This is a genomic window from Aeromonas bestiarum (assembly GCF_000819745.1).
GTDB lineage: Bacteria > Pseudomonadota > Gammaproteobacteria > Enterobacterales > Aeromonadaceae > Aeromonas > Aeromonas bestiarum.
In genome coordinates, this window is the sequence record NZ_CDDA01000021.1 from 57,672 (window position 1) to 115,084 (window position 57,413).

Consider the following 57,413-nt stretch of genomic DNA (forward strand, 5'->3'; position numbering starts at 1 on the left):
CCTCAAACCGGTGTCTCCTTTATGCAAATTTAGAACAGGGAGGAATGCTCGGCAGAGGAGGTTCTGACGGGGTTTTATTTATCTTGTCGCCAGATCGACCAGATAGAGAATGTTGTGATAGGGAATGCCGGCGTGCTGGCTTAATCCCATTATTGCTAAATCCCTGACGGCAATCAGCGGGCAACAGAGCACGTAGGCTAGACAGGGCCGCTGCGTCGAGATCCTTCGCCATCAGCATTGTTGCCGATGACATCGAGAAATTTGATAAGCGCTGGCTCGGATATATCCCCTACTTTGTTTGAGTCGGGATTGAGGCGACAGATTATTTACGGCCACGGGCCAGGGATTTGAGAAACGCCAGGGTGCGGCGGTTGAACTGCTCAGGCTGCTCCACATTGCAGACATGGCCACACTGCTCGATCACCGCCAGCGAGGAGCTGGCATCGCGGGCCACCTGCTCGCGCACCGGCGCCAGGAACATATGATCCTCCTCCCCCATCACGTAGAGGGTCGGGATCGGCAGGGCGCGCTCCTTGAAGTAGCGCATCAGGGGGTTGACCTCGGTGGCGAGGCGGAACCAGCGTTTGAACTCCTTCTGGCAGAGCTTGCGCGCCTCGCGCACGAACAGGTTGCGCGACTCCTGATGATGCTGGCGCGGCATTATGATGAAGGCGAACAGCCGGTAGAGCCACATGTAGGGCAAGATGTGCTGGCCGACCCGGCCAAGCTGCACCAATACCCGGGAGCGGATGTCGAGCCGCAGTATGGCGCCGCCCAAGACCATGCTCTTGACCCGCTCCGGGCAGAGCTCCGCCAGATGGCGAATGAGGATGGTGCCGAGCGAAATGCCGACGAAGTGGGCGGAGGAAATGCGCAGGTGATCGAGCAGGCGCACTATGTCTTCGGTCACGGCCCGGAAGCTGTAGTGACCCTTGACCACTTGCTGCAACTGGTGGGACTGACCGTGGCCACGCAGGTCCAGCAGCAGCACGTTGAAGTGCTCGCGATAGGCGCGCAGCTGCTTGAACCAGATGGAGGAGCTGCCACCTGCGCCGTGCACGAATACCACCCAATCCCTGTCGGGGCCAAGCTCGAACGTCTTGTGATACAGCATCTTGCGACTCCCTCATCGACGGCATTGGGGTATAGTAGGCGCGCATCTTAGCAGATATTTTCACCTAAAAAATACGTTTGCATGGCAACTGGCGAGGAGCGTGACCATGGAGTTGACGAGTTTGAGAGCCTTTTTGCTGACCCTGCCGGGCGCTCAGGAGGACACCCCCTTCGGCCCGGAGATCCTGGTCTATCGCATCGCAGGCAAGATGTTTGCGCTGGTGGATTGGCAGGCAGAGCCGCTCACCATCAACCTCAAATGCGAGCCCGACCTCGCCCTGCTGCTGCGGGAGATCCATCCCGAGGTCAAACCCGGCTGGCACATGAACAAGCAGCACTGGAACACGGTTACCCTGAGCAACACCCTGGCCGACGATCTCTGGCAAGGCTGGGTGCACCACTCCTATGAGCGGGTGGTCGCCGGTCTGCCCAAGGCCAAACGGCCGCAAGCGCCGACACTGTGAGCAGCCCCATGCCAGAGCAGCCCAAGATAGTCCCGCTGAGCGAGCAGCATATCCCCACCCTCATCACCCTGTTCGAGCAGTCGGTACGCCGACGCGGCCCCGAGCACTACAGCGAGGCCCAGGTAGAGCAGTGGGCCCTCGGCGCCCATCATCCCGGCTTTGTCAGCCAGTTGCGTGAGCACCACGGCTGGGTGCTGGAGCAGGCCGGTGCCGCGCTCGGCTTCGTCACCCTCAGCAACGATGGTCACCTGAGCCTGCTCTATGTGAGCGCCGACCATCAACGGCAGGGGCTTGGCGGTCTCTTGCTCGCCACCGCCCTCAGCCAGGCCGCTCGGCTCGGCATCGAGACCCTGACGACGGAAGCCAGCACCTTCAGCTATGGGCTATTTTTACGGTATGGCTTTGAGCTGACCGGATTGGAAAGCGTGGAGCGCGGCGGGGTCGATTTTATCCGCTATCGTCTGCACTGGCGCTTGCCAAGCTAGGTCCAGCCACTAAAATACGCACAGTTTTTCCGTATTGTTGAGGATTGAGGCCCCCATGGTTGTAGAAAGCGAAGGCTATATCGCCCTGATTGAGTATCTGGTGGAGAGTCTGGGACTGTTTGAAACCCAGCAACAGAGCAGTGGTGAACAGACCATCGAAGATCTGGTGAGCGGCCGGGTGGCCGGCAACCTGATGGCCATCTGCGAACAGAACCCGCAGCTCGATCCCAAGTTGCGCTTCATGATCATGCAGGAAGCCGATGCCGTGGTCGCCGATCTGGAAGAGGTGCTCTCCGCCGTCTGGCTGCGCGCCCCGACCCCGGCCCAGCAAGCCTTCCTCGAAGAGTTCATCGATCTCATCAAGAACCTGTTTGACGGCGCCATCAGCTAGCCCGTCGAGACAGCTTGTCGCCGTAACGCAGACCCGATCGCCCGTATTTTCCCGCAAACAGCACACATGAAAAGGGCCGCCTTCAACGGGCAGCCCTGCTTGCTATCATTTCAACTCATCAAGCTTTTCAATGACTTTTAATGAATATCGAGGCAAGAAATGTGTCTGGTCTTGGCTCCCATCCTTGGGAGCTACCAAGTTAGGCAAGGTCGATCCGGTTTAGTTCCCGACCATGACACATTTTTTACGATTTTTTCATCGCGCTGACACTCAGCTTGTTCAGCGGTACTTTGATCACCAAAAAGAGCCGCAGCTGCGGCTCTTTTTCATGCGGAAACAGGGAGTCGCCGAACGCGGCCCTGCCGCTTAGCGATTGAGGCTCGGCGGCAGGCAGACACCTATGCCACCCAGTCCGCAATACCCTTCCGGATTCTTCTCCAGATATTGCTGATGGTAATCCTCGGCGTAATAGAAGGGCGCCAGCGGCAAGATGCGGGTGCTGATGGCGCGGCTGTCACCACTGGCCATCATGGCCTGCTGATAGGCCGCCATGCTCTGCTGGGCAATGACCTGCTGGCTCTCGTCGGCATAGAAGATCACCGAGCGGTACTGGGTGCCGACATCACCGCCCTGGCGCATGCCTTGGGCCGGATCGTGCTGCTCCCAGAACAGCTTGAGCAGATCGCCGTAGCCGATCACCTTGGGATCAAACACCACCTGCACCGTCTCGGCATGGCCGGTCAGCCCGCTGCACACCTCCTTGTAGGTCGGATTCTGGGTGACCCCGCCCTGATAGCCGGCGGCGGTGGAGTAAACCCCTGGCTGTTGCCAGAACAGGCGCTCCACGCCCCAGAAACAGCCCATGCCAAACCAGGCTACCGCCATCTCTTCAGGCCAGGGACCCTGGGTCGGGTGGCCATTGACCGCATGCTGCTGGCCAATCACCATAGTCTCGCGGCGTCCCGGCAGCGCGTCTGCCGGTGAAATAATCTGTTCCATGAACCCTGTCCTTGTATAAAAACCTGTGCGATCGCACAGCTGACGAAAAGGAGTCTCGAAGATAACAGTTTATGGGCCGGGATCAACCAAGGCCGCAGCCACGCTGGGATGGCGGCATCCTCTAGCGTCCGGCGGGAGTCCCTCATCCCCCGTCAGCCCAAATGGCGGCATAAAACGGCAAAATCAATATTTAGTCTTGATTTGTGAATTTATTTTCATATATTGAGCCCATTGCTGTTTTTTTATGGAAGAAGCCACAAGTGCGTGAACGCGAACCCAGCCTGGTCTATGCCTTTCGGCAGTCTACCCCCTATGTCAATGTGCACAGAGGCGCCACCTTTGTGCTGATGATGGGAGGGGAAGCCATCTGCCACCCCAATTTTGCCAATATCGTCAGCGATATCGCCCTGCTGCAGACGCTGGGAATTCGTTTGGTGCTGGTGTTCGGTTCACGTCCGCAAAACGACGAGGCACTGGCTCGCGCGGGCATCGAAGCCCAGTACCACAGGCGGATCCGGGTCACCGATGACGAGAGCTTCGCCATCATCAAACAAGTGTGTGGCGGCCTGCAGTACGACATCACGGCCCAGCTCTCCATGGGGCTGGCCAACACCCCCATGCAGGGGGCCCGCATCAGTGTGGTGAGTGGCAACTTCGTCACCGCCCAGCCGCTGGGGGTGGATGATGGCATCGACTTTTGCCACAGCGGTCGGGTACGCCGCATCGACGTGGAGGGGATCACCCGCCAGCTGGATCAGAAGGGGCTGGTGCTCATCTCCCCCATCGGTTGCTCGGTCACCGGCGAGAGCTTCAACCTGAGCTCGGAAGAGGTCGCCCGCCGGGTGGCAGTAGATCTGAAAGCCGACAAGCTTATCTGTTTCAGCAGCACCCAGGGCGTCATGGACAGACACGGCGAAGCCATCTCGGAGCTCTTCCCCGAGCAGGCCGAGGAGCTGCTGGTGGAGCTGGAGCAGGCGGGTGAAGAGATGTCCGGCACAGCCCGTTACCTGCGTGCGGCGATTGCCTCCTGCCGGGGCGGCGTGCCCCGCTCCCATCTGGTGAGCTATCAGGATGACGGCGCCATGCTGCAGGAGCTGTTCAGTCGCGATGGCCTCGGTACCCAGATAGTGCGGGAAAGCGCCGAGCAGGCCCGCGCCGCCACCATCGAAGACATTGGCGGCATTCTGGATCTCATTCGCCCGTTGGAGGAGGACGGCATTTTGGTGCGCCGCTCTCGCGAGCAGCTGGAGATGGAAATAGACAAGTTCACCATCATAGAGCGCGACGGCCTCATCATCGGCTGCGCGGCGCTCTACTGCTTCATGGAAGAGGCGATGGCGGAGATGGCCTGCGTCGCCATTCACCCCGAGTATCGCAACTCCAATCGGGGGGATCAGCTGGTGGCCAAGGTGGCCGAGCGGGCCAAGCGGCTCGGCATTCGTCGCCTGTTCGTGCTCACTACCCGCTCCATTCACTGGTTCCGGGAACGGGGCTTCGATCCGCTGGAGGTGGAAGACCTGCCGGTGGAACGGCAACGGCTCTACAACTGGCAGCGCCGCTCCAAGGTTTTGTCAAAAACCATTTCGTAACTTGTTGATCTTGTGCCGAGTTGTCGTCGATTGTTAACTTTTTCACAATCTCGATTGACAGTGCAATCCAGCACAGGGTATTTCTAATTGCACTCCACCGCCTGCGGTGGAGCCAGAAGAGGAGCGCTGCCCAGGCAGCCCAAGGGAGGACACCAGCGTCCGATGAACTTGGGTCAGGGGGAGCAGCGCCGAGACGGGTGAGGCAACTGGATACCTCAACGTCGGCTGCGGGGGCTGAATCCCCCGGGTTGTCATCGGTAGTGGTCATCCCCCACCGCGCCCCATCAGGGGCGGGTACGGGATGGGCTCTGCGGGTGGAGTGCTTCTGGCCGGGATAGCTTCTCTCATTCCTGCCATTTTCAGCCTCCTCCTCTCTTTTTGCCCGATGGAACCGGATTTTTATATTAAGACAGGAGTAAGCAATGAGCCCGATCAATGTCGCCAAGTTTGGCGGAACCAGTGTCGCCAATGCCGCGGCCATGAACAATTGCGCCAATGTGGTGCTGGCCAATCCGGCAACCCGGGTGGTGGTACTGAGCGCCAGCGCCGGCGTCACCAACCTGCTGGTGGCCCTGGCCCAGGGCGATCTCGACGAGACGGGCCAGGAGGCTCAGCTGGCCAAACTGGCCGAGATCCAGCAGGCCATACTGACGGCGCTGGGTGACCCAAGCGATCTGAGCACCCTGATCCATGCCACCCTAGGCGAGATCCGCACCATGGCGCGCCAGGCCAGTCAGCATACGGATGCCGAGCTGGCCGATCGCCTCATCGCCTGCGGCGAGCTGATGTCCACCCGCCTCTTCACCGAGCTGCTGCGCCAGCGCGGCGTCAAGGCCCACTGGCAGGATGTGCGTCAGCTGATGCGCACCGACAGCCGCTTTGGCAAGGCGACCGTGGATCTCGCCGCCACCCGCATCCTCTGCCAGCAGGCACTGGGCCCTCTGCTCGGCGACAGCCTCATCATCACCCAGGGCTTCATCGGCTCGGATGCCGATGGCCGCACCACCACCCTAGGTCGGGGCGGCTCCGATTACAGCGCCGCCCTGCTTGCCGAGGCCCTGGATGCGGGCAGCATAGAGATCTGGACCGACGTACCCGGCATCTACACCACGGATCCGCGCCTCGTCACCCGCGCCCGCCCCATCCCCGAAATCAGCTTCGTCGAGGCGGCCGAGATGGCCACCTTCGGCGCCAAGGTGCTGCACCCGGCCACCCTGCAGCCGGCGGTACGCCAGGACATACCCGTGTTTGTCGGCTCCAGCAAGGATCCGGCGGCCGGCGGCACCTGGATCCGCGCCAGCACCCGCACCAGCCCGCTGTTTCGCGCCGTGGCGCTGCGCCGCCAGCAGGTACTGGTCACACTGCACAGCCTCAACATGTTCCACGCCTATGGCTTCCTGGCCGAGGTGTTCGGCATCCTGGCCCGTCACCGCATCTCGGTGGATCTCATCACCACTTCAGAGGTGAGCGTGTCGCTGACACTGGATCACACCGGCAGCCAGAGCAACGGCGAGCCCATCTTGAGCGACAAGGTGCTGGCCGAGCTGGGTCAGCTGTGCAAGGTGAAGGTGGAGACAGGGCTGGCGCTGGTAGCGCTGATCGGCAACCGCATGAGCGAGGCGGCCGGGGTGGGCAGTCAGGTCTTTGACGCCATCCGCGAGCACAACATCCGCATGATCTGTTATGGCGCCAGCGCCCATAACCTCTGCTTCCTGGTCAAGGAAGAAGAGGCAGGCCACATAGTCAACCGCCTCCACCAGGAGCTGCTCGACTGAGCCAGCCGAGGTTTGACACCGCATAAAAGAGGGGCACCCAGGGTGCCCCTCTTTTCGTTGCGGCCAAGGTCATAGACGCAGATAGTCGCGCCCGTTTACCCCGCCAGGGTGGGCACCGGCAGCAGACAGGCGCGGATCGCCTCGCGCAGGCTAGCGAGTCGGGCCAGCAGCGCCGCCTGGTCAAGCCCGGCTTCGTCCGGTCCCAGGTTGTCCGCCAGCTCGGCGAAGTGCTCGGTCACAGCCCGCTCCAGCCAGTCGAGCCGGCGCAGGGTGAGCGGACCGCAGCTCTTGCCGCTGAGATCATCCTGGATGTCGAGCCTGTGGCTGCGATACATGTCGCGCCACCAGTTGGCGGCCAGCGCCGCGTTGCTGGCCAGTGCCGAGCGCCACTCCCCCTGCAAGCCCTGCAAGCGGGCCAGCACGGGGGCGCTGGCGCCCTCCCGGGTCAGGTATTGCAGCTCGCGCTGCACCCAGGCCAGGCACAGACAGCGCCAGTAGCGAAACTGCGGCAGGGGATCCGGCTCGTCGAGCCAGAGGCCGGAGAGGGTGCGGGTCTCCAGCCGCTCAGGCACATGAAACTGGGGATCGGAGAGGCCGTTGGAGTTGAATTCATGACGGGGATCGAACGGCCACATGTAGCCAAAGTCGAACACGGCGATCTGCTGGCCATCGTCGAGCAGGTTGCCCGGGCTCGGATCCCAGTCAAACCAGCCCCAGTGGGCAAGCTCGGCCTGCACCGCCAGCATCTGCGCCAGATTGCGCTCGTTGAGATCATGCACAGGCACGCCCCGCAGCCAGGGGGAGATGAGCACCCCGGCCCGGGCCGAGCCGAAGCAGGTACAGACCACATTGGAGAGAATGGTGGGGTGCAGCTCGCGCAGGGCCTCTATCTCGCGCCGCCGCTCCAGCTCGGTCAGGAAGGCGGTCTTGCCGTCGACGTTGGCCACCAGGGAGTCGTGCCGGCACCGTTTCAGACACCAGTGATGTCCCTCCACCTTGAGGTGAAACACCTCGGCGGTGAGGCCGTGACGATACACCTTGATCACGGCGGGATGATCCTCCTTGAGTCTCACCAGCTGCGCCAGTGGCAAGGGGCAATCCCGCTCGCGCCCGATCCGGATCTCCTCCTTGCTCTCCAGCATGCGGAGCAATCTTGCCTGACGTGCCGCTACTTTGGGATTCATACATGCACCTCCATCATTATTGAGAGACTAAGCAGCAAGGCAGGCGCAAACCAGCGGCAAAGCGTCATGATGACGCTTTCATCACAGAATGAGTGCGGCCGTCCGATCCGGATCACAGTTTGCATGGATCCATGGTCATGAAATATTCATTGTCTGGTCATTAAATTGACAACAAGGAACAAGCCCCTCACCATCGGGTCAAATTAAATGCAGCAACCAGTCGCCGTCATCACTCGCTCAAAGGATGAGCTCATATGAAAGTCCCCTCTTCAGCACGCTTGTCAGCCAGGGTACCCAGTCTGCCCTCCCTGCTGCTTGGCTTGCTGGCCGCGCTGCTGCTGCTGACCCTGATACTGCCGCAGATCAATCCTGGCAGCTGGCTCGGCCGGGCCCAGCCGCTGGTACTGGGGCCTGCCGATCAGCCGATCGCCACCCTCACCCGTCATGCCCTGCTCTACAAGAGCGACAGCCGTGGCCTCTACCTGGTGGTGCGCAGCCAGTGGCAACTGCTCAAGCCGCTGCAGGAGGGGGACAAGGTACGGGTGGAGTTGCTCAACGAACGGGGTGAGCGGATAGATCAACTGAATCAGCCGGTAGACAAGCGCCAGGTGTGCCGCAAAACCCGCTGTACCCTGGATCTCAACAGCACACTGCGGGCGCCCGACGATGCCCTCGCCAGTCGCTATCAGCTGCGGATCGGCCTGCTACTCAAGGAGAGACCCGAGAGCGCCGAGTTCAGCCAGATCCTGCAGACCCTGCCGGAGCAGGGTTTCAACCTCAGCTACCTCTTCACCAGCCTGGTGCTGGTGCTGGCCCTGAGCGCCGCCGTGCTCAGAACCGTGCTGCCCCGCCTCAGACGCAGCTTGCGCTGGCGAGTCATCGGCAGCCTGCTGCTCGGCAACCTCACCTTCGTGCTGCTGCACGGCTTCGTGGTGTTCAAACTGGGGGAGTTTCTGCTCTGGTCCGGTTTCAGGCCCGAGCACTACTACCTCGCCTGGGGCAGCATGGTGCTGGGCTGGAGCCTCTGCGCGCTGGCGGGTTTCAACCTCTACATGGGGCTGGTGTTCACCGCCCTCTCCGGCATAGGCCTGCTCGCCAACTTCATGAAGATCGCCATCTACGGGGTGCCGCTGGGGGGGGACGATCTCGGCAACCTGCTGGCGCTGCTGCGCATCCTGCTGGAACAACATCCCGTGTTGCCAGTGCTGGGCGCCGGCCTGCTGCTGTTTCTCTGCTGGCGCTTCGCCCTGTCACGCTGGATCCTGCGCACCCTGGCCGCCACCGCCGCCTTCTTTGCCCTGTGCGTATTCGCCACCCAGACCGGCAACAAGCTGCTGGGGGCCAACATTCGCTACGTGGACAGGGCGGTCAACTATCACAGGGACATCATACGGGCCGGCCCCGGCCTCTATCTGTTCAACCTGGTGGACGAGATGCTGCAAAACGGCAGCGTGTTTCGCTACCCTTTGCAGATCAACGAGCTCACTCCCCAGCTAAGCCATGCGAGCCAGGGGCAAGCCCCCCGCTTCGATCTGGTGATAGTGCTGCAGTACGAGTCGCTCTGGCTCGGCTGGCAGGGCAAGATCTGCGCCCCTCCCCCGATCCTTAGCCTGCCCGCCAGCGTGCAGCAGTGGCACAAGACAATCCACTCCCCCACCACGGGCGGCATGACGGTACTGGCCGAGTTCGAGATGAACACAGGCCTGCCGGTGGGCCTGCTCAAGCAGGGGGTCGTGCCCTACTACTACCTCTCGGAGCAGGTGCCCGGCCTTGCGCAAAGCGCCAGGCAAAGTGGCTACAAGACCCTGTTTGCCCACCCCTATGTGGAGAAGTTCTGGGGCCGCGCCAAGGCGATCCCGGCCCTTGGCTACGAGGAGCGCTGGTTCGATACCCGCTTCACCACGCTCGAGCATAAAGGGCTCTATATCTCGGATGATGCGCTGATCGACCACCTGCTCAGGCGCAGCGAACAGGATAGCCAGCCCCTGTTTGCCTATGCGGTCACCATGCAGGGCCACGGCCCCTTCGACGGGGATCGCTATCAGGCCCAGCAACTCGACAAGGCCTGTCCTGATCAGAGCGCGGCAGAGCGTCAGCTGCTCAACACCTACTACACCGGAGTGGTGGATGCCATGGCCTCGCTGGAGCGGCTGCTCAAGACCCTGGACCAGTCCGGCAAGCGCTATCTGGTGGTGGCCTTTGGCGATCACCAGCCGTTTCTGATGTCGGCGGGCAAGGGGATTCACGGTGACAAGCCGCCTCGCGATGCCACCTACCAGATCCCCATGATGGCCTTTACCCGCGATGATGGTGCCCTCAACCTCGCGACCCAGTTCGCCCCGGTGCGCCAGCTCTACCAGATGGGTCAGGCTACCCGCCAGCTGCTGGCGGGGGATATGACCCCGATCCCGGATCTGGCCCTGCTCCACCCTGTGCTGGGTGAAGAGAAAGGATTCGACGTCTCGCCCCTGGTGCCGCAGATCCGGGCCAGCTTCCGGCCGGATGCCCTGCCCTGATCCCGGATCTGAGAACGTAAAAGAGGCCGCAGTTGCGGCCTCTTTGCATCCTGGTCTGGATTGCGATCGGCTACTACGCCGTGCTCTGAGCTGACACGGCCGCTAACGCAGCCAGGGTTCGCACAGGGTGAGGCTCTGGGCATCGAGATCCAGCTCAGCCTCTATGCCAAGAGGCAGGGTCAGCATGGGGTGGGTGTGGGCGCAGTCAAACTCCGCCAGTATGGGGAAGGTCGGTTCTCCCACCACCTCCAGCAGAATATCGAGCGGCCGCTTGCCACTGCCCTGTTGGTTGAACAGCTCGTGCTTGCCGAGCACCAGAGCACCGATGCGCTCGAACACCCCGCACAGCTTGAGGTGGGCAAAGGATCGCTCAACGGTTTCGGCGGACAGCAGGCTGTCTTCCAGCAACAGAATGTCCCCTTGCTGGATGGCCGGCATGTAAGGGGAGCCCCAAATCCCCGCCAGGGTATTGAGGTTGCCGCCGATCAGCCTGCCCCGCACCTTGCCCGATCCCACCGAGATCAGCCGGTTGGGCAGGCACTGCTTGGCCCGGGTCTGGTTTTCCCAATCCAGCCGCTCGTCGGTCCATTGCGCCGGGGTCGGCAAGGTATGAGGCGCGACGGCGCCACCGGCCTGGCAGATCTGGCGAAAGCCCGACAAGGTCTCGTCCACCAGCGGCGGCAATTCACCGAACGAGGCCACCAGCGCCGGGCCATAGAAGGTAACCAGGCCGGTTTTGGCATAAATGCCGAGCAACAGGGCCGTCACGTCCGAGTAGCCGATGATGATCTTGGGGTCCCGTTTCAGTGCCTCGTAATCGAGATACGGCAGCAGGGAGTTGGAATTGCTGCCGCCGATCACCGACATGATGCAACACACCTCTGGATCGCGAATGAGTGCATTGAGCTCGGCTGCCCGCGCGGCTATGGAGCCGGATCGCCAGTGATCCTGCTGGCCGGTCAGGCTGCCCGCCTTGAGCCTGAAGCCCTGTGCCTCCAGAAACGCCCTGGCGCGAGCAAAGCGCTGCGGCGCCCAGGCCGTGGCCGCGCTGGAGGGGGAGAAAAAACCTATGGTGTCGCCAGGTTTGAGCCCTGACGGCTTGAGTGATGTCATCGCAAGACGTCCTGTTCCGATTATGACCATCCAGGGCATGGCGCCCACAAGAAAGGACTCATAATAGCCATGCCATGGCCCTAAAGACACCAGGAAAAGATGGCAGAGCCAAGGTGCTGCCCGGCTTCAGCCGTTTGATGAACACGGGATTGAGGCCGGGCATGGGGGCGCGGAACGATTCACTCGCTGGTCGGTTTAACCCAGAAACGGCGCACCCATTTCTGGGTAATCTCCTCGTAGGAGCCATCCTTGCGCATCTGATCGAATGCCTTCTGAAGCTGCTGTATGGTGGCGTCATCCGTGTTGCGGCTGAAGGCGAAGTAGAACAACATTGTCTCCTGAAACTGGAACATGGGGACAAAATCCGAGTAGTGATGCCCCAATGTCTCTATGTGATAGGCGGCCCCCATCTGCATGGCAGGGGCCACGTCTGCCCTCCCGCGCAACATCATGCGAAACTTGTCATCCTCGTCGTGTACCAATACCAGATTGAGCCCTTTTCCCGACAGCTCACGGGCCATCGCCGAGTCGCGCACCACGGCAATCCGCCAGGGAGCCAGCTCGGCTAGCTGGCTGGCCACCAGATCGTCACGGTTTGCCAGGCGATAAAACCAGATGACGCGAGGACCGATTGGGCCAATCCAATGGAAGAGCGCCTCCCGCTCCGGGAGCCGTATCATGCTGAAAATGACGGTATCGGGATCATACTGCGCCATCTGGTAAGCCCGCGCCCAGGGCAGGAGTTGTATCCCCTTGCTGTCGAGCGTGATGCCGCTGACCTCCAGCATTCGGTGCAGCATATCCACCGAGAGCCCTGTGACCTGACCATCCCTACCCCGGTAGTTGTAAGGGGGAAGCTCCTCTGTCACCGCCTGAATGCTTGCCCCCATGGCACTGCCCAGCCAGCACCACAACAATAACCAGCGAACATGGAACATGATTGACCTCCAGACCGTCCTCTCTTGTGTCAAGTATGGCGGGCATGAGCCGTACTGCGTATAGCGGCTGACCATCAAGAACAGGTGGCGGATCAGCTGCCATCCCGCCACGCCGGGACGCAGAAACTGAAAAACCGGCAGAAGGTTGCCGGTTTTTCAGGGTGTTCAAGGGATCAGACCAGCACGGCGGTACCGCTGATGCTGACCATCAGCATGCTGCCGTTTTGCCCCACCACCTCGTAGTCGATGTCGATGCCGACCACGGCATTGGCCCCCAGGGCGGAGGCACGTTCTTTGAGCTCATCGAAGGCAATCTCGCGGGCGCGGGCCAGCTCTTTTTCATAGGCGCCGGAGCGGCCGCCTATGATGTCGCGGATCCCGGCAAACAGATCCTTGAAAATGTTGGCGCCGAGGATGGCTTCGCCCACGACTATGCCGCGATATTCACGAATGGTCTTGCCTTCCAGGGTGGGGGTGGTTGAGAGGATCATCTTGGTTTCCTTATCGATTCACTGGGTAGACAGCCTAAAGCAGCGATAGTTTCCAGGCAAGAAAACAGACTCGATGCGTGTCTGTGGATCACTGCTGTCTGTGTTTGGAGGGGCAGGTTCCGTAGAGAGTCGACCGCTTGGATCCTGCCGGCATCAAGCAACGGGAGACAAGGTTGAGCAAGCTGCACGATAAGCACCCAGGCGCCCCCTCAATAGCCGATCTGGCCCAAACATCAAGTGATAGAAGTGTCAGTTGTGGCCCATTTCGCCTTTCCATAGGGTGAGTCTGTCCCGGCCCGACGCCGGAGACTGACCCACTTCGTCACGAGGACAGCATCATGATGCAGCTCGACACCCGACCACCTCATCCCACCCCTTCAACGCGGGTACCTTTCCACGCCAGCCACCTCGCCGAAGCCCGTGCGGAGGCCACACCATGACCACGATCACCACACTGGATCTTGGGGATCAAGGCCTGCTGGCAGCCTACCTGTCTGCGGCCTCACCGGCCCTGCTCAACCAGAGCTATGCCAATCTGCTGCTGATGCAACAGTCCCTGGCCAGGAGTGAGCTCGACTCATCCCTGGCAGTCAAGATTGAGGCCTACCAGGCCCAGATGCTCAACCAGGCGCGCTACTACCAGCAAGACAACCTGCCTGGCCTTATCCATCTGATGAGCTATGGCTCGAATTTCTACGCCCTGATCGCGGCCTTCAACCGCTTGCTCGGCCAGGATGACGATGCGGCCGTGCTGGCCGGGCGAGCCAAGCTGGCAGAGCAGCTGACCTCGCTGGCCGATCAGGCCCGGAGCTACCGGCTCTTGGCCCAGACGCTCAACACCCGGGTTCAGGTCGCCTGGGGTTCGCTGCGTCCCCTGATGGACAACTTCCTGGGGGTGATCACTCAGCTCGAGCAGGATCTGATCGCCGATGCCCAGCACCAGGCCAAGGCCATAGACGCACTGAATCAGGCCATAGCGGCAAACATTCAGGCCATTGTCGATGAGGGTGGCAAGGCCGGTGAGGGTGTCAGCCAACTGGGCCACGCCATCGTGACCTCGCTGGCGCTGGAGGAAAAACCCGCCGCCAAGCCTGCCGCTAGCCAAGGCACGGCCAAGGGATCAGACCAGCAGACCCAATACATGATCTCCGGTATCCAGGCCCTGTCATCCGGCATAGCCGGTGCCAGCCTGGCGGCCAAGGAGCTCAAGGCCAATACCCAGAAACTGGCTCAGGCCTACCAGGCGCTGGCCGAGACCAACGCCATGCTGACGGTCGCAAAGTCGGTGCAGGCCCAGAACCAGCTGTTTGTCAGCACCTACGAGACGGTAGCCCGGGCGATCACCGGCCTGCCCTCGGGCTGGCAGAAGGTGGCCGACGCCTATCAGAGCGCCGTCCCCGTGGTGGCCGACCTCAGCAACGACGGCGATGTGCGTCTGCTCAGGCGCACCCTGGCGCTGGATACCCAATCCTGGCAACTGCTCTCCGATCAGGTGAATGACATCAAGACCGCCTACGCCGGCAACGGCGTACTGCCCGATGCTTAACCCCACCACAAAAGGACGATAGACATGATAAATGCAACCATTTCCATGGATCAGAGCATGGCCGGTCAGGCCGGTCAGGCGCTGCAGATCCAGACCTATTGCAACAGCGTCAAGCAACAGGTGTCCGTGGATTTCAGCCAGTTCCCGAACCTCAAGGACAACCAGACCCAGATCAACCAGGGACTGGACGTCGCCAAAGGGCATGCGGATCTGTACCTCAACCAGATCCAGCCGCAGATCATCACCAATATCAGCAACATCTCCAACTACTACGCCCTGCAAAATGCCATCCCGACCGTGCTTCCTCCCGGTTCCACCAAGGCCCAGTGGCTCAGGCAGTTGAACGTCATCAAGGAACAGGCCACCGAGTACCACAAGGTCTCCTCCGATACCCGTCTTATTATCCTGGATCTCAACAACAACCTGATCACCGACTCCCGCAACTTCCAGGGCATAGTGGTGAACCTCAACAGCAAGGTGCAGGGTGACAACGGGGTGCTGGCTCAGCTCAACGGTGACATCGACAAGGTCAACGCGGCCATCGACGGCGCCATCGCCGGCATAGTGGTTGGGGGCTTGCTGGTGATTGGCGGCGCCTTCGTCACTGCCATAGGCGCAGTGGCCGACTTCGTCACCGCCGGCACCTCGACACCTGTGGTAATAGGTGGGGTCGCCATGATGGTGGCAGGCGCCGCCGGTATCACGGCAGGCTCCATAGTGCTGCACAACTCGCTGGGCGCCCGCCAGGATCTGTACCAGAAGCGCAGCAACCTCAACAGCGAGGTACTGATCGCCACCCAGATCGGCAATGGTTATAAAGGGCTCCAGGTACAGGCCCAAAACGCAGTCAATGCCGCGACCCAGATGAGCAATGCCTGGGACGCCCTGACCTCGGATCTCGGCAGCCTGATCACGGATCTGGACAAGGGCATCACCAGCGGCGACGACATCCGCCAGCTCTGGTTGACCGCCGCCGACACCACAGTGAAGACGGTGCTCGTCGACGTGAACATCATCAAGGCCCAGATGGCCGGCGTCAGCCCCATGCAAGTGCCCGCGACCGCCACCATAGCCGATTTCGTCGGCCGTCTGGCCGCCTAAACCACGGGAGGGCGGCCAGGCCGCCCTCTTCCATCAAGGAGAGCCCATGAGCAACGGTATTCTTTCTCAATCCATTGCCAACATGCAGCAGGCCGAAGCCGTCATTCAGTCCTTCACCGGTCTGCCGCAAAACGCCGTCAACATCCAGCAGAACGTCGAGGAGGTGGTCGCGGCGCTGCTGCCCCAGGTGCAAACCATGCAGCAGCAGGTCCTGGCGTTTGGTGCACGCCTGGAGGTGCAACTGACGCAGCAGCTGGCCAATACCGGCCCCTTCAACCCAGAGGCGCTCAAGGCATTCGTCGATCTGGTCCAGCAGGAGATCACCCCCATCCAGACGCTGACCGCCCAGACCCTGACCGCCAGCCAGACGGCCAACGATCGCATCACGCAAGACAACATAGCGTTGCAACGGATCGGCGTGGAGCTGCAAGCCACCATAGCCGGACTGCAATCCAACCTGGCCGGGGCCCGTCAGGAGCTGGACTCCCTCAACAAGAAAAAGCTCTACCTGCTGGGGCTGGGATTGCTGGGGCTGCCGGGCCTCATCGCCCTGGCCGTCACCCTGACGCAAACCCAGAACAAGGTGAACAGTCTGGAGGGACAGGTGAACCAGATTGAGGGGCAGATCCAGCGTCAGCAAGGCTTTCTCGGCCAGACGACGGCATTCTCCCAGCAATTCGGCTCCCTCATCGATCGGGTGAGCAAGGTCGGCAACACCATCACCCTGCTCGGCGGCGATATTGCCAACGTCGCCCGCGATGCCGGGCAAGGGGATCCTGAGCTGGCGCGGCTCTTCTTCACCGCCGCCCTCACCGAGGTTCGCACCCTGCAGGTGGACGCCTCCTGATATCCCTGAAACAAAAAAGGAGAGGCCTTGGCCTCTCCTTTTTCATGGTGCGCGGGGCCATTGCCACCCCGGCACGTTTGCCCCAAGCGGCTTAGTGCAGCTTCAGGGTCGGACGCAGCACCCGATTGATGCGACCCACCAGCATGATGAGGCCGGTCTTGACGTAGCCGTGCAGAGCGACCTGGTGCATCCGATAGAGCGAGATGTACACCATGCGAGCTATGTAGCCTTCCACCATCATGGAGCCGCGCATCAGGTTGCCCATCAGGCTGCCCACGGTGGAGAAGCGACTCAAAGAGACCAGCGAGCCGTGATCGTGATAGAGGTAGGGCTTCATCTCGCCCCCTTCCAGCTTGGCCAGGATGTTCTTGTACGCCTGGGTCGCCATCTGGTGGGCGGACTGGGCGCGCGGCGGCACGAACTTGCCATCCGGCTGCGGGCAGGCGGCGCAGTCACCGATGACGAAGATATTCTCGTCACGGCTGGTCTGCAGCGTCTCTTTCACCACCAGCTGGTTGATGCGGTTGGTCTCGAGTCCGGCGATATCCTTCATGAAGTCCGGCGCCTTGATACCGGCGGCCCACACCATCAGATCCGCTTCGATGAGCTCGCCATCCTTGGTGTGCAGACCCTCGCTGGTCGCCTCGGTGATCATGGTGGCGGTACGCACGTCCACCCCCAGCTTCACCAGCTCCTGATGGGCGGCGCCACTGATGCGCTCCGGCAGTGCCGGCAGAATGCGGGGGCCCGCTTCCACCAGGCTCACCTTCAGGCTGTCGGTGGTAAGGTTCTTGAAACCGTAGGCATAGAGCTGCTCGACCGCGTTGTAGAGCTCGGCAGAGAGCTCGACGCCGGTGGCACCGCCGCCGACGATGGCGATCTTCACCTTGTCACCGGGCTGGTATTCGGTGGCGAATTGCAGGAAGCGGTTCATCATGCTGTTGTGGAAGCGGTGTGCCTGGGAGGGGCTGTCCAGGAAGATGCAGTGATCCTTGATGCCCTTGGTGTTGAAGTCGTTGGAGACGGAACCGATCGCCATCACCAGGATGTCGTAGGGCAGTTCCCGCTCGTTGACCACTATGTCACCGTTATCGTCGACGATCTTCGCCAGTACGATGCGCTTTTCGTCGCGCTTGATGTCGGTCAGGCTGCCCAGCTGGAAATCGAAACCATGGTTCTTGGCATGGGACTGGTAGCTCAGGGCATCGATGCCCGCATCCATGGAGCCGGTGGCCACTTCGTGCAGCAGGGGTTTCCACAGGTGGGTACGGTTGCGATCGACCAGGGTGATCTTCGCCTTGTTCTTCTTGCCCAGCTTGCGACCCAGGCTGGTGGCCAGCTCCAGACCGCCGGCCCCGCCGCCGACGACAACAATATTGGTCATGGTTAATTACCTCGGTTCCATTAAAGCGAAGGGAGCCATCGGCTCCCTTGATAGTTGAATCCATGACGTGACGATCAATCAGGCTTCCTTGAAAGCCTTCATCTGTTGCAGGTGATGAGAGATGTTCCTGAACTTGTGAGTCTCTCGCTCATCCCACACGATGTTGTAATAATTCTTCAATTCACGCTCAGTTTCGCCATTATCGCGGATTTCATCCTGAACGGAAAGGATGCAGAGGCAATTTCCTGAATTTTTACTACGAAATTCAGACACACATTTGGTGCCTATATCCTCGTACTCTTCCGGTCTGTCGATCTTGCCCTGCATGGTGATCTCGGGGTGCAGGTTGGGATTGAAGATCACCTGCTTGATGCCGCACAGGAAGCCGATCCGCTCGCTCCAGTAGCCTCCCAGCCCTACCCCGCAGATGAGGGGCTTGGGGTCCGTGCTCATGTCGAGCTGCTTCTTCACTTCCTTGAGCAGGTGGCTCATGTCATGACGGGGGTGAACCGTGCTGTAGTGCACGAAACGCACATCATCATCGATAAACTGCAACTGCAGCACTTTTTCATGATTGCCGGGGCTGGTGGCATCAAAACCATGCAGATAGATGATCATGGACAAGACCTCAAAAACTGTGTCGGTTCTATCGAACCTACCCCAGCGGCGGGGCCCTGCGCCACCAAAACATCCCACTTTCTTGCTTTGGATCACGCCTCCGGTTGCGGATGAAACCAGATTGAGAGCCCCTTCCCCCTGCGCGAGTATCAAAGTGAGAGCCCGCCAGGCAGAAATGATACGCCGACTACCAATGTGAGAGCCCGTCCCGCGGGCCAGCAAACGATTGCCCTTCATAGCTTTCCAACCCTGTGATCCCGTCCACAAAACCACCGGCAGGCGCATCACTACCAAGCCAATGCGCACGTTTTGTGCAGTATCCGCCTCCATGGGTGCGCAGCCGGGCTGGCCATCCACGCCGACCACGATGCCTGCGCGCACAGGATCGGCGCCCGTCCCCCTGTCCAACCCATCCCGGGTCCCTGAGCGGGGCAGCCAGCCCCATCTTGCCCGGCCCTGCCGGTCGGGCCGCAAGGAGTGAGGTATTCATGAACCAGACCAATGCCCCCGGGACGACCACCCACAGTCCCGTCGATGAAGTGGAACGCATGCTCCCCCCTGGCCAGCTCTTTACCCTGGGTTTGCAACATGTGCTGGTGATGTACGCCGGCGCCGTGGCGGTGCCGCTGGTGATAGGCGGCAGCCTGGGGCTGCCCAAGGATCAAATCTCTTATCTCATCAGCTCGGATCTGTTCTGCTGCGGTATCGTCACCCTGCTTCAGTGTCTGGGGATAGGCCGGTTTGCCGGGATCCGGCTGCCGGTCATCATGTCGGTCACCTTCGCCGCCGTCATGCCCATGCTGGCCATAGGCGCCAACCCGGATCTGGGGCTGACCGGCATCTTCGGTGCCACCATAGCCGCCGGGATCCTCTCCACCCTGCTGGTGCCCCTGGTCGGTCGCCTGATGCCGCTCTTCCCGACCGTGGTGACGGGTGTGGTGATCACCTCCATCGGGATCAGCATCATGCAGGTGGGGATCGACTGGATGGCGGGGGGCAAGGGCAATCCCGAGTACGGCAGCCTGCGCTACATAGGCACCAGCTTCCTGGTGCTGGCCTTCATCTTGCTGGTGACCCGCTTCACCAAGGGCTTTTTCAGCAACATCTCTGTGCTGCTCGGCATACTGTTCGGCTTCGTCATCGCCATCGGCATGGGCGAGGTGAATCTGACAGGCCTGGATGAGGCGGCCTGGTTTGCCCCCATAGTGCCGTTCGCCTTCGGCTGGCCCACCTTCGATCCCATCTCCATCGCCACCCTCACCGTCATCATGCTGATCACTTTCATCGAATCCATGGGGATGTTTCTGGCGCTCGGCGACATAGTCGGTCACCCGGCCAGCCGGGGCGACATAGTGCGGGGACTGCGGGTGGATGGCATAGGAACCGTGATTGGCGGCATCTTCAACAGCTTCCCCCACACCTCGTTTTCCCAGAATATCGGGCTGGTGAGCGTGACCGGGGTGTCGAGCCGCTGGGTCTGCGTCATGTCGGGGGGGATACTGCTCGCCTTTGGCCTGATCCCCAAGATGTCGCTGATGGTCGCCTCCATTCCCCCCTTCGTGCTCGGCGGCGCCGGCATCGTCATGTTCGGCATGGTGCTGGCCACCGGCATTCGCATCCTGGCGCGGGCCGATTACAACAGCAACCGTCACAACCTCTACATAGTCGCCATCAGCCTGGGAATAGGCATGATCCCCACCGTCTCCGGCCACTTCTTTCAACACTTTCCCGCCGCGCTGCAGCCGCTGCTGCACAGCGGTATCCTGCTGGCGACCCTGAGCTCGGTGCTGCTGAACCTCTTCTTCAACGGCTACCAGCCGGATCTCAGCCACCAGCCCCGCCCCTTGCTGGTAGGCCCGGTTCGGCCAGTCGCCCCCCGGCCATAAAAAAACCGCCGGGCAGATACACTGCCCGGCGGCGCCTTCACGTGCCAGAGTCCCCTCAGCCGCAGGTCTGCTCGAAGCGATCCACCGCCGCCGCCACCAGCGCCATGCTGCCCTGCCAGAAGGCAGCCTCGCGGATATTCTGACCTAGGTGTTTTGCCACCAGATCTTCGGCGCTCATGCGGCCGGTATCGCGCAGCAGGGCGCGATACGCCTCGGCCACGTTCGTTTCCCCCGCCGCCTGACGGCTCATCAACTGCTGATAGACCCCCAGGCTGAACAGATAGCCAAACAGATAGGGGTAGTTGTAAAACCCGAGCCCGGCGATGGAGAAGTGCGCCTTGGCCGCCCAGAACATGGGGTGGTAACGGCAGAGGCTCCCCTCATACCAGCGGCCCCACGCCTCGTCGGTCAGGGTCTTGAGCCGCTCAGCCGACACATAGCCCTGTCCGCGGGCGGTCACCAGCGCCTGTTCGAAGTCGAAGCGGGCCGGAATATTGACCAGGAAGGTGGCGGCGCCGTCGGCCTCGGCCCAGGCGATGGCCTGCTGCTGCTCCGGCGTCTGCGCCTGTTCGAACAGGGCGCTGCGCACCAGGGTCTCGGCGAAGATGGAGGCGGTCTCCGCCAGCGTCATGGGGTAGCTGCGCTGGCTCATGGGCAGATCGCGAATGAGCCAGTTGTGCCAGGCGTGCCCCAGCTCGTGGGCGAGCGTGATGACGTTGTCCATGGTACCGGCATAGGTGATGAAGACCCGCGGTTCCACCGGATCGGCAAACTTGGTGCAGTAGGCACCGGTACGCCGGTTCGGGGTAGGCGCCGCATCGATCCAACCCTTCTCGGCCATCATGCGGGCAAATGCCCCCATCTCGGGATCAAAACGAGAGAATGCCTCGGCGATGATCTCGATGGCCTCCTCGAACGGGATCTCGCGGCTGCTGGCGGCCGGGGGCGGTGCAAACAAGTCCTCCGGCCCCGGATCTGTGATGCCGAGTCGCTTCGCCATCAGCCCCAGCGCCCGCTGGCCCAGACCCCGGGCGTGATAGGTCTCGGCCATGAGGGTATCCAGGGTGGTGCGCTCTATGTGGCTCTGATGGCAGGAGAGATCCAGCGCATCCAGCGTTCGCTGCTTGCCGCGCTGGCGCGAAAGCTCCAGCCGCCAGCCGTTGAGGGCATTGAGGATGGCCGCCACCGTATCCTGCTCCCCTTCCCAGCCGGCACTGATGGCGTCGAAGGCTTCCCGGCGCAGTGCCCGCACCGGGCTGGAGAGCAAGTTGCTGGCCTCGGCCAGCCCCATCTCGCGGCCATCGATAACGAGGCGGATCTTGCCTACCAGATCGTTGTAGAGGTTGCCCCAGGCGTGCAACCCGTCGGTGCCAAGCCCAATCACCAGCTGCTCGGCCTCCACCGGCAGGCGCTGATCCTGCAAGCGGCGCTCATGGCGCAGCCGGTAATCCTCTTCTCCGAGCAAGGGATCCAGCATCAGCCGCTCAAACTCGGGCTCGGGCAGTCCCAGCATCAGGTCTTCGACCGGGGCCAGGGTCTTGAACAGATCGGCGTTGAGGGCGCGGGCGCGGGAAGCCAGCTGCTTGGCGAGCACATCGCGGGCATCCTGACTGCCCTTGCAGGCCGCCAGTATGGCGACGTTCCAGCCGATATTGCGGATCCGCTGGGCCCGCAGACGCACTTCGCGCAAAAAATCGGGCAAGGCATCGGTGTTGCCCAACACCTGCTCAAGACCGTCGATAAAACCGGCAAGCTCGGCGAGGTTGGCTCGGGCCAGGCTCATGTCCGCTTCCAGCTCGGGGCAGTCGAGGGCGGGATAGATATGCTGGTTGTGCCACTGTTGTGGGTAAATTCGTTGCTGCATCAAACGCTCGTCATCAATATCAGGGGGCAGAGGCTGCCTGGGGTGAAATGCGCGTGGCCGGGCCGCTGCGGACTCGCCACGAAAGAAACAGGGGCCGCAGAGGCGACCCCGAACGGCCGGTCTGATCAACCGATGCGATCAGATGGGCCAGCCCGTCACACCAGTCGCTCGAGGCGGTCGACCGCCTCCTCCACATAGCGCAGGCTCTCCTGCCAGAAGGCGGGTTCGCGAATGTCGACCCCCAGGTGTTTCTCCACCAAATCCTCGGCGCTCATGCGGCCCGTGTCGGTGAGCAGCGCGCGATAGGCGTGGGCAAACTCGCCCCCGGCCCGCTCCTTCTGGGCATAGAGCCCCAGGCTGAACAGATAGCCGAACAGGTAGGGGTAGTTGTAAAACCCGAGATCGGCGATGGAGAAGTGGCACTTGCTGGCCCAGAACAGCTCGTCGTACTGGCTGAGGGTGTCACCATACCACTGCTGCTGCGCGGATTTCATCATCTGCCGCAGCTGGCTTGCCCCCACATAGCCCTGCTCTCGCGCTGCCACCAGCGCCCGCTCGAAGGTGAAGCGGGCGGGGATGTCGAGCAGCAGGCTGGCGGCCCGCTCCCCGTCCAGCCAGGCGATGGCCCGGCGCGGCTCCATCTTGTCGGTGGCGGCCAACAGGGCATCACGCACCAGGGCCTCGGCAAACAGGGAGGCAGTCTCGGCCAGCGTCTTGGGGTAGTCGCGCTGCTCCAGCGGCAAGTCCCGCAGCAGCCAGCTGTGCCAGGCGTGCCCAAGCTCGTGAGCCAGGGTGATGAGGTTGTCCATGGTGCCCTCGAAGGTGAGAAACACCCGAGGCTCGGGGGGATCGGCATATTCGGTGCTGTAGGCACCGCTGCGCCGGTTTGCGCTGGGGGCCGCGTCAATCCAGCCCTTGTCGGCCATCATGCGGGCAAAGGCCCCCATCTCGGGGTCAAAGCCGGCGAAGGCATCGGCCACCAGGGTCAGCGCCTGCTCGAAGCTGAGCGAGGCCGGAGTCGCGGCGGGCGCCGGGGCATAGAGATCCCAGGGGGCAAAATCGCTGATCTGCCGGGCGCTGGCCATGGCGCGCAGGGCTCGCCGCCCCAGCGTCTTGTGGGCGTCAGCCTCGGCCATCAGGGTATCCAGGGTGGCGCGCTCGATATGGCTCTGATGACAGGAGACATCCAGCGCATCTAGCCGACGCGTCTTGCCACGCTGGGCGGCGAGCTCGTTGCGCCAGCCGTTGATGGCGTTGAGGATGGCGGCCACCGTCTCCTGCTCTGCCTGCCAGGTGGCCTGAATGCCGTGCCAGGCGCTGGCACGACGCGCCCGCTCCGGGTGGGCCAGCAGATTTTCCGCCTGGGCCAGCCCCATGGGCTCTCCGTCCACGACAGGCCTGAGCCGGCCCACCAGGCTGTCGTAGAGATCCCCCCAGCCTTGCAGTCCATCCACTCCCAGCCCCGCGATCAGCTGCTCGCTCTCCAAGGAGAGCCGTTGATCCTGCTGACGCCTGTCGTGACGGATGGCATAGGCCAGCTCGAACAGCTCGGGATCCTGCAACAGGGCCCGCACCTGCCCCTCGGGGGCACTTGCCCAGAACAGGGCCACTGGCTTGCTGAGCTGGGCCAGGCTCGCCTGCAACTGCTGACCACGGGAGAGCAGCGCACGCGCCGCTTCGTCGCGACCATTGCGACTGAGCCGGTTATAGGCATAGGTCTGGCTGTTCCAGGCCAGCCGGCAAACGTCGTTCCAGCAGGATCTGATGGCCCGCAGCAGGTGGCGCAAGGCATTGATGTCGGTAGTCTTGGGCAGTTCATCCAGCAAGTGCTGCAGGCTGTTCAGGGTCTCGCGGGCACGCTGGAAATCGACGTCGATCGCCGGGCAATCGGTGGCGGCATAGATGTGATCATCCAGCCAAACGGGTGGGTTCATGATAGTCCTTGTTTGTTTGCATCCATGTGGGGTGGCCCCGCCTCTGTGGGCGAGTGCCACTGCCGATAGTACGAAGGGAGCCGGCACTTGCCCAGCCCCCATCCGAGTCAACAAACAAGACGAACAATCAGCGGTGCGACGGCCTCTGTCGGCCGTGCACAAACAGTGGACAGGCCGCCGTTATTTGGCGGGTTTGAGTTTGCTCACCAGGGTCATGGCCAGCACCAGCACCATGCCCGCCACCACACCGGCCACGGCGTTGAGCAGGGTCGGTGTCACCGCGGCCAGCACGGCGCCCACGGACGGCAAGGTGGCAAGGGCTGCGGCCGCACCTTCAACCAGGTGATGGGCGAAGGGCCAGCCATGCACCAGAATGCCGCCACCCACCATGAACATGGCGATGGTCCCCACCAGTGCCAGCAGGTGCATCAGACGGGGCGCAGTCACCAGCAGGCCCCGACCCACGGCCCGGCGCAAGGGGCTGCCATCGGGCTTTTGCAGCAGGTGCAGGCCGATATCGTCGAGCTTGACGATGAGCCCCACCAGGCCATAGACCCCTACCGTCATCAGCAGGGCTATGCCCGCCACCACAGAGATCTGCAGGCCCAGGCTGCTGCCCTGCACTGTGCCGAGCGCGATGACAATGATCTCGGCAGAGAGGATAAAGTCGGTGCGAATGGCCCCCTTTATCTTCTGCTGCTCGAAGGCCACCAGATCGTCTGGCACCGGGCCCCTGTGTTGCTCGCTCTCTGCCGCCTCGTGGGGCAGAAACTTGTGGGCCAGCTTCTCCGCCCCCTCGAAGCAGAGGTAGGCGCCCCCCAGCATCAGCAAGGGGGTGATGAGCCAGGGCACCAGGGCGCTGATGGCGATGGCGGCAGGCACCAGAATGAGCTTGTTGCGAAACGACCCCTTGGCCACGGCCCACACCACGGGCAGCTCCCGCTCGGCCCGTACGCCGGAGACCTGCTCGGCATTGAGGGCGAGATCGTCCCCCAGCACGCCGGCGGTCTTCTTGGCCGCCACCTTGGTCATCAGGGCCACGTCATCGAGCACGCTGGCTATATCATCGAGCAGGGCCAACAAACTGGTTCCGGCCATATCAGGCATTCCTCATCTCAGTGGAAACATCCCCCCGGGCACACAGGCCATCTCGCCGGGCAGAGGGGGGTCCTTATTTCAGGCAAAAGATGGCACAGTGTAACGAGAAGCCGCCCGTTAGGCAGCAACCACATCAGGGTCAATTGGCCTTGTTTCACCCCGAGTCCCCCCGGCTCAAGGAGTTCCCATGCAACCCTGGCAATCTCTGCTCGATTTCTGGTTTGGCGATGACGCCGACGACGCCACCCGCGCCAAACGGCAAGCCCCGCTCTGGTGGGGAAAAAGCTGCGAAACCGATGCGCTGATAACCAGCCGCTTCGGGGCACTGGCCGAAGCCGCCGCCACCGGCTCTCTGGCCCACTGGGCCGAGGTACCCGTCGGCCGGCTGGCGCTGATCCTGCTGCTGGATCAACTGCCACGCAACATCCATCGCGCCACGCCCGGCGCCTTTGCCCAGGACCCGCTGGCCCGGGATCTCTGTCTGAAGGGCTTGTCGCTGGGGGCTGACAAGGCGCTCTCGCCGCTGGCACGGGTCTTCTTCTACCTGCCGCTGGAGCATGCCGAATCGCGCGAGCAGCAAGTCCGCAGCGTGACCCTGTTCGAGAAGCTGGCGGCCGAGCAGGCCGGCGGTCCGGCGCAGGCCACCTTCGAGGGCTTCGCCGATTTTGCCCGCCGCCATCAGGTGATTATCGAACGCTTTGGCCGCTTTCCCCACCGCAACGCCATACTTGGTCGCACCGGCACGCCGGAGGAGGCCGAATTCTTGCAGCAACCGGGCTCCGGCTTCTAGGCCAGCCACAGAGACAAAAAAACGGGCCCGATGGGCCCGTTTTGCATGCAGGGAGTGGACAAGGGGCATCACGCCGCCTCTGCCAGCTCCTCCTCTTTCTTCTGGTAGGCCTGGGGCGAGAGACCCAGCAGCTCCTGCACTGTGGAGGCGACCGTGATGGAGGAGATGGTCCCCACCAGGATGCCGGCGAACAGGGTGAAGGCGAAGCCGTAGAGGGCGTCGCCGCCGAACAGCAGCAGGGCGCCCACGGTAAAGAGGGTGGTACCCGAGGTGATCATGGTGCGGCTGAAGGTAGCCTTGATCGCCACGTCCGAGCAGTCGTGGATGGAGAGCTTGGTGCGTGAGCTCAAGATGTCCCGCAACCGGTCCGAGATGACGATGCTGTCGTTGAGGGAATAGCCGATCACCGCCATCAGGCCGGCGATCACGTTGAGGTCAAACTCGATGTTGAACAGCGCCAACAGCCCCATGGCCACCAGGCCGTCGTGCAGCACAGACACCAGGATGCCGATAGCCTGACGCCACTCGAAGCGCACCGCCAGGTAGGCGGAGATGGCGAGCGACGCCACCAGCACCGCCAGCATCCCCTGCTGGAACAGTTCGGCACCCACCTGAGGACCGACTATGGTGGTGCGCAGCAGCTCCACCGGCAAGTTGAGCTGTTGACCCAGCATGACAGCCAGCTCCTCGGCCGGCCAGGGCAGCTCGTGGGGCGGCAGCTTGATGAGCCACTCCCCCGGGATGCCGGCGCCGCTCAGCTCGACCGCCCCTGCCAGCGGGGCGCTCAGCAGGGCGTTCAGTTCATGGGCCTCTTTCAGGGTCTGGATGCGAAACTCCAGCAGTATGCCACCGGTGAAGTCGAGCCCGAGCGACAGCCCGTTGATGGCCAGCACGGCTATGCTCGCCACCGTCAGCAGCACGGAGATCCACAACCCGATGTAACGCCAGCGGGTCAGCCCCATGGCAACGATCATTCTCAACATAATTTTATCCTCGACAACAGCTGACTCGGGCTTCCCAACCGGAAGCGCGTGGTGCAGGCGCGGAGCAGGCTCGAACGCGCGGCGCTATGGCACAGAGTGAATGCAGGGGTCACGGTCACACCCTCAGCAGCTTGTCGCTGCGCTTGCCCCACAGGGGGTTGATGATGGCGCGGGTGCCCCAGATGCCGGTCACCATGCTGGAGATGAGACCCAGGATCAGGGTGATGGAGAAGCCCTGCAGCGGGCCCGAGCCGATGGAGTAGAGCACCACGGCGCAGATCAGGGTGGTGATGTTGGCATCGAAGATGGTGCGAAACGCCGAGCGATAGCCAAAGTCGATGGCGTTGGCAAGGCTCCCCCCCTCCCGCAGGCGGTCCTTGATCCGCTCAAAGATCAGCACATGGGTATCCACCGCCATGCCGACCGTGAGCACCAGACCGGCGATCCCCGGCAGGGTCAGCACGGCCCCCGGCAGTACGGCCAGCATGCCCACCTGCATCAGCAGGTTGGCGATGAGCGCCGTGATGGCGACCCAGCCGAACTTGCGATACCAGGCCATCATGAACAGCATCATGCCCGCCATGCCGAACGCCAGCGCGGTGAAGCCCGCCTCTATGTTCTGCAAGCCGAGGGTCGGGCCGATTGAGCGCTCCTCCAGGATCTTCAGCGGCGCCGTAAGGGCTCCGGCCCGCAGCAGCATGGCCAGCTCCTGGGCCTCTGGCAGACTGCCAATACCCGTGATGCGGAACTGGTTGCCAAGGGCGGTCTGGATGGTAGCGACGTTGATCACCTCGCTCTGGGCCCGCAGCTTGCCCTGGGCGTTGGTCTTGTATTCGGTGAAGACGGTAGCCATCGGCTTGCCCACGTGCTGGCGGCTGAACTGGTTCATCTTGCTGCCACCCAGGCTGTCGAGCACGATATTGACCTGGGGTTGGCCCATCTCGCCCATATTGGCGCGGGCATCAACGATGTGCTCACCGCTCAGCACCGGCTTGCGGGCCAGACCGACGGCCTGACCGCTGCGATCCGCCATGAAGAAACGGCTGTCGGCCTGGGCCTCGTAGAAGGCCAGCGATGCGGTGGCGCCTATCACTTCCTTGGCCTGCTTGGGATTGTGCACCCCGGGCAGCTCGATGCGGATGCCATCCTGGCCCTGACGCTGGACCGAGGCCTCGACGATGCCAAGCTCGTTGATCCGCTTTTTCAGGATCGACAGGTTCTGGGTCACGGCGTTGTTGGCCAGCAGGGTACGCTCGGCCTCGCTCATCACCAGCCGCAGCTCGTTGCCGCTGCGATTGAGTTGCCACTGATCCTGTCGGGTACCGGCGGAATCCTTGATGATGTTGAGCCAGGGCGCCTGATCGGCCACCTCGGGCAACGTGACTCTCACCTCCCCTTCGCTCACCCGGGCCACGTTGGCGCCCCGCAGGCGCGCCTCGCGGAACTGGGTACGCAGCATGTCCACCAGGTTTCTGGTCTGGTTGTCCACCACGAAGCTGAGATCGACCCCGATCAGCAGTTGGGAGCCGCCGCGCAGATCCAGCCCGAGCTTGATGGGGGCGGCGCCGAGCTGGCTGATCCAGGTCGGCGCATTGGAGTAGAACTCCAGGGTCAGGGCTGCGCTGTCATAGCCCTGCTGCTCCAGCAGCTGCTTGGCCCTCTGCTGTTCGGACTGGCTGTTGAACACCAGCTCGACCCGCTCTTTCTGTTGCACCTGTTTGACCGGCGTTATCTGGTTGTCGGCCAGCAGGGTGCGCTGTGCCTCGGTCAGGCTGGTCTGGCCGTGCAGGCCAAGGGAAGGCTGCTCACCGAAGAAGGTGGGCAGGGAGTAAAACGCAAAGGTGAACAGCATGAGCAGCAGCAGGGCATACTGCCACATGCTCATGCGATTCAGGGTGGTACGACTCTTTTTTCTCATGGCAAAAGCCTCTGTCAGGAGAAGGCGGCGCACTCGCCACCCATGGCGGAGGCGGCACGCAAGAAAATACAAATGAGACTGGGCGCCCGTTCACGCGCGGTGAGCAGGCTTTACAGGAGACGATGAGGCAGTGCAGCAAGGCCGGACCCCATCGGGATCAGGCGAGATAACTCTGGGAGAAGCGGTATTGCAGGTGTTGGCGTTGCAACCTGTGCCGGTGAATGGTGGCAAAGCGGTCGCGGAAGCTGTTTTTGGGGTAGAAGAGCGCCGCATAGAGCAGCAGGCCGCACAGCAGCAGCAGGATCGCCTGCTGTGACCAGCTCATGATCAGCTCGTAGACGACGCTGCCGGGCTGGTGATCACTGCGCAGGGAGTGTTCGAGCCGCAGCAGATGATTCTGATGGGAGCCGACAAACTTGACGACACCGTCGTCGCTGTCGCTGGCGCTGTGGATCACCAGCAGGGTATCGGACTGATCGCCCGTGCCGGCATCGCTCATCACCTGGCCAGGCTGGGAAGCGGCCTGAGGCGCGGATACCTTGAGCCCCTCCACCGAAACAGTAGAGAGCAACAGAGTGAGCGAGATGAGCAGTGTCATCAACGCCAGTTTCACTTTGTCCAGCAGGCTCAAAAAGTTAATTCCCAAATAATAGAAAGGGCAAACTACCACAGGCACCCAACAAGGACAAGGGCGGCAGGGCCATCAAGCCTCGCACGGCGCCCTGCTAAAAACGAAACTCACCCCTGCGACATCTGCCTGAAATCGCGGGCATAGCCCTTGAGCAGAGTGTAGAGATGAGCACGCTGGGAGATGTCCAGCGACTGGCTCAGGGCGCTCAGCCAGTTGACGGTGCGCTGGCGGGATTGATCCGTGTAGCCGGTGAAACGGCCATCCATGAGTCCATCCCCCTGCTGCAACAGGGCGGTGAGCTGGGCGCCGAAGTCCGGGCTCTGGCGCTGCTGCATCAGCCTGTCCAGCTCCCTGGTCCAGGCGGTCTGAAACTCCAGCCAGGGGGCCTGCAGCTCGTACTGCCACTCCACCCACTGGGCCACCAGCGGCGCCTGGGCCGGCTTCACCTCCCCAATCCAGAACACCAGCCGCTCGTTCATCTTGCCGGTGAACTCCTTGAGCAGCTCGGCCTTGGGCTGGCGGGCAAAATCCTGCTCCCGCTCGGTCTGCCGGCTCAGCCTGTCCTTCATGAACATGGCCACCTGCTCCTCGGTCAGGGTACGGGCCAGCCGCACGGCGCGGGGAACCGTGTTCTCCAGGGTGCGGGTCAGGCTCTGCTGGGCCGCATTCAGATGCAGCGAGACCTGGGCCGGGCTCATGGGGCTCGCCACCGCCCTGGCCAGCGCATCCAGATCATCGGCATAGCGGGGCACCTCGTACTGGCGGTGCCAGGCCATCAGCCCCTTCACCTCGTTGTCCAGCAGCCGCTTCTGGCTGCGATCCAGCGAGAAATAGTCATCCAGCTGCCAGACGATGGCCACGTCCAGCCAGTAATAGACCACCCGGGTGGAGCAGCCCACCAGCAGCAGACAGATCAGCAGCAGGCTCCAGCTGCGGGGTTGACGCCAGGAAAAGGAGGTCACCATGCACTACTCCAAAGATTGACGAGTTGATGATTCATATCGATCTGATCCTGCCTGTGCCAGCGTTGATACGCAGCGATTCGTGTCGAGCAACACCTGCCCCCGCCAGCGGCCCTACTCCAGCCGTTGACGATTCGTGTCTATCAGGGCCTGGTAATCGGGTCCGGGGGCGTGCTCGGCCATCAGCAGCGCCCACAACAAGCCTATGTAGTCGACCCAGGGCAGGAAGGCCTGGCTCTGAAAGCCCCGGCTTCCCAAACGCGCCCCTGCCCGCTCAAGATAGCCGCTCTCCAGCGCCTCTCGCTGGCCGTCGTCCCAGCCGTGGGTGCGCTGTATGCTGGCCACCTCGAAACCGGGATGGCCGGCGGCGCCATACTCCCAGTCGATGACCCAGGGCCGGGTTCCCAACAAGTTAGCCGGATTGAGATCATGATGGCAAGGGAGCCAGCAATCGGCCGGCTCGCGACTGGCCAGCAGTCCCCGCTCCAGCGCAGGCAGCCAGTCAGGGATCCGGGCCAGACGGCCGCGATAACCGGCGGCATGAGCCCGCACTGCCATCACCACGGCGGGCACCGGCAGCCGGTGCAGCCGCACCAGCACCTCGGCCAGCAGACCAGGCTGCTCGGCGGGGAGCGGGGGCGCCTCGGCCCAGTTGGGTTCATCGCACCAATCCAGCAGCATCAGGCCGCTGGCGGGATCGCTGTGATGACAGGGCAGCGCCAGCCCCTGCCCCATGGCCCCCCGATAGAGCTGCCACTCGGTCGCCCTGTCGATACCGAGCCGACAGGGATCCGGATGACCAAGCCGCAAAAAATGACTGCGCCCCGAGGGGAGGCGCAGTCGATAGTTGCAGTTGGTCAGGCCGCTGGCCAGCGCTTCCAGCCGCCCCGAACGCCAGGGGACCGGCAGGCTGGCCAGCAGCTCCAGCTCCGCCAGATCACCAGCCAAAGGTGGATTTCTTCGCCTGTTTGCGGATCTCTTTCTGATCGGCCCACAGCAGTTCGCCGTTTTGCAGATCCATCAGGTTCATGGTCATCTGGTAGTAGACATCCTTCACCTTGCCGTTGTCCTTGACGATGCTGGCGAGGTTGCCATAGACCATGTAGCGGGCACCGGTCTGCTTGCCCAGACGCACCATGGAGGCGGGATCCACCATGCCGCTGCTCTGCTGGTACTCGAGCTGCTGCTTGACCGCCGCCACCTTGCTCATGTCGACGAAGCGGAACTTGCCGGCCCGCAACAGCTTGGTGCGAATGGTGTCCGTGATGGCCTCGGTATCTATGTGCTCCGAGGTCTTGTTGCGGATGGAGTCCATGAACATCACCGGACGACCGCCTGCGGTGATCTCGCTGGTCGCCGGCGAGGCGAGCATGGAGTCCGCCATCTTGTCGGCGATGGCCTGCAGATCCGATGAACCGTAGTCCACTGTCACCGTCTCGGTTTCGGTCGGATCGCCATAGCTGACTGTGGTGCTGGAACAGCCGCCAAGCAGCAGGGCGCCGGTCAATATCAGCAGGGCATGATTCATTTTCATCAGTAGGATTCCTCAATCACTTCGCGTACGTAAATCCGGTATCCCCGGGCGGCCGGGCTCGGCGCCAGGGCAGAGAGGGTGCGGATCTGATAGCCGTGCAGCTTGATGGGGGTCCAGCCGCGACCATCGCTGGCCACCTCCTGCCCCGCCTCATCATACCAATAGAACAGGTATTGCAGCTTGTTGTCACCGCGCTGGGTGCTGGCCGCCGCCACATTGACCTGCAGCAGGCCGTTTTGCTCGCGCCGGCTCAGCTCGGTCAGGGTCACATTGACGTTCTGATGCTGCTCCGCCACCGCCGCAGCGCCCGCCGCGCCATAGAGCGCCACGCCGGAGGTATTGGTGGCGCAGCCGGTCAGCAGCATAACCAACCCCAGGGCCAACCCGTATGCTTTCATCTCGATCTCCTTAGCCGGCGGCCACAGGGGCACAACCGATCAGTCATGGGTGTCATTGTCGTTTGAGTGGGTGCCTAGAGCGGCATCACCCGGGTCGTCAGGCCGGCGCCGAGCCGCTGCACCCACACCAGGGTGGTACGCCCGCCGTGAACGGTGAGCGGCAGCGTGCGCATGGCGCTACCCGCCCCCAGGGTGAGCTGCACCTCGCCTGCCGGCAGCATGCTCTGCCAGCTGGACGCCTGGGCCGGCAACGTAAGCCAGCTGCGGGTATCGGCCCGCTCCGAGAGGGTATTGAAGATGCCGACCAGAATATTGCCCACATCGCCCCCCTCCTTGGCGGCGGTGCGCCTCAGCTGCTCTTTGGTCACCAGCCGCAGCGCCTGACGGGTCAGCATGCCCGGCAACCGCTCCTGCAGATCCTTGGCGGCCAGCGCCTCCAGCCGCACCAGCTCGCTGGTCTGCTCAACCCGCTTGCCCACCGACACCGTCAGCGGACCCGTGTTGCTGGCCCGGTTGTCGTAATAGGGCACGGCTACGGTAAAGGTACGAAAATCGCCGCTGGAGGTGGAGATGGGCAGCGGCAGGAACAGCTCGCGCCGCGCCGGGATCAGCCCATCTTCAAACAGCACCACCAGCTGCCCCTGATTTTTGGTGAAAGGCGGCGCCTTGCGACCCAGCTTCTTCTCCGTCTCCTTGAGCTCATCGGGGGAGCCCCGCAGCCGCGCCAGGCGCAGCAAGGCATCCTGCAGGCTCTGGTTGTCCGGCGCTATCTGGTAGCCACGCTGATAGTCGACCCAGGCATCGTTGAGATCCCCGGCCGCCTCATAGAGCACGCCGGAGAAATAGAAGGTGTAGGCGTTCTGGAAACCGTTTTTCACCTGGCCTATCAGCCGGTCGAGATCCGGTGCCCCGCGCGACATCAGCTGGCGCATCTCCCGCTCTGTACTGGCTTCGGCCCCTTTCTCTCTGGCCTTGCTTACCTCCCCCGCCCGCGCCTTGAGGGCACGCTCCTGCACCTGATTGGCCCGGCGCACCTCCACCAGGGCGCCGTCGGCGTCTCCCCGCTGCAGGTAGTTGAGGGCCAGATAGTGGTGCAGCATGGTGCGCTCATAATCCGGCGTCAGGTAAGCCATGCTCTGATCGTTGGTGAGCAGGCTGCCCGCCTGACCCAGCCCCTGGCTCAGCCGGTATTGGGCCTGATTGTCTTCCCACTCGAGGCGGCTGTCGGCGGCGGCGAAGGCCTGCTTGCTGCCCGCATCCTGACCGGCCAGCCAGGCAATGCGGCCCTGCTCGAGCCGGTCCAGCACATAGGTGTCATCCCCCAGGGTGGACTCGCGCACCTCGGGCAGCGCCTCGGCGGCGTGCCCCAGCAGCAGCTGGTTGCGCAGCGGCACCATCTGATCGGAATAGGAGACGAACATGTCCTGCCAGTGGGAGGCGCAGCCCCCCAGCAGGGCACTGGCCAGCAGGAGGCCGGCCAGACGAGAAAAGCGGTGCATCACAGGCAGAGCAGCGGCCCCAGGGATTGACCCCCTACCAGATGCATGTGGATGTGATAGACCTCCTGCCCGCCGTGGCGATTGCAGTTCATGATCAGGCGATAACCATCCTCGGCGATCCCCGCCTCGCTGGCCAGCTTGCGGGCCACGGTGAACATGCGACCCAGCGCCAGCTCATGTTCGGCTTCCACGTCGTTGACCGTGGGGATCAGCACATTGGGAATGATCAGGATATGGGTCTTGGCCTTGGGCTGGATGTCCCGGAATGCGGTCACCAGATCGTCTTGATAAAGGATGTCGGCGGGGATCTCTTTACGGATGATTTTGCTGAAAATGGTTTCTTGCGCCATGGATAACTCCTTTATATGAAAAAGAAAATTCAACACCAACCTCAAGCGGCTCCCGAGGTGGCCATCAGGGCCCGCCAAGTGTGACACAAGCCGACATTTGACACAGCCGTTGTCCCATTCTCTTCAGTTATTGTTAAAAATACCGATAGCCGGAAGACGTCAGATGGCGTCGCTCGCCCAGGGTGGTAGCAGGGTATCAAATGGACGGGGTATTCAGGCAAGGGACTTTTGCATATACAGCGGGACAATAATGAAACAAACAATGTCAGACCTCTCCATCTTGCAGAGGGTCTATTTAGGCTTTGCCATTCTGGTGGCCGTGATGGCGGCCACCTCGGTACTCACCTTTCGCAGCCAGAGCGAGCTCAATCAGGCGCTGGATCAGGTCACCCGGCAATCCATGCCGTTGGTGATCGCCAGCAGTCAGACCCAGATCAGCCTGCTCAGCGCCAACAAGTGGCTCACCGACGTGCTGACCGAGCAGGATCCCAAGCAGATCCCGGCCGAGGTGGCCGAGCTGCAACAGGCCAAGGCCCAGGTCGACAAGACGCTCGCCACCCTCAGCCGGCAGGCGGCGGCACACCCTGAGCTGCAGGGGGAGATGACGGCACTGAGTAAGCTGGTCGGCGACTATCTGCAGCTGACCGGCACCCTGCCCACCGAACATCAGGCCCTGCTCACCCGCTTGCACAAGGTGAACCAGGCCAAGGGGCAGTTCCAGGTCAGCCTGCCCCAGTTCAAGAAAAACCTCGGCGACATGATGATCACCATAGACGACAGCTTCATCAAGATGCTATCCGAGACCCTGACCACCAAGCTCTCCGCCATCGAGCTCTCCACCATGGATGCGCTCAACCAGAGCATACCCGCTCCCATCGAGGGGGCGCTCAAGCGCAACAAGATGCAGATCGAGGGGTTCAACAGCACCATCAAAGATCTGCAGGGGGAGCTCAAGAACTTCGACAATGACATGGGCCACTATGTGCACGGCTTCGTGCGCGACACGACCGCCAGCGAGGGGGTGCTCTCCCAGTACCTGGCGCTGATGCAGCAGCAGGAGCAAATGCGCGAGCAGAGCAAGCAGGCCAGCAAGCTCATCGTCAGCATCCAGAGCAAGCTCGAGGGGATCACCGACCAGAGTCAGCAGTTGATGAACGCCAGCATCCGCGCCTCCGGCAAGGTGCAGGCCCAGAGCACGCTCACCCAGGGGATCAGCATCGCCATCGCCATCCTGGTGGCCATTCTGGTGGCCTACACCCTGGGCAAGGCGATTCGCCGCCCGCTCAAGGAGCTGCTGCGGGTGCTGACCGAGGTGACCCAGGGCGACATGACCCAGCGCATAGGTTTTCGCAGCAAGAACGCGTTTGGCCAGCTCGGCAGCCAGATCAACCTGTTGATCCAGCAGATGGGGGACGTGCTGACCCAGCTCTCCCAGGCCTCGACCCAGCTCAACAACGCCGCCCACGACAACCGTCACACCACCGAATCGGTGCGGGCGGATCTGGAGAAACAGCGTCAGGAGACCGCCTCGGTCGCCGCCGCCATGACCCAGATGGAAGCCTCGGTGCGTGAAGTGGCCCAGGCGGCCAACCAGACCCTGGAGCGGGTGCAGGACGTGGAGAAAGCCTCCGAGACCGGCCGCAAGGTGATGGCGGGCAACATCACCACCACCCATCAGCTGGCGGGCAAGTTGCAGCAGACCGGCAAGGTGATCGGCGATGTCAGTGCCATGAGCAACCAGATAGGCAACATACTCGACGTCATTCGCGGCATCGCCGAGCAGACCAACCTGCTGGCGCTCAACGCCGCCATCGAGGCGGCCCGGGCTGGCGAGCAGGGCCGCGGCTTTGCGGTGGTGGCCGACGAGGTGCGCAGCCTGGCGGGGCGCACCGCCCAGTCCACCAGCGAGATCCAGACCATGATCGAGAACCTGCAGCAGGGGGTCGCCAAGGCGGTGACTGTGATGCAGGAGTGCTCCCGCGAGATGGACAGCTGCGTGGATCAGAGCTCCCACGCCAACAACGCCATGGAAGAGGTGCAGGGGATAGTGGTGCTGATCAGCGACATGTCGAGCCAGATAGCCTCCGCCGCCGAGCAGCAGCAGGCCACCAGCGCCGACATTGCCACCAACCTCAACCGCATCTCGGATATCTCGGATCTCAACTATCAGGGCATAGCCCGGGTGGCCGAGACCAGCCAGCAGCTCGACTCCCTGGCCGAGCAGCAGGAGAGCCTGGTCAAGCGCTTCCGGCTCAGCGCCTGATGAGGGCGTCGGTTTTCCCATTGCCCTGACACGACAAGGCCCCGCAGATGCGGGGCCTTGCTTATTCTGGCAAGAATCGCGGGATCAGGCGTAGGCGATGGCGCCCTTGCCCACCCCTTCATAGGCCACGATTTTCACGAACTTGTCGCCCACCTGCTTCTTCACCTCGCGGGCTATGTAGCAGGCCAGCAGCTCTATGGTGGTGTCGGTGTCGATCATCTCCACCTCTCCCGCCGGCATGGCCAGCTGGAACAGCCCCTGAGGTGCCACGTACTTGAAGCCGAGATACTGCTCGCCGGCATCCTTCAGGGTCGCCTCGGCCAGCTCGCTCAGGCTCAGCTCGCCGAGGGCCACCTTGTCCTCTTCGGTGCCGAGGTAAATGTCGGCCCAGCGCTCGGCCCAGTTCAGCTCCAGCTCACCGTCCCGCTCACCGTCCAGGTGGATCTCGATGGGAGAGCGATGGCCGTGGGCGATGCGCTGGCAGTTGCCATCATGCTTTTTCAGGCCATGGCTGTAGTGGTAGAAGGCGCCATCGATCTGCTCCTGGCGCAGGGTCAGCGACAGATCCTTGATGTTGCCGGGCAGCCGCTGGGCCAGCACAGCCAGCAGATAGCGGGTGACGGACTCCTTGTCGATCTGGGGCGCCGGGATGAAGGCAAAGCCCTGAGTGGGGCAACGCAGGTGAATGGAGCGACCCGGGCGCAGCAGATCCACCGTGCTCTCCTCCCCCTCCAGCTGGGCCACATGGACCAGTGCACACTCGGCCGGCACCAGCAGCTTGTGATCCACCTCTTCATCGATGATCGACTTGATCAGTTTTTTCACCCGACCAAAGTCCAGCAGCATGCTCATCTCGTTGAGCTCGCCGCTCATCTCGACATCCACCAGCCAGCTCTCCCCCACCATGCCACGGCGTTCACACAGGTAGCTGGAATCGATCACGGTCAAATCTCTTACAAATAACTTCATCAGTCAGGCCTTGCTACAGAGAAAGTGCAGTTTGCGATATTATGACCCGCGATCACTGACAAAGGAACCGGACTCCCCCATGAACAAATTGCTAATCAAGAATGCCACCCTGGTCAATGAAGGCCGCATCTACGCCTCGGATGTATTGATTGAAGGGGAACGGATCGCCCGGATCGCCCCTCACATAGAGGCGCCCGATGCCGTGGTGATAGATGCAGCAGGTCGTCACCTCATCCCGGGAATGATCGATGATCAGGTCCATTTCCGGGAACCCGGCCTGACCCACAAGGGGACCATCGCCAGTGAATCCCGGGCCGCCGTGGCAGGAGGCACCACCAGCTTCATGGAAATGCCCAACGTCAATCCCCAGACCACCACCCTCGATGCCCTCGAAGCCAAATACCAGATAGCCGCCAACTCCTCCGCCGCCAACTACAGCTTCTATCTCGGCGCCACCAACGACAACCTCGACGAGATCAAGCGCCTCGATCCCAAGCAGTCCTGCGGGGTCAAGGTGTTCATGGGCTCCTCCACCGGCAACATGCTGGTGGACAACCAGGAGACTCTGGCGGCGATTTTCCGCGAGAGCCCGGTGATGATAGTGACCCACTGCGAGGACACCCCCTCCATCAAGGTGCTGGAAGACGAGGCCCGCGCCAAGTGGGGCGAGGATGTGCCGATGCGCGAGCACGGCCGCATTCGCAATGACGAGGCTTGCTACAAGTCCTCCAGCATGGCGGTGGGTCTGGCGAAAAAGTACGGTGCCAAGCTGCACGTGCTGCACCTCACCTCCGCCAAGGAGCTGTCGCTGTTTACCGCCAGCCATGATCTCAGCGAGCTGAAAGACAAGAACATCACCGCCGAGGTATGCGTCCACCACCTCTTCTTCAACGAGGCGGATTACGACACTCTGGGCAGCCAGATCAAGTGCAACCCGGCGGTGAAGACGGCCGCCGACCAGCACGCCCTGCTGGATGCGGTACGCAACGACGTGCTGGACATCATAGCCACAGACCATGCCCCCCACACCTGGGAGGAGAAGCAGAACAGCTACTTCAAGGCGCCGTCCGGCATCCCGCTGGTGCAGCACTCCATGCTGGCCCTGCTGGAGCTCTACCACAACGGCGTATTTTCGCTGGAAACCATCGTCAAGAAAACCTCCCACGCGGTGGCCGAGCGCTTCCAGGTGCAGGATCGCGGCTACATTCGCGAGGGTTACTTCGCGGATCTGGTGCTGCTGGATCTGGGCAAGCCCTATGTGGTCAACGACAGCAACCTGCTCTACCTGTGCGGCTGGTCACCCTTCAACGGCTACCGCTTCCACAGCACTGTGGAGATGACCCTGGTCAACGGCCAGATCGCCTGGCAAAACGGTCAGGTCACCGATCAGGTGCTGGGCAAGCGGCTGACCTTCAACCGCTGATCGCTTCATCGCCGATGCAAACGGCCGCCTCCGGGCGGCCGTTTGCATGGTGGGCTGAACAGTGGGTTGAAAAAGGCCCCTGGCATGGGCCCTCGATGGCCTGATTTAGCCGCTGTGGCGGTACTTTGAGCGCCAATTGCTCGCAAAGCAGGCAAACAGTCTCAGAGTGGGATTTCCCCTGTTGACAGGGTCGAGTCATCTCCATAAACTCAGCCCCCGTCAGCCGAGCTGACTCCGTCGGTGTGTAGCGCAGCCAGGTAGCGCATCTGCATGGGGTGTAGAGGGTCGGAGGTTCGAATCCTCTCACACCGACCAAATTCCCCGAGAAAGGCCTTGTCAGATGACAAGGCCTTTTCTTTTTGGCGCGCCGCAGTCCTTAGCGGCACAACGCTGCCCGCATTGTGTCGCCGATCGGTTTGTGCTGTAGTGATGCCGTGTTTTGCCAACCGGTGTTCGAGATGCCCCCTCTCCGCGTCTTTTGCCATCGTCTGCTGTTGCTCGGCCTCGGCGCGGCCCTGCTGCTCGGCTGCGCCACCCCCTATCACAGCAAGCCATCGTTCTGGAACGGCCAGACCGGCTTCTCCCAGACCCGGCTTGCGCCCGACAAATGGCAGCTGGAATTTATTGGCAACGATCTGGTGAGCCGGGAAACCGCCCGCAAGTATGTGCTGAAACGGGCGGGTGAAGTGGCGCAAGCCGAAGGTTATCAGTGGCTTGAGGTCAATGAATTGACCCTGCAGCGGGATGCGGTCAGGGTGACCCCAAGCCGCCCCCTGTTCGGGTTCGATGACGACGAGCCTGATCCCTTTCTGGATCAGCGCACCGTGGAGCACCGCATCTCGGCATTGCTCATATTTACCCTCACCCGCAGCGCAAAAAACGACCGAACCATGAAAGCTGATTATCTTGCAAAGATTAAAATAAACGGCGATTAATATAGGTTAAATGCAAGATCCATATCACATACAACTAATGACAACATAAAATTCTGCTACAAGGCTCTGGATTTACCCCCCCGGATTAGGCATGCTGCCAGCACACCGGCTGTCAGGAATCTACGGCCCGGATCACAAAAACGGACTGAAGTGGCACCCCTGCCACCCTAAACGCTTTGCACTTATCAAAACTGGGACCCCCCCCATGAAAATGAATAAATTGACGGCTGCCATCCTCATCGCGATGCTGGTTGGCATCCTGACTGGTCAGGGCTATCGCATGTTTGCCCCGGATCAGGCTGCTGGCTTTGCCAGTGACATCACCATACTGACCGACATCTTCCTGCGCCTGATCAAGATGATCATCGCTCCCCTTGTCTTCACCACCCTGGTGGTCGGCATCGCCAAGATGGGCGATACCCGCACCGTGGGCCGCATCGGTGCCAAGACCCTGGGCTGGTTCATGCTGGCCTCCCTGCTCTCCCTGACCCTGGGTCTGGTGATGGTCACCCTGATGCAACCGGGCGTGGGGCTCTCCCTCTCCCTGCCGGATGATGCCGCCAGTTCCGGCGTGGTCGCCGGTGCCATCTCCCTCAAGGATTTCGTCACCCACGCCATTCCGAAAAGCGTGGTTGAGGCCATGGCCACCAACGAGATCCTGCAGATAGTGGTGTTCTCCCTCTTCTTCGGGCTGGCCGCCGCCGCGCTGGGCGATGCCGCCAAACCCGTGGTCAAACTGATGGCAAGCGCCGCCGAGATCATGCTGAAGGTGACCGGCTACGTGATGAACTTCGCGCCGTTCGCCGTGTTCGGTGCCATCGCCGCCATGGTCGCCAAGGAAGGGCTCGGCATACTCGCCACCTACGGCACCTTCATGGCCCAGTTCTATCTGGCCCTGGCCTGCCTCTGGCTGCTGCTCATCGCCATGGGCAGCCTGTTCATTCGCCGCCGCGTGCTGACCTTGCTGGCCATGATCCGCGAACCCATACTGCTGGCCTTCTCCACCGCCAGCTCCGAGGCCGCCTATCCCAAGACCCTGGATCGGCTGGAGAAGTTCGGCTGTGACAAGCGCATCGCCAGCTTCGTGCTGCCCATGGGCTACTCCTTCAACCTGGACGGCTCCATGATGTACTGCACCTTCGCGGTCATGTTCATCGCCCAGGCCTATGGCATAGAGCTCTCCCTGGCCCAGCAGATCACCATGCTGCTGTTGCTCATGGTCACCTCCAAGGGGATGGCCGGCGTGCCGCGCGCCTCTCTGGTGGTCATAGCCGCCACCCTGAACCAGTTCCATATTCCGGAAGCCGGCATCCTGCTGCTGCTCGGCATAGACCACTTCCTCGACATGGGTCGCTCCGCCACCAACGTGCTGGGCAACGCCATCGCCGCCAGCGTGGTGGCCAAGACCGAAGACAGCCTGGGTGAAACCGAGCCGCTGGATGAGGCGGATACCGCCAAGGCGTGATTTATCCCGCCAGCAAGATACACAACGGCCCGCAGATGCGGGCCATTTTTTTGGCTGCTGCCTGCCCCTTAGGACGAGTTCAGCACCAGCGGCGTACCCGCCGGCAGTACTCTGCATACGCCTCGCCGAAACAGGCTCGCAGCGCCCGCTCTTCCGGCACGATTTGGAAGCGATCCAGCCAGCCCCACAGCAGCAACGGGCCGAGCCAGGCCACCAGCCCGCCCAGATAGCAGGCCAGCGCCATCATCCAGCAGACCAGCCCCAGGTACATGGGGTTGCGGCTGAGACGGTATAGCCCGCCCGTCACCAGCGCACTGGCCTGCTCGGGCCGCATCGGACTGACGGTGGTGCCCTGGCGGCGAAAACGCAGCAGGGCGCCAAACCCGAACACTCCTCCCAGCAGCACCAGCAACAGCGCCGGGACGGGCCACCCCTCCCCGGTTCCGCCCCACGCCACCATGCCCAGCGCCACTATGCCGAACAACAGCACGGGCGGCACACGACACTCTAGATCTATCATCTATTGACTCCCATGACAGGTGCCACAATCGACACCTTGCGATACACTTCCCGACGGGAATAGCGCCGTGGAAAATTGACAAAGTTCATAACAATAACAATGCCTTGGCTACACTCTATCCCATCTGCATGGCAAAGGCCGAGATCGGGTCGTCATGCACCTCAACCCCAACAATAAAAAAGGAACCACCCCATGCACAAGAAGACACTGCTGGCCACCTTGATCCTGGGCCTGCTGGCCGGTCAGGCCGTCGCCGCGCCCTACCTGCCGCTGGCCAGCGATCATCGCAACGGCGAGGTGCAGACCGCCAGCAATGCCTGGCTGGAAGTCGACCTGACCGCCTTCGAGCACAACATCCAGACCCTCAAGGATCGCCTCGGTGACAAGGGCCCGCAGATCTGCGCCATCATGAAGGCGGACGCCTATGGTCATGGCATCGACCTGCTGGTGCCCTCCGTGGTCAAGGCCAACATCCCCTGCATCGGCATCGCCAGCAACGAAGAGGCCCGCGTGGCCCGTGAGAAGGGCTTCACCGGCCGCCTGATGCGGGTGCGATCTGCCACCCCGGACGAAGTGGAGCAGGCCCTGCCCTACAAGATGGAAGAGCTGATCGGCAGCCTGGTGAGCGCCCAGGGCATAGCCGACATCGCCCAGCGTCACCATACCAATATCCCGGTGCACATAGGTCTCAACTCCGCCGGCATGAGCCGCAACGGCATAGACCTGCGTCTGGCGGACTCCAAGGCCGATGCGCTGGCCATGCTCAAGCTCAAGGGGATCACCCCGGTCGGCATCATGACCCACTTCCCGGTGGAAGAGAAAGAGGACGTCAAGCTGGGGCTGGCCCAGTTCAAGCTGGACTCCCAGTGGCTGATCGAGGCGGGCAAGCTGGATCGCAGCAAGCTCACCATCCACGCCGCCAACTCCTTCGCCACCCTGGAAGTGCCGGACGCCTACTTCGACATGGTGCGCCCGGGCGGCCTGCTGTACGGCGACTCCATCCCCTCCTACACCGAATACAAGCGGGTCATGGCGTTCAAGACCCAGGTGGCCTCGGTCAACCACTACCCGGCCGGCAACACCGTCGGCTATGACCGTACCTTCACCCTCAAGCGTGACTCCTGGCTCGCCAACCTGCCATTGGGCTACTCCGATGGCTACCGCCGTGCGCTGAGCAACAAGGCCTATGTGCTGATCCAGGGTCAGAAGGTGCCGGTGGTCGGCAAGACCTCCATGAACACCATCATGGTGGACGTGACCGATCTGAAAGGGGTGAAACCCGGCGACGAGGTGGTGCTGTTTGGCCGTCAGGGTGAGGCCGAAGTGAAACAGGCTGATCTGGAAGAGTACAACGGCGCCCTGTTGGCGGACATGTACACCATCTGGGGCTACACCAACCCCAAGAAGATCAAGCGCTAAGCAAGTCTTTGCCATAAAAAAGGGCTCCCGCGGGAGCCCTTGTTGTCAGTGCTTTATGGTCTGCCGCGTTCAAGCGGCCTTTTTACGGGTCACCCAGAGGCTCAGCCCCATGGACGCCAGCAGGATCAGGGCTACCACACCCAGCGCTATGTCACTCAGGGGGATCTTGAACAGATCCCGCCGAGATTATTTACAGCGCCTTCAAACGGCCTTTTTGCGAGTCACCCAGAGGCTCAATCCCATGGACGCCAGCAGGATCAGCGCTACGACGCCCAATGCAATGCCGGTCGGGATCTTGAACACATCCAGCAACAGCATCTTGACCCCGATGAACATCAGGATCAGCGCCAGGCCGTATTTCAGCAGAGCGAAACGCTCGGCCACCCCCGCCAGCAGGAAGTACATGGCGCGCAGACCCATGATGGCGAAGATGTTGGAAGTCAGCACTATGAAGGGATCCGTGGTCACCGCGAAGATGGCCGGGATACTGTCCACCGCGAAAATGAGATCGCTCACCTCCACCAGCACCAGAATGAGCAGCAGCGGAGTGGCGTAACGCACGCCGTCACGCCAGACGAAGAACTTCTCCCCCTCCAGTGTCTCGGTCACCTTGAAGCGACGACGCATCCAGCCCAGCAGCGGGTTGTTGGCCAGATCCGGCTCCTTGTCGGCGGCCCACAGCATCTTGACCCCGGTCAGCAACAGGAAGGCGCCGAACAGGTAGAGGATCCAGTGGAACTGCTCGATGAGCCAGCTGCCGGCGAACACCATGCCGGCCCGCATGACGATGGCACCCAGCACCCCGTACAGCAGCACCCGGCGCTGCAGCTCGGCCGGAATGGCAAAGTAGCCGAACAGCATCAGCCAGACGAAGACGTTGTCCACCGCCAGCGCCTTCTCGATGAGATAGCCGGTGAGGAACTCCAGCCCCTTCTGGTTGGCGATCTCGCGGCCTGCGCTGTGATCCAGCCAGAACCAGATGGCCAGGTTGAAGAGCAGCGCCACGCTGATCCAGATGAGGGACCAGACACCGGCCTCTTTGAGGGACACCTTGTGCGCCTTGCCACCACCGACAAAGCGGATGTCAATCCATAACAGGACCAGCACTATGCTGAAGAAACCGGTCCACATCCACCATTCACCCATTTTTCACCTCTCCCAAAAACGACAAAACCCACGACCGAGAGGCGTGGGTTTGCGTTTGGAGCAGATACACCTTGCCTCTCGGCAAGGTCTCACTTACAGCTGAATTGCATCAACTGCCCGGCTGCCGGGTGCACTGCAGGATATGGGTGCACCGTAATGACGACAAACCAGCGAGAAGTTACTCCCCTTGTTGGGCGGATAGTAACAGCGGCCAAAGATAACGCCAAGAGACATCTTCACCTCTGGCCCAAATTAATCGGGGCACCACCAGGGTGCCCCACAAACGCATTCAACAAACCGGCATCAAAGCGGATCGGCCTTGAGGCAAGAGACTGCATGGTCGAAGTTGCCCTCAAGCATGGGGCGGGTCTTGGCGCACTCGGGGCCTGCCACCGGGCAGCGGGTGCGAAACACGCAACCGGACGGCGGGTTCATGGGCGATGGCAAGTCCCCTTCCAGGATCTGGATGACCTTGCTACGCTCCAGATCCGGATCCGGAATGGGCACGGCCGACATCAGCGCCTTGGTATAGGGGTGCAGGGGGTTTGCGAAGATCTCCTTGCGCGTGCCCAGCTCCACCGCGTTGCCCAGGTACATCACCAGCACCCGATCCGAGATGTGCTTGACCACGGACAAGTCGTGGGCGATGAAGATGAGCGACAGCCCCATCTCCTTCTGGATAGCCTTGAGCAGGTTCACCACCTGAGCCTGGATGGAGACATCCAGCGCCGAGACAGGCTCGTCACAGATGATCATCTTGGGCTCCAGGATCAGCGCCCGGGCGATGCCGATACGCTGGCACTGGCCGCCGGAGAACTCGTGCGGATAGCGGTTCACCAGGTTGGGCAAGAGGCCCACCTTGGTCATCATGGTGCGCACCTTCTCCTTCACCTGCTCTTTGGAGAGGTTCGGATAGAAGGTGATGAGCGGCTCGGCGATGATGTCGCCTATGGTCATGCGCGGATTCAGGGAGGCCAACGGATCCTGGAAGATCATCTGGATCTCCTTGCGTTTCTCCCGCAGCGCCTTCTGGTCGAGCTTGGTCAGATCGTTGCCAAGCCACACCACCTTGCCGTCGGTGGCCGGCACCAGGCCGATGAGGGCACGGGCGAAGGTGGACTTGCCACAGCCGGACTCGCCCACCACACCCAGGGTCTCCCCTTCATACAGACGCAGGGTCACACCGTCTACCGCCTTCAACGCCGAGGGCTTGGCCCAGGGCCAGGCCCTGTCACTCTTGATGCTGAAGTGGACCTTGAGGTCGGACACTTCCAGCAGCAGTTTCTTGTCAGTACCCATTTAATTCGCCCCCTTGATCATGGCATCCGATACCCAATGACAGGCCCGCTCACGGCCGTCGTTGAACGGCGTCAGAACAGGTGACTGCTGGCCGCAGATCTCGTGCACCCGATGGCAGCGCTCCTGGAAGGGGCAGCCGGTGGGCAGACGCAGCAGGTTGGGCGGATTGCCCGGAATGGTGGGCAGCTCTTCCCCTTCGGTGTCGAGGCGGGGAATGGCGCGCAGCAAGCCTTCGGTATAGGGATGGCTCGGGCGATAGAAGATGTCGTTCACCCGGCCGTACTCCATGGTCCGACCGGCGTACATCACCAGCACCTTGTCACAGATGCCAGCCACCACACCCAAGTCGTGGGTGATCATGATGATGGAGGTGTTGAACTCGCGCTTGAGCTCGTTCATCAGCGTCATGATCTGGGCCTGCACCGTCACGTCCAGCGCCGTGGTCGGCTCATCGGCGATGAGCAGCTGTGGCCGGCACAAGAGGGCCATGGCGATCATAACCCGCTGACGCATGCCACCGGAGAACTCGTGGGGGTACATGTTCATCCGCTTGCGCGACTCTGGGATCTTGACCGCATCCAGCATGCGCACCGACTCTTCGAACGCCTCGGCCTTGCTCACTCCCTTGTGCAGCATCAGCACTTCCATCAGCTGATCCTTCACCTTCATGTAGGGGTTCAGCGACGTCATGGGGTCCTGGAAGATCATGGCGATCTTCTCGGAGCGGATCTTGTTGAGCTTGTGCTCCGGCAGGTTCAGGATCTCGTCGCCCTGAAACTTGGCCGAGCCCGTGATGATGCCGTTCTTGGCCAGCAGCCCCATGATGGCAAAGGCCGTCTGGGACTTGCCGGAGCCGGATTCGCCGACGATCCCCAGGGTCTCGCCAGCCGCGAGAGAGAAGTTGAGGTCATTGACCGCCACCACATTGCCGTCCGGGGTCTTGAACTCGACCCGCAGATCTTTTACATCCAGTAATTTCATAAAAACTCCTTATCGATCCTTAGCCGCTCTTGTTATCGATCCTTCGGATCGAGTGCGTCACGCAGACCATCCCCGAGGAAGTTGAAGCAAAACAGGGTCACCACCATGAAACCGGCGGGGAACAAGAGTTGCCAGATGGCCACTTCCATCGACTTGGAGCCTTCATCCAGCAGGGCACCCCAGCTGGTCATGGGTTCCTGGACGCCGAGGCCCAGAAAACTCAGGAAGGATTCAAACATGATCATGCCCGGCACCAGCAAGGTGGCGTAGACGGCCACGATACCGAGCACGTTCGGTACTATGTGACGGGTGATGATCTTCCACTTGGAGACGCCACAGACATGGGCCGCCTCGATAAACTCCTTGCTCTTGAGGCTCAGGGTCTGGCCTCGCACGATCCGCGCCATGTCGAGCCAGCTCACCGCACCGATGGCGATGAAGATGAGCGCCAGATTGCGGCCGAAGAAGGTCACCAGCATGATCACGAAGAACATGAAGGGGAAGGCGTTGAGGATCTCCAGCACGCGCATCATCAGGCTGTCGATCCGCCCGCCGATGAAGCCGGAGGCTGCGCCGTAGAGGGTGCCGATGACCACGGCCACCATGGCGCCCATGATGCCGACCATCAGCGAGATGCGGCCCCCCAGCAGGGTGCGCACGAACAGATCGCGCCCCAGACTGTCGGTGCCGAACCAGTGGCCGGTTTCCATGTCAGGCGCGGCCTGCATGGCGCCCCAGTCCGGATCGTCGAAGGTGTATTGGGACAGGTGCGGCCCCACTATCACCGCCAGACCGATAATGGTCAGTATGATGAGGCTGGTCAGCGCTGCCTTGTTGCGCAGGAAACGGCGACGGGCATCCTTCCACAGGGAGCGTCCTTCCACCACTTCCACTTGCTGTGCGAACGCCGCTATGGCTTCGCGTTTTTCAGTTGTGACAACCATGATGTACTCCCGACTTAGTAACGGATCTTGGGATCGATAAAGGCATAGAGAATATCGACCACGGCGTTAAAGGTGATGGTGAGGGCGCCGACCAGAATGGTCAGCCCGAGCACCATGGAGTAATCACGGTTGAGGGCACCGTTGACGAACAGCTGGCCAATCCCCGGCAGGCCGAAGATGGTCTCGATCACCACTGAACCCGTGATGATGCCGACGAAGGCCGGACCCAGATAGGAGACCACCGGCAGCATGGCCGGACGCAGCGCGTGCTTGAGGATGATGTGACGCAGCGGCAGGCCCTTGGCGCGGGCGGTGCGGATGAAGTTGGAGTTCATGGTCTCGATCATGCTGCCGCGCATGATGCGCGAGATGGCGGAGATGTAGTACATCATCATGCCAAATACCGGCAGTACCATGAATTGCACCCCGCCCCCCTGCCAGCCACCAGCCGGGAACCAGCCCAGATAGATGCTGAAAAAGAGCACCAGCAAGGGTGCCAGCACGAAGCCCGGGATCACCACCCCGGCCATGGCCGACGACATCAAGAGATAGTCGATGAGGGTGTTCTGTTTCAAGGCCGCTATGGTGCCAAAGGTCACCCCCAGCAAGACGGCAAAGACGAAAGCCGCGCTCCCGATCTTGGCGGAAACAGGCAACGCCTGGCTCACCAGATCATTGACGCTGAAGTCCTTGTATTTGAAGGAAGGCCCCAGATCGCCCTGCACCAGGTTGCCAAGATAGGTGAGGTATTGCACGCCTATGGGCTTGTCCAGGCCGTACTTGGCCTCGATGTTGGCCAACACTTCCGGCGGCAGGGAACGTTCGCTGGTGAAGGGGTTACCCGGTGCGAAACGCATCATGAAGAAGGAGACGGTGATCAAGACCAGCAGAGTCGGGATCGCTTCCAGTAGACGTTTAAGAATGAATTTCAACATAGACAATTCCTGTCCTGTACTGCTTCCAAAGGGTCGCGGTTGTAATAAAGGCCCGCCGTCCGGCGGGCCTGCTTGTTATGCGACTTGTTATTTTACTCAGTGAGCAATGATATACATGTCTTTGCTGTAGAGGTTGTCCAGCGGGTTGGCCGGGTAGCCGCCCACGTAGGACTTGACCATGCGGGAGGTCACGTACTGGTAGATGGGGGCAATCGGCATGTCCTTGGCCAGGATCTCTTCGGCCTGGACATAGAGCTTGTTGCGGGAGGCTTCATCCACCTGATCGCGAGACTCCGTCATCAGCTTGTCAAACACCGGGTTGGAGTACTTGCCGTCGTTGTTGCCGTGAGTGGTCTGCATCAGATCCAGCATGGAAGAGGCTTCGTTGTAGTCGGCGATCCAGCCGGCACGGCCCACGTCAAACTGACCCTGCTTCTTGGTCTCCAGGTAGGTTTTCCACTCCTGGTTCACCAGGCTCACCTGCACGCCCAGCTTCTTCCACATGGAAGCAACGGCGACCGCCACCTTCTTGTGGTTGTCGTCGGTGTTGTAGAGCAGCTCGAATTTCAGCGGCTTGCTGGCATCGAAACCGGCTTCTTCCAGCAGGGCTTTGGCCTTGGTGTCACGCTCCGCCTGGGTCATCTTGGACCACTCGGGGGCCACCGGCTTGAAGCCGTCCACGAAGTCAGGCACCAGCGTGTAGCCTGGGGTCTCACCCTTGCCCATCACCTTCTCGGCGATCACGTTGCGGTCGATGGCGTAGGAGAGTGCGGTCCGCACGCGCACGTCATCAAACGGCTTCTTCTTGAAGTTGTACTGGTAGTAGTAGGTACCGACGTAACCACTCACCTTCAGCTCATCGGGCTTCTCTTTCTTCATCTGCTTGAAGCGTTCGATGGGCATGTTGTAGGTGAGATCCACTTCGCCCGCCAGATAACGGTTCAGCTCGGCGTTGGTGGACTGGATCGGCAGGTAGGTGACAGTATTGATCACCGTCTTGGCGTTGTTCCAGTAGTTGGGGTTGCGCTCGATGTCGACGCGCTCGTTCACCACCCAGTCTTTCAGCTGATAGGCACCGTTGGATACCATGTTGCCTGGCTGGGTCCACTTGTCACCAAACTTCTCTACCACTTTCTTGGGCACAGGGTAGGTGGTGGTGTGGGAGAGCATGCTGACGAAGTAAGGGATCGCTTTTTCCAGCTGCACTTCGAAGGTGTAGTCGTCGACCGCCTTCACACCCAGGGTGTCAGACGGCTTCTTGCCGGCGATGATCTCGCTGGCATTGACTATGGTCGGGATCTCCAGATACCAGGAGTAGGGCGACGCAGTCTTGGGATCCACGGCCCGCTTGAAGGCGAACTCGAAATCGTGGGCTGTCACGGGATCCCCGTTGGACCACTTGGCATCTTTGCGCAGGTGGAACACGAAGTGTTTGTTGTCCTTGGTTTCCCAGGACTCGGCCACGGCAGGGAGCACTTCCCCCTTGGGGCCTGAACTCACGAGACCTTCGAACAGGTCACGCAGAATATTGGATTCAACCGTTCCTTCGGTTTTGTGGGGATCGAGCGTTGCCGGCTCGGAGCCATTGCCTTTCACCAACTGCTGAACATCAGCCAGCTTGGTGCCTGCGGGAACATCAGCGGCTTGCGCCACATTGACACCGCCAAACAGAGCTGCCACCAAGAGGGTATTAATCATTGTTTTTTTATGAGTCATTTCCATACTCCAACAAGAACATTCCATGCATTTGTCCATCAACGAGATAAGTACCCCGCTGCCAGCATAATTCCCTGACATTTCTGATAATGCAATAGATATTGTCAGGCGAGGCTGGGCTTCATGGTTAAAAAAACAGCTTTTAGCCAATTATTCAGCATTTAAATATAGCGTTGCGGACGTTTTTTATACAAACCCGCTCGATTCTAGGAAATGACCAACAAAAAAGAAACAATAAAAAGCCGGTCACGAGGACCGGCTCCGACAAAACAGACCTGAATCACATCAATCCGGGGAAGACCCCCTTGATCCCCGCCACCATGATCTCGATGCCGAGCGACATCATGATGAGACCCATGATCCGGGTGACCACGTTGATGCCGGTGTTGCCCATCAGCTTGAACAGCAAGGGGGCGGCGCGGAAGATGAGCCAGGAGCAGAAGGCAAACACCATCACCACCAGCGACATGCCCAGCATCTGGGACCAGGTGCTCTGGCTGGCGTAGACAATAGAAGAAGAGATGGCTCCCGGGCCCGCCATCAGCGGCAGTGCCAGCGGCACCACAGCGACAGATTCCCGCGCGGCCAGTTCCCCTTTCTCCTGCTTGTTATGCTTCACCTCCCCCAGCTTGCCCTGCAGCATGGACCAGGCGATCAGGGTGATGAGCGAGCCGCCGGCGATGCGAAACGACGCCAGCGAGATGCCAAAACCGTCCAGGATCAGCTGCCCCATGTACATGGAGACCAGCAGGATGATCATCACCGCAATATTGGCTGTGGTGTTGGTCTTCATCCGCTCTTCCGGCGTTTGATGGCCGGTCAGACTGACAAAAACCGGCAGCAATCCCAACGGATTGATGATCGCGAACAAACCGATGAAAAACTTCAGATATAAAGAGACGTCAATTGCTGCCATAGGCGCCATCCAGAAGTAAGCAAGGCCACACGGGCCACCCCGATAAATCGAGCGTAAATTTACACCATGCCCCCAACCTTCACCAATCAAATAATCTCACCCTTTCCGTGGCTTTTCAGTTAGTTCCTCTAATGTATCGCCAAAATTCAACACATTGATTTGTTAATAAACATTGTCGCGATTTAACACTCTGGTAAAATCGCTTCGAGTTTTATGCGGCCACGGAGTTTGGGCGCAACATTTCCTCTCAGCAAACAAGGATTTTGTAATGATTGATACGGACATCAAGTTGCAATGGCACCTGGATTCACTGCCGGCAGGCACGATCGACCCCCTGCTCGGCTTTTTTGACCGGCTGCCGCTCGATCCCTATATCCAGGGCACCTTTCGGGAGCGTCGCTATGGCCGCATCGAGAAAGAGGGTTCACGCTTCTCCCCTCTCGACAATGGCGTCTTCTTTCAGGCCGCCGCCATCAACAAGTTCCTCGGGGATGTGCCCAGAACCTATGCCGAGCTGGACCCCGCCTTCGTCGCCCACCCCGCCTTCCAGCTGATGCTGACCCGCTTTGCCCGCCATATCCGGTTGGCGGATGGCAAGGCGATCGGCATTCACCAGATGCGGATCACCACGGGCCAGGGCGAGAGCGTGCCCCCCGCACCGGAAGGCGTCCATCAGGATGGTTTCGACTTCATCGGCGTGTTCTTTTGCGGCAGCGAGGGCGTCAGTGGCGGCGCACTTCAGCTCTATCATGGATTAAAAGAACAACCATTTTTTCAACAAGAATTAAACGCTGGTGGGTATCTGATCCTGGATGATCGCCGTTTCTATCACAATGCAGCCCCCATACTGCCCCTGGCCCCGACCCGGGGACACTGGGACGTGATAGTGCTAACTGCTTGAAAAATGGTGCGTGGCGCCCTGTTCACGCACCATTCAGCCCACTTTTGCTCCACTCTACATTCGTGTAACATCCGGAAAACATGTATTGTGAAACAAAATTTCTTTTGTTCTTTTGTTACACATGATCCAGATCAAGTTTTTCTGAGTCAGCCCCGCTCTATAATCGACTCAGAAAGCAATTTAGTAAGGCATGTAAATACCCCATTGTAGTGATTCTCGCCTTGACAGGGCGACTATAATTGCCGGGCATTGCCAAACTCTTACTAAACAGTTTTCAAATCATCAGGAGATAAACATGGCAGTAACCAATTTGGCTGAACTGGATGCACTGGTCGCCCGCGTCAAAGAAGCACAGCGTGAATTCGCCAGCTTCTCGCAAGAGCAGGTAGACAAGGTTTTCCGTGCCGCCGCCCTGGCCGCCAGCAATGCCCGTATCCCCCTGGCCCAGATGGCCGTGGAAGAGTCAGGCATGGGTATCATCGAAGACAAGGTTATCAAGAACCACTTCGCCTCCGAATACATCTACAACGCATATAAAGATGAGAAGACCTGCGGCGTCCTGAGCCAGGATGACGAGATGGGCACCATGATCATTGCCGAGCCGGTTGGTATCATTTGCGGTATCGTTCCGACCACCAACCCGACCGCTACCGCGATCTTCAAATCGTTGATCTCCCTGAAGACCCGCAACGCCATCATCTTCTCCCCGCACCCCCGCGCCAAGAACTCCACCAATACCGCTGCCAAGCTGGTACTGGATGCAGCCGTTGCCGCCGGTGCACCGAAAGACATCATCGGCTGGATCGATCAACCGTCCGTTGAGCTGTCCAACGCGCTGATGAAGCACAACGACATCAACCTGATCCTGGCCACAGGTGGCCCGGGCATGGTGAAAGCCGCTTACTCCTCCGGCAAGCCTGCTATCGGTGTAGGTGCCGGTAACGTGCCTATCGTCATCGACGAAACCGCCGATGTGAAACGTGCCGTCGCCTCCATTCTGATGTCCAAGACCTTCGACAACGGTGTGGTCTGTGCTTCCGAGCAAGCCGTCATCGTCGTTGACGCCATCTACAACCAGGTGAAAGAGCGTTTCTCCAACCACGATGGCTACATCCTGTCCAAAGATGAAGCGGACAAGGTACGTAAAGTGCTGCTGATCAACGGCGCGCTGAACGCAGATATCGTTGGCCAGCCGGCCACCAAGATCGCCGCCATGGCTGGCGTGACTGTGCCTGCCACCACCAAGATCCTCATCGGTGAAGGCTTGGAACTGTGCGCTGAAGATGAATTCGCTCACGAGAAGCTCTCTCCGACTCTGGGTATGTTCCGCGCCAAGAACTTCGAAGAAGCCGTCGAGATGGCCTGCACCATGGTCAACATCGGTGGTATCGGTCACACCTCTGGTCTGTACACCGACCAGGATCGCAACCAGGACCGTATCAGATACTTCGGCGACAAGATGAAGACCGCCCGTATCCTGATCAACACCCCCTCCACCCAGGGTGGTATCGGTGACCTGTACAACTTCGCTCTTGCTCCTTCCCTGACCCTGGGTTGCGGCTCCTGGAGTGGTAACTCCATCTCCGAGAACGTCGGTCCCAAGCACCTGATCAACAAGAAGACAGTCGCAAAACGGGCAGAAAATATGCTGTGGCACAAACTTCCGAAATCCATCTATTTCCGTCGTGGCTCCCTGCCGATCGCCCTCGGTGATCTGGAAGGCAAAAAGCGTGCAATGGTCGTCACCGACCGCTTCCTGTTCAACAACGGCTATGCCGACGACGTGGTTCGTCTGCTCAAGAAGCTGAACATGGAAGTGGAAGTATTCTACGAAGTAGAAGCTGACCCGACTCTGTCCATCGTCCGCAAGGGCGCCGAGATGGCGAACTCCTTCAAGCCTGATGTCATCATAGCGCTGGGTGGTGGTTCACCCATGGATGCGGCCAAGATCATGTGGGTCATGTACGAGCACCCGGATACCGCGTTCGAAGACCTTGCCATGCGCTTCATGGACATCCGCAAGCGTATCTACAAGTTCCCGAAAATGGGTGTGAAGGCCGAACTGGTCTGTATCACCACCACGTCCGGTACCGGTTCTGAAGTCACCCCGTTTGCGGTCGTGACCGACGATGCCACCGGCATGAAGTACCCGCTGGCCGACTACGAGCTGACCCCGAACATGGCTATCGTCGATGCCAACCTGGTCATGAACATGCCCAAGTCCCTGTGCGCCTTCGGTGGTGTGGATGCGGTTACTCACGCCATGGAAGCCTACGTTTCCGTACTGGCCAACGAGTACTCCGACGGTCAGGCGCTGCAAGCCCTGAAACTGCTGAAAGAGTACCTGCCGTCCAGCTACCAGAACGGTGCCAACGACCCGGTTGCTCGTGAGAAAGTACACAACGCGGCCACCATCGCCGGTATCGCGTTTGCCAACGCCTTCCTGGGTGTGTGCCACTCCATGGCGCACAAACTGGGTGCTGAATTCCACATTCCGCACGGTCTGGCCAACGCCCTGCTGATCAGCAACGTGATCCGCTACAACGCCAACGACAACCCGACCAAGCAGACTGCGTTCTCCCAGTACGACCGTCCGCAAGCTCGCCGTCGTTATGCCGAAGTGGCTGACCACCTGGGCCTGAGCGCTGCCGGTGACCGTACCGCAGCCAAGATCGAGAAGCTGCTGACCTGGCTGGACGAGCTGAAAGCCACTCTGGGCATCCCGGCCTCCATCCGTGAAGCCGGCGTGAACGAAGCCGACTTCCTGGCCAAGGTTGACCAGCTGGCGCTGGAAGCCTTCGATGACCAGTGCACCGGTGCCAACCCGCGCTACCCGCTGATCACCGAGCTCAAAGCCATACTGATGGACACCTACTACGGCCGCCCCTTTACCGAGGAAGCCCGAGTAGCAACCAAGGTGGAAGCCAAGGTTGAGACCAAGGTGGACAACAAGAAAAAATCCAAGGCCTGATAATCGGACTTGAAGTAGAGAGCCCGCGCACATGCGCGGGCTTTTTTGTTTGTCTATCTCTCTAATTTTGCTAGCTTGTTGGTAGGCATTCATGAAATGCGAGTTAGCACATGGCGCTGATACAAGCCTCGATAGAGCAGTTACGGATCGGCCACTACATCCATCTCCCCACGGGATGGACCAGTCACCCTTTTATGTTCAATGCCTTCAAGATCAAGGATCAGCAGCAACTCGACATCATTCGCCATCTTGACCTCAATCTGTTGATGGTAGATCCGGACAAGAGTGATCTGCCCATAGAGCCCATCTTGCGCGGCGATATTCCCTCCGCCGGCCCCGATCTGTCGATCATCGACGAGGTCATAGACACGGGCCCGCCCCCCTTTGACGAGAAAGCCTTCCGCCGCTCCCTGCGCGCCGCCGACAAGGCCTTTGGTCAATCCATGTCCGAGCTGCGCGATGCGCTGGGGGCCCTCAACCTCAAGCCTGACGAGGGGCTGGCCAACACGGCGCAGATAGTGCGCAACGCCGCCGCCCGCATCAGTGAGCATGAGGGGCCGCTCGGCCTGCATCTCATTCGCAGCCCGCACACCGACATCCTGCTGCAGCACAGCCTGAACGTGGCCTTCATCGCCATGCTGATGGCCCGGGAACTCGGCATGAACCCCATCGAGATCGAGGAGACGGGACTGGCGGGCCTGGTACACGATATCGGAGAGTTGAAGATCCCGAGCCAGATCACCCAGAAACGGGGGGATCTCAACAAGTCAGAGCAGAACTTTCTCAAAATGCATCCCCAGTACGGGCTGGAGATGCTGACCCAGTTGCAGGCATTTGAGCCCAAGATCCGCCAGGTGGCCCATCTGCACCACGAGCGGCTCGATGGCAGCGGCTTTCCCCTCGGTATCAAGGGTGGCGAGATCCCGCCACTGGCACGGATCATCGGACTGGTGGACTACTATGACGAGCTGCTGCACCCGCGCAGCAGCGCGACCCCGGCGGCACCTAGCCAGGCCATCAGCCAGCTCTACAAGCTGTCCCAGAAGAAGTTCGATCAGGATCTGGTCAAGCTGCTGATCAAGGTCCTGGGTGTCTATCCCCCCGGTTCCCTGGTGCAGCTCTCCGACGACTCCGTGGCGCTGGTGCTCTCCACCGAACCTACCATGCCCCTCAAACCCAAGGTGCTGCCCTACATCAAGGCACAGCGACCGGAAGGGGTGGCCATGCTGGATCTGCGGGAGGATGAGCGCACCATCAAGTCATTTATCAAGCAAGAAGACCTGGATGAGGGACAAAGGCTGTTTTTCAACCTGACCCGGCGCTTCTGTTACTATTTTGCCTTCTGAGTTATCCCCAGAAGCTGGGGATAACTCATTGGACAAACCTGAATAATTGTCCAATTACCCTCAAAACGGTCCACTGCCGACCATGGATAAAAAACGCCCAGCCAGGGGGCTGGGCGGAGCATGCCACCTCCGTGTGGCGTATCCAGCGGATACATTCATGCTCCATCCAGCAATACCAACCCTTGGGCGATTACACAAATATCAATTTAACATGCTGATTTGATATGGTTTTATGGCGCGTTTCTGGCAAACTTCGCCCGCAATCGAGCGCACGTCGCTCACAGAACAAGATCCTGATCACACTTATTCATGGCTGCCGCTTTTTTCGGCTCGGACTCTGAGGAACGTTTTTTATGCAGTTGGTCCTCTCTCTGCTTCAACAGATGAGCGTCAGTCTGGTGATCGCCTATCTCTTCTCCAAGAGTCCGCTGCTGCGCCCCCTGGCCAACTATTCCGTCAGACTTCCTCACAAGATACTGATATACACTATTTTTTCTTGTTTTTGCATCCTGGGTACCTATGTGGGACTGGATATCGACGATGCTATCGCCAACACCCGTGCCGTCGGGGCCGTGCTGGGGGGGCTGCTGGGGGGCCCGCTGGTGGGATTTCTGGTAGGACTGACCGGTGGCGTGCACCGCTACAGCCTGGGGGGATTTACCGATCTGGCCTGCGCCATCTCAACCACCTGCGAGGGGCTGCTGGGGGGGCTGGTGCACTGGCGCCTGATGCGCTCTGGCAGGATGAACGCCCTGTTCGAACCCAGGATCGCCTTCTTCACCACCCTCTACGCCGAGATATTGCAGATGATCATCATACTGCTGGTGGCGACCCCGTTCGATCAGTCCCTGCTGCTGGTGCGC

At 61.0% G+C, this 57,413-nt stretch carries 49 protein-coding genes, 1 tRNA gene and 1 riboswitch (1 of these 51 only partly in view); of the genes, 21 read left to right on the top strand and 29 right to left on the bottom strand.

The features are described from left to right. Positions 1 to 322 precede the first annotated feature (322 nt). A complete protein-coding gene (locus BN1118_RS11310; RefSeq protein ID WP_043141131.1) occupies positions 323 to 1,114 on the bottom strand; it encodes an alpha/beta fold hydrolase in 792 nt (263 codons plus the stop codon). A gap of 106 nt (positions 1,115 to 1,220) precedes the next feature. Here BN1118_RS11310 and BN1118_RS11315 point away from each other — a divergent pair, with 106 nt between their 5' ends. Genes BN1118_RS11315 through BN1118_RS11325 form a run of 3 tightly spaced genes read left to right on the top strand, consistent with a single transcriptional unit; the run spans position 1,221 to position 2,453 of the window. After that, on the top strand, positions 1,221 to 1,577 hold the full coding sequence (locus BN1118_RS11315) for an MmcQ/YjbR family DNA-binding protein (protein ID WP_042869765.1): 357 nt from the start codon (positions 1,221 to 1,223) through the stop codon (positions 1,575 to 1,577). Positions 1,578 to 1,585: 8 nt separating this feature from the next. Next, positions 1,586 to 2,062 (top strand): GNAT family N-acetyltransferase, encoded by a 477-nt coding sequence (locus tag BN1118_RS11320; protein WP_156994905.1) that lies wholly within the window; start codon positions 1,586 to 1,588, stop codon positions 2,060 to 2,062. Between the two features lie 55 nt (positions 2,063 to 2,117). Next, the gene (locus tag BN1118_RS11325) at positions 2,118 to 2,453 is read left to right on the top strand and encodes a DUF3802 family protein (protein WP_042869761.1); all 336 of its coding nucleotides are present in this window, start codon (positions 2,118 to 2,120) and stop codon (positions 2,451 to 2,453) included. 366 nt (positions 2,454 to 2,819) lie between these two features. On the opposite strand, the gene msrA is transcribed toward BN1118_RS11325, so the two are convergent. Beyond that, positions 2,820 to 3,452 (bottom strand): peptide-methionine (S)-S-oxide reductase MsrA, encoded by a 633-nt coding sequence (gene msrA / locus BN1118_RS11330; RefSeq protein ID WP_043556141.1) that lies wholly within the window; start codon positions 3,450 to 3,452, stop codon positions 2,820 to 2,822. Between the two features lie 260 nt (positions 3,453 to 3,712). Here msrA and argA point away from each other — a divergent pair, with 260 nt between their 5' ends. Further along, complete coding sequence (gene argA / locus BN1118_RS11335; protein ID WP_017411372.1) at positions 3,713 to 5,041, top strand: amino-acid N-acetyltransferase; 1,329 nt, start codon at positions 3,713 to 3,715, stop codon at positions 5,039 to 5,041. A gap of 108 nt (positions 5,042 to 5,149) precedes the next feature. Then, positions 5,150 to 5,374, top strand: a riboswitch (Lysine riboswitch). An 89-nt stretch (positions 5,375 to 5,463) separates the two neighbouring features. Next, positions 5,464 to 6,816 carry a lysine-sensitive aspartokinase 3 gene (lysC, locus tag BN1118_RS11340; RefSeq protein WP_043556143.1) on the top strand — a complete coding sequence of 451 codons (1,353 nt, stop codon included), beginning with the start codon at positions 5,464 to 5,466 and terminating at the stop codon, positions 6,814 to 6,816. Positions 6,817 to 6,911: 95 nt separating this feature from the next. Here lysC and BN1118_RS11345 read toward each other — a convergent pair whose 3' ends face one another. Continuing rightward, entirely contained in the window at positions 6,912 to 8,000 is a 1,089-nt protein-coding gene (locus BN1118_RS11345) for a protein kinase family protein (protein WP_043556144.1), read from the bottom strand. 254 nt (positions 8,001 to 8,254) lie between these two features. Here BN1118_RS11345 and BN1118_RS11350 point away from each other — a divergent pair, with 254 nt between their 5' ends. After that, complete coding sequence (locus tag BN1118_RS11350; protein ID WP_043556147.1) at positions 8,255 to 10,516, top strand: LTA synthase family protein; 2,262 nt, start codon at positions 8,255 to 8,257, stop codon at positions 10,514 to 10,516. Positions 10,517 to 10,618: 102 nt separating this feature from the next. Here BN1118_RS11350 and BN1118_RS11355 read toward each other — a convergent pair whose 3' ends face one another. The 3 genes from BN1118_RS11355 to BN1118_RS11365 form a co-directional block, all read right to left on the bottom strand. Beyond that, positions 10,619 to 11,629 (bottom strand): S66 family peptidase, encoded by a 1,011-nt coding sequence (locus BN1118_RS11355; protein ID WP_043556149.1) that lies wholly within the window; start codon positions 11,627 to 11,629, stop codon positions 10,619 to 10,621. A gap of 179 nt (positions 11,630 to 11,808) precedes the next feature. Continuing rightward, positions 11,809 to 12,567, bottom strand: coding sequence for a substrate-binding periplasmic protein (locus BN1118_RS11360; protein ID WP_043556150.1), 759 nt, complete (start codon positions 12,565 to 12,567; stop codon positions 11,809 to 11,811). 173 nt (positions 12,568 to 12,740) lie between these two features. Next, the gene (locus BN1118_RS11365) at positions 12,741 to 13,058 is read right to left on the bottom strand and encodes a heavy metal-binding domain-containing protein (protein WP_043556151.1); all 318 of its coding nucleotides are present in this window, start codon (positions 13,056 to 13,058) and stop codon (positions 12,741 to 12,743) included. Between the two features lie 436 nt (positions 13,059 to 13,494). Between BN1118_RS11365 and BN1118_RS11370 the strand changes: the two genes are divergently transcribed. Genes BN1118_RS11370 through BN1118_RS11380 form a run of 3 tightly spaced genes read left to right on the top strand, consistent with a single transcriptional unit; the run spans position 13,495 to position 16,552 of the window. Continuing rightward, positions 13,495 to 14,604 carry a hypothetical protein gene (locus BN1118_RS11370; protein ID WP_043556153.1) on the top strand — a complete coding sequence of 370 codons (1,110 nt, stop codon included), beginning with the start codon at positions 13,495 to 13,497 and terminating at the stop codon, positions 14,602 to 14,604. Between the two features lie 24 nt (positions 14,605 to 14,628). Beyond that, positions 14,629 to 15,705, top strand: a complete 1,077-nt coding sequence (locus BN1118_RS11375) for an HBL/NHE enterotoxin family protein (protein ID WP_043556154.1) — start codon at positions 14,629 to 14,631, stop codon at positions 15,703 to 15,705. Positions 15,706 to 15,751: 46 nt separating this feature from the next. Further along, positions 15,752 to 16,552, top strand: coding sequence for a hypothetical protein (locus BN1118_RS11380; RefSeq protein WP_043556156.1), 801 nt, complete (start codon positions 15,752 to 15,754; stop codon positions 16,550 to 16,552). Positions 16,553 to 16,643: 91 nt separating this feature from the next. Here the strand turns inward: BN1118_RS11380 and BN1118_RS11385 are convergent, their stop codons facing one another. Both BN1118_RS11385 and ycfP read right to left on the bottom strand, forming a co-directional pair. Further along, on the bottom strand, positions 16,644 to 17,936 hold the full coding sequence (locus BN1118_RS11385; protein ID WP_043556157.1) for an NAD(P)/FAD-dependent oxidoreductase: 1,293 nt from the start codon (positions 17,934 to 17,936) through the stop codon (positions 16,644 to 16,646). Between the two features lie 78 nt (positions 17,937 to 18,014). Next, complete coding sequence (gene ycfP, locus BN1118_RS11390; RefSeq protein WP_043556158.1) at positions 18,015 to 18,554, bottom strand: alpha/beta hydrolase YcfP; 540 nt, start codon at positions 18,552 to 18,554, stop codon at positions 18,015 to 18,017. A 488-nt stretch (positions 18,555 to 19,042) separates the two neighbouring features. Between ycfP and BN1118_RS11395 the strand changes: the two genes are divergently transcribed. Continuing rightward, positions 19,043 to 20,440, top strand: a complete 1,398-nt coding sequence (locus tag BN1118_RS11395) for a nucleobase:cation symporter-2 family protein (RefSeq protein ID WP_043141175.1) — start codon at positions 19,043 to 19,045, stop codon at positions 20,438 to 20,440. Between the two features lie 55 nt (positions 20,441 to 20,495). Here BN1118_RS11395 and BN1118_RS11400 read toward each other — a convergent pair whose 3' ends face one another. The 3 genes from BN1118_RS11400 to BN1118_RS11410 form a co-directional block, all read right to left on the bottom strand. After that, a complete protein-coding gene (locus tag BN1118_RS11400) occupies positions 20,496 to 22,304 on the bottom strand; it encodes a M3 family oligoendopeptidase (RefSeq protein ID WP_043556160.1) in 1,809 nt (602 codons plus the stop codon). A gap of 155 nt (positions 22,305 to 22,459) precedes the next feature. Continuing rightward, a complete protein-coding gene (locus BN1118_RS11405) occupies positions 22,460 to 24,238 on the bottom strand; it encodes a M3 family oligoendopeptidase (RefSeq protein WP_043556161.1) in 1,779 nt (592 codons plus the stop codon). Positions 24,239 to 24,418: 180 nt separating this feature from the next. Beyond that, positions 24,419 to 25,336 (bottom strand): DUF808 domain-containing protein, encoded by a 918-nt coding sequence (locus tag BN1118_RS11410; protein WP_043556162.1) that lies wholly within the window; start codon positions 25,334 to 25,336, stop codon positions 24,419 to 24,421. A 187-nt stretch (positions 25,337 to 25,523) separates the two neighbouring features. Between BN1118_RS11410 and BN1118_RS11415 the strand changes: the two genes are divergently transcribed. Beyond that, entirely contained in the window at positions 25,524 to 26,126 is a 603-nt protein-coding gene (locus BN1118_RS11415) for a DUF924 family protein (RefSeq protein ID WP_043556165.1), read from the top strand. 68 nt (positions 26,127 to 26,194) lie between these two features. Here the strand turns inward: BN1118_RS11415 and secF are convergent, their stop codons facing one another. The 9 genes from secF to hinT form a co-directional block, all read right to left on the bottom strand. Next, entirely contained in the window at positions 26,195 to 27,109 is a 915-nt protein-coding gene (secF, locus tag BN1118_RS11420) for a protein translocase subunit SecF (RefSeq protein WP_172955328.1), read from the bottom strand. A 115-nt stretch (positions 27,110 to 27,224) separates the two neighbouring features. Further along, positions 27,225 to 29,027: a protein translocase subunit SecD gene (gene secD, locus BN1118_RS11425; RefSeq protein WP_043556166.1), complete on the bottom strand. Its 1,803-nt coding sequence runs from the start codon at positions 29,025 to 29,027 to the stop codon at positions 27,225 to 27,227. Positions 29,028 to 29,184: 157 nt separating this feature from the next. Continuing rightward, positions 29,185 to 29,658: a hypothetical protein gene (locus BN1118_RS11430; protein ID WP_052449190.1), complete on the bottom strand. Its 474-nt coding sequence runs from the start codon at positions 29,656 to 29,658 to the stop codon at positions 29,185 to 29,187. A 107-nt stretch (positions 29,659 to 29,765) separates the two neighbouring features. Beyond that, entirely contained in the window at positions 29,766 to 30,623 is an 858-nt protein-coding gene (locus BN1118_RS11435) for a DUF6279 family lipoprotein (protein WP_043141194.1), read from the bottom strand. 111 nt (positions 30,624 to 30,734) lie between these two features. Then, positions 30,735 to 31,568 (bottom strand): phosphotransferase, encoded by an 834-nt coding sequence (locus tag BN1118_RS11440; protein WP_043556171.1) that lies wholly within the window; start codon positions 31,566 to 31,568, stop codon positions 30,735 to 30,737. Next, positions 31,558 to 32,154: a penicillin-binding protein activator LpoB gene (lpoB, locus tag BN1118_RS11445; protein ID WP_005302153.1), complete on the bottom strand. Its 597-nt coding sequence runs from the start codon at positions 32,152 to 32,154 to the stop codon at positions 31,558 to 31,560. The genes BN1118_RS11440 and lpoB overlap by 11 nt, the downstream gene beginning before the upstream one ends. Next, entirely contained in the window at positions 32,154 to 32,552 is a 399-nt protein-coding gene (locus BN1118_RS11450; protein ID WP_043556172.1) for a YcfL family putative periplasmic lipoprotein, read from the bottom strand. Before BN1118_RS11450 ends, lpoB begins: the two co-directional genes overlap by 1 nt. Before the next feature lie 74 nt (positions 32,553 to 32,626). Then, positions 32,627 to 34,051, bottom strand: a complete 1,425-nt coding sequence (locus BN1118_RS11455; RefSeq protein WP_043556173.1) for a COG3014 family protein — start codon at positions 34,049 to 34,051, stop codon at positions 32,627 to 32,629. Then, positions 34,051 to 34,401, bottom strand: coding sequence for a purine nucleoside phosphoramidase (gene hinT / locus BN1118_RS11460; protein WP_042869695.1), 351 nt, complete (start codon positions 34,399 to 34,401; stop codon positions 34,051 to 34,053). Before hinT ends, BN1118_RS11455 begins: the two co-directional genes overlap by 1 nt. Positions 34,402 to 34,651: 250 nt before the next feature. Between hinT and BN1118_RS11465 the strand changes: the two genes are divergently transcribed. After that, entirely contained in the window at positions 34,652 to 36,664 is a 2,013-nt protein-coding gene (locus BN1118_RS11465; protein ID WP_043556174.1) for a methyl-accepting chemotaxis protein, read from the top strand. 84 nt (positions 36,665 to 36,748) lie between these two features. On the opposite strand, the gene BN1118_RS11470 is transcribed toward BN1118_RS11465, so the two are convergent. After that, positions 36,749 to 37,633 carry a 6-pyruvoyl trahydropterin synthase family protein gene (locus BN1118_RS11470; RefSeq protein WP_043556176.1) on the bottom strand — a complete coding sequence of 295 codons (885 nt, stop codon included), beginning with the start codon at positions 37,631 to 37,633 and terminating at the stop codon, positions 36,749 to 36,751. Positions 37,634 to 37,712: 79 nt separating this feature from the next. Between BN1118_RS11470 and BN1118_RS11475 the strand changes: the two genes are divergently transcribed. From BN1118_RS11475 to BN1118_RS11490, 4 genes are all read left to right on the top strand, one after another. Next, a complete protein-coding gene (locus tag BN1118_RS11475) occupies positions 37,713 to 39,056 on the top strand; it encodes a dihydroorotase (protein ID WP_005314854.1) in 1,344 nt (447 codons plus the stop codon). A 238-nt stretch (positions 39,057 to 39,294) separates the two neighbouring features. Further along, a tRNA-Pro gene (locus BN1118_RS11480) sits at positions 39,295 to 39,371 on the top strand. A gap of 143 nt (positions 39,372 to 39,514) precedes the next feature. Next, complete coding sequence (locus BN1118_RS11485) at positions 39,515 to 39,991, top strand: CC0125/CC1285 family lipoprotein (protein ID WP_052449191.1); 477 nt, start codon at positions 39,515 to 39,517, stop codon at positions 39,989 to 39,991. A 205-nt stretch (positions 39,992 to 40,196) separates the two neighbouring features. After that, positions 40,197 to 41,456, top strand: a complete 1,260-nt coding sequence (locus BN1118_RS11490; RefSeq protein WP_043556178.1) for a dicarboxylate/amino acid:cation symporter — start codon at positions 40,197 to 40,199, stop codon at positions 41,454 to 41,456. Between the two features lie 79 nt (positions 41,457 to 41,535). On the opposite strand, the gene BN1118_RS11495 is transcribed toward BN1118_RS11490, so the two are convergent. Next, a complete protein-coding gene (locus BN1118_RS11495; protein WP_043556180.1) occupies positions 41,536 to 41,976 on the bottom strand; it encodes a methyltransferase family protein in 441 nt (146 codons plus the stop codon). Positions 41,977 to 42,168: 192 nt separating this feature from the next. Between BN1118_RS11495 and alr the strand changes: the two genes are divergently transcribed. Beyond that, complete coding sequence (gene alr / locus BN1118_RS11500) at positions 42,169 to 43,395, top strand: alanine racemase (RefSeq protein WP_043556181.1); 1,227 nt, start codon at positions 42,169 to 42,171, stop codon at positions 43,393 to 43,395. Between the two features lie 201 nt (positions 43,396 to 43,596). Here alr and BN1118_RS11505 read toward each other — a convergent pair whose 3' ends face one another. The 7 genes from BN1118_RS11505 to BN1118_RS11535 form a co-directional block, all read right to left on the bottom strand. After that, on the bottom strand, positions 43,597 to 44,541 hold the full coding sequence (locus tag BN1118_RS11505; RefSeq protein WP_043556182.1) for a TerC family protein: 945 nt from the start codon (positions 44,539 to 44,541) through the stop codon (positions 43,597 to 43,599). Positions 44,542 to 44,844: 303 nt separating this feature from the next. Next, positions 44,845 to 45,840: a murein tripeptide/oligopeptide ABC transporter ATP binding protein OppF gene (oppF, locus tag BN1118_RS11510; protein WP_043141223.1), complete on the bottom strand. Its 996-nt coding sequence runs from the start codon at positions 45,838 to 45,840 to the stop codon at positions 44,845 to 44,847. Beyond that, positions 45,841 to 46,821, bottom strand: coding sequence for an ABC transporter ATP-binding protein (gene oppD, locus BN1118_RS11515; RefSeq protein WP_043556183.1), 981 nt, complete (start codon positions 46,819 to 46,821; stop codon positions 45,841 to 45,843). A gap of 32 nt (positions 46,822 to 46,853) precedes the next feature. Further along, entirely contained in the window at positions 46,854 to 47,765 is a 912-nt protein-coding gene (gene oppC / locus BN1118_RS11520; RefSeq protein ID WP_043141227.1) for an oligopeptide ABC transporter permease OppC, read from the bottom strand. 14 nt (positions 47,766 to 47,779) lie between these two features. Continuing rightward, entirely contained in the window at positions 47,780 to 48,700 is a 921-nt protein-coding gene (oppB, locus tag BN1118_RS11525) for an oligopeptide ABC transporter permease OppB (protein WP_043141229.1), read from the bottom strand. Between the two features lie 96 nt (positions 48,701 to 48,796). Then, positions 48,797 to 50,416: an ABC transporter substrate-binding protein gene (locus BN1118_RS11530; RefSeq protein ID WP_043141297.1), complete on the bottom strand. Its 1,620-nt coding sequence runs from the start codon at positions 50,414 to 50,416 to the stop codon at positions 48,797 to 48,799. Positions 50,417 to 50,696: 280 nt separating this feature from the next. Beyond that, positions 50,697 to 51,332, bottom strand: coding sequence for a YchE family NAAT transporter (locus tag BN1118_RS11535; RefSeq protein ID WP_005314822.1), 636 nt, complete (start codon positions 51,330 to 51,332; stop codon positions 50,697 to 50,699). Positions 51,333 to 51,600: 268 nt separating this feature from the next. On the opposite strand from BN1118_RS11535, the gene BN1118_RS11540 reads away from it, so the two are divergent. The 4 genes from BN1118_RS11540 to BN1118_RS11555 all read left to right on the top strand — a co-directional run. Beyond that, positions 51,601 to 52,233 carry a 2OG-Fe dioxygenase family protein gene (locus BN1118_RS11540; RefSeq protein ID WP_043556184.1) on the top strand — a complete coding sequence of 211 codons (633 nt, stop codon included), beginning with the start codon at positions 51,601 to 51,603 and terminating at the stop codon, positions 52,231 to 52,233. 295 nt (positions 52,234 to 52,528) lie between these two features. Next, complete coding sequence (gene adhE / locus BN1118_RS11545; RefSeq protein WP_043141234.1) at positions 52,529 to 55,204, top strand: bifunctional acetaldehyde-CoA/alcohol dehydrogenase; 2,676 nt, start codon at positions 52,529 to 52,531, stop codon at positions 55,202 to 55,204. A 110-nt stretch (positions 55,205 to 55,314) separates the two neighbouring features. Then, on the top strand, positions 55,315 to 56,550 hold the full coding sequence (locus tag BN1118_RS11550) for an HD-GYP domain-containing protein (protein WP_043141236.1): 1,236 nt from the start codon (positions 55,315 to 55,317) through the stop codon (positions 56,548 to 56,550). Between the two features lie 353 nt (positions 56,551 to 56,903). Further along, on the top strand, positions 56,904 to 57,413 hold the start of the coding sequence (locus tag BN1118_RS11555; protein ID WP_043556185.1) for a sensor histidine kinase. 1,161 nt of this gene lie beyond the right edge of the window; the window shows 510 of its 1,671 coding nt (coding positions 1–510); it begins with the start codon at positions 56,904 to 56,906; its stop codon lies beyond the right edge, outside the window.

Bases quoted from the DNA above. Each gene is read 5' to 3' on its own strand.
- BN1118_RS11455 (WP_043556173.1), bottom strand. From the start codon at position 34,051: ATGCACCGCTTTTCTCGTCTGGCCGGCCTCCTGCTGGCCAGTGCCCTG.
- oppF (WP_043141223.1), bottom strand. From the start codon at position 45,840: ATGGGTACTGACAAGAAACTGCTGCTGGAAGTGTCCGACCTCAAGGTC.
- alr (WP_043556181.1), top strand. From the start codon at position 42,169: ATGCACAAGAAGACACTGCTGGCCACCTTGATCCTGGGCCTGCTGGCC.
- BN1118_RS11385 (WP_043556157.1), bottom strand. From the start codon at position 17,936: ATGACCAATATTGTTGTCGTCGGCGGCGGGGCCGGCGGTCTGGAGCTG.
- BN1118_RS11490 (WP_043556178.1), top strand. From the start codon at position 40,197: ATGAAAATGAATAAATTGACGGCTGCCATCCTCATCGCGATGCTGGTT.
- BN1118_RS11315 (WP_042869765.1), top strand. From the start codon at position 1,221: ATGGAGTTGACGAGTTTGAGAGCCTTTTTGCTGACCCTGCCGGGCGCT.
- BN1118_RS11410 (WP_043556162.1), bottom strand. From the start codon at position 25,336: ATGGCCGGAACCAGTTTGTTGGCCCTGCTCGATGATATAGCCAGCGTG.
- BN1118_RS11370 (WP_043556153.1), top strand. From the start codon at position 13,495: ATGACCACGATCACCACACTGGATCTTGGGGATCAAGGCCTGCTGGCA.
- BN1118_RS11350 (WP_043556147.1), top strand. From the start codon at position 8,255: ATGAAAGTCCCCTCTTCAGCACGCTTGTCAGCCAGGGTACCCAGTCTG.
- BN1118_RS11505 (WP_043556182.1), bottom strand. From the start codon at position 44,541: ATGGGTGAATGGTGGATGTGGACCGGTTTCTTCAGCATAGTGCTGGTC.
- BN1118_RS11345 (WP_043556144.1), bottom strand. From the start codon at position 8,000: ATGAATCCCAAAGTAGCGGCACGTCAGGCAAGATTGCTCCGCATGCTG.
- BN1118_RS11365 (WP_043556151.1), bottom strand. From the start codon at position 13,058: ATGATCCTCTCAACCACCCCCACCCTGGAAGGCAAGACCATTCGTGAA.
- BN1118_RS11415 (WP_043556165.1), top strand. From the start codon at position 25,524: ATGCAACCCTGGCAATCTCTGCTCGATTTCTGGTTTGGCGATGACGCC.
- BN1118_RS11355 (WP_043556149.1), bottom strand. From the start codon at position 11,629: ATGACATCACTCAAGCCGTCAGGGCTCAAACCTGGCGACACCATAGGT.
- oppB (WP_043141229.1), bottom strand. From the start codon at position 48,700: ATGTTGAAATTCATTCTTAAACGTCTACTGGAAGCGATCCCGACTCTG.
- BN1118_RS11380 (WP_043556156.1), top strand. From the start codon at position 15,752: ATGAGCAACGGTATTCTTTCTCAATCCATTGCCAACATGCAGCAGGCC.
- BN1118_RS11310 (WP_043141131.1), bottom strand. From the start codon at position 1,114: ATGCTGTATCACAAGACGTTCGAGCTTGGCCCCGACAGGGATTGGGTG.
- oppD (WP_043556183.1), bottom strand. From the start codon at position 46,821: ATGAAATTACTGGATGTAAAAGATCTGCGGGTCGAGTTCAAGACCCCG.
- BN1118_RS11540 (WP_043556184.1), top strand. From the start codon at position 51,601: ATGATTGATACGGACATCAAGTTGCAATGGCACCTGGATTCACTGCCG.
- ycfP (WP_043556158.1), bottom strand. From the start codon at position 18,554: ATGATCATCTATCTGCATGGTTTTGATGCCACCAGCCCCGGCAATCAT.
- BN1118_RS11535 (WP_005314822.1), bottom strand. From the start codon at position 51,332: ATGGCAGCAATTGACGTCTCTTTATATCTGAAGTTTTTCATCGGTTTG.
- BN1118_RS11465 (WP_043556174.1), top strand. From the start codon at position 34,652: ATGAAACAAACAATGTCAGACCTCTCCATCTTGCAGAGGGTCTATTTA.
- hinT (WP_042869695.1), bottom strand. From the start codon at position 34,401: ATGGCGCAAGAAACCATTTTCAGCAAAATCATCCGTAAAGAGATCCCC.
- adhE (WP_043141234.1), top strand. From the start codon at position 52,529: ATGGCAGTAACCAATTTGGCTGAACTGGATGCACTGGTCGCCCGCGTC.
- BN1118_RS11495 (WP_043556180.1), bottom strand. From the start codon at position 41,976: ATGATAGATCTAGAGTGTCGTGTGCCGCCCGTGCTGTTGTTCGGCATA.
- BN1118_RS11470 (WP_043556176.1), bottom strand. From the start codon at position 37,633: ATGAAGTTATTTGTAAGAGATTTGACCGTGATCGATTCCAGCTACCTG.
- BN1118_RS11325 (WP_042869761.1), top strand. From the start codon at position 2,118: ATGGTTGTAGAAAGCGAAGGCTATATCGCCCTGATTGAGTATCTGGTG.
- secF (WP_172955328.1), bottom strand. From the start codon at position 27,109: ATGTTGAGAATGATCGTTGCCATGGGGCTGACCCGCTGGCGTTACATC.
- BN1118_RS11530 (WP_043141297.1), bottom strand. From the start codon at position 50,416: ATGACTCATAAAAAAACAATGATTAATACCCTCTTGGTGGCAGCTCTG.
- BN1118_RS11375 (WP_043556154.1), top strand. From the start codon at position 14,629: ATGATAAATGCAACCATTTCCATGGATCAGAGCATGGCCGGTCAGGCC.
- BN1118_RS11405 (WP_043556161.1), bottom strand. From the start codon at position 24,238: ATGAACCCACCCGTTTGGCTGGATGATCACATCTATGCCGCCACCGAT.
- BN1118_RS11395 (WP_043141175.1), top strand. From the start codon at position 19,043: ATGAACCAGACCAATGCCCCCGGGACGACCACCCACAGTCCCGTCGAT.
- BN1118_RS11550 (WP_043141236.1), top strand. From the start codon at position 55,315: ATGGCGCTGATACAAGCCTCGATAGAGCAGTTACGGATCGGCCACTAC.
- BN1118_RS11360 (WP_043556150.1), bottom strand. From the start codon at position 12,567: ATGTTCCATGTTCGCTGGTTATTGTTGTGGTGCTGGCTGGGCAGTGCC.
- secD (WP_043556166.1), bottom strand. From the start codon at position 29,027: ATGAGAAAAAAGAGTCGTACCACCCTGAATCGCATGAGCATGTGGCAG.
- BN1118_RS11400 (WP_043556160.1), bottom strand. From the start codon at position 22,304: ATGCAGCAACGAATTTACCCACAACAGTGGCACAACCAGCATATCTAT.
- BN1118_RS11435 (WP_043141194.1), bottom strand. From the start codon at position 30,623: ATGGTGACCTCCTTTTCCTGGCGTCAACCCCGCAGCTGGAGCCTGCTG.
- BN1118_RS11485 (WP_052449191.1), top strand. From the start codon at position 39,515: ATGCCCCCTCTCCGCGTCTTTTGCCATCGTCTGCTGTTGCTCGGCCTC.
- lysC (WP_043556143.1), top strand. From the start codon at position 5,464: ATGAGCCCGATCAATGTCGCCAAGTTTGGCGGAACCAGTGTCGCCAAT.
- BN1118_RS11320 (WP_156994905.1), top strand. From the start codon at position 1,586: ATGCCAGAGCAGCCCAAGATAGTCCCGCTGAGCGAGCAGCATATCCCC.
- BN1118_RS11475 (WP_005314854.1), top strand. From the start codon at position 37,713: ATGAACAAATTGCTAATCAAGAATGCCACCCTGGTCAATGAAGGCCGC.
- lpoB (WP_005302153.1), bottom strand. From the start codon at position 32,154: ATGAAAATGAATCATGCCCTGCTGATATTGACCGGCGCCCTGCTGCTT.
- oppC (WP_043141227.1), bottom strand. From the start codon at position 47,765: ATGGTTGTCACAACTGAAAAACGCGAAGCCATAGCGGCGTTCGCACAG.
- msrA (WP_043556141.1), bottom strand. From the start codon at position 3,452: ATGGAACAGATTATTTCACCGGCAGACGCGCTGCCGGGACGCCGCGAG.
- BN1118_RS11450 (WP_043556172.1), bottom strand. From the start codon at position 32,552: ATGAAAGCATACGGGTTGGCCCTGGGGTTGGTTATGCTGCTGACCGGC.